47 protein-coding genes are annotated in these 52573 nt (G+C 57.0%); 19 read left to right on the plus strand and 28 right to left on the minus strand.

What is annotated here, in order from left to right:
- Window positions 1-115 precede the first annotated feature (115 nt).
- The 5 genes from KDX30_RS20775 to KDX30_RS20795 form a co-directional block, all read right to left on the minus strand.
- On the minus strand, window positions 116-1012 hold the full coding sequence (locus tag KDX30_RS20775) for an arginase family protein (RefSeq protein WP_231677386.1): 897 nt from the start codon (window positions 1010-1012) through the stop codon (window positions 116-118).
- Window positions 1013-1158: 146 nt separating this feature from the next.
- Window positions 1159-2088: a helix-turn-helix domain-containing protein gene (locus KDX30_RS20780; RefSeq protein WP_231677387.1), complete on the minus strand. Its 930-nt coding sequence runs from the start codon at window positions 2086-2088 to the stop codon at window positions 1159-1161.
- Between the two features lie 550 nt (window positions 2089-2638).
- Entirely contained in the window at window positions 2639-3559 is a 921-nt protein-coding gene (locus tag KDX30_RS20785) for a hypothetical protein (protein WP_231677388.1), read from the minus strand.
- Window positions 3560-3731: 172 nt separating this feature from the next.
- Entirely contained in the window at window positions 3732-4829 is a 1098-nt protein-coding gene (locus KDX30_RS20790) for a serine/threonine protein kinase (RefSeq protein ID WP_231677389.1), read from the minus strand.
- Complete coding sequence (locus KDX30_RS20795) at window positions 4826-5311, minus strand: DUF3010 family protein (protein ID WP_231677390.1); 486 nt, start codon at window positions 5309-5311, stop codon at window positions 4826-4828. Before KDX30_RS20795 ends, KDX30_RS20790 begins: the two co-directional genes overlap by 4 nt.
- Window positions 5312-5723: 412 nt before the next feature.
- Between KDX30_RS20795 and nfsA the strand changes: the two genes are divergently transcribed.
- Window positions 5724-6551, plus strand: a complete 828-nt coding sequence (gene nfsA / locus KDX30_RS20800; RefSeq protein WP_231677391.1) for an oxygen-insensitive NADPH nitroreductase — start codon at window positions 5724-5726, stop codon at window positions 6549-6551.
- 27 nt (window positions 6552-6578) lie between these two features.
- On the opposite strand, the gene KDX30_RS20805 is transcribed toward nfsA, so the two are convergent.
- Window positions 6579-7970 (minus strand): heavy metal sensor histidine kinase, encoded by a 1392-nt coding sequence (locus KDX30_RS20805; protein WP_231677392.1) that lies wholly within the window; start codon window positions 7968-7970, stop codon window positions 6579-6581.
- Window positions 7967-8641, minus strand: a complete 675-nt coding sequence (locus tag KDX30_RS20810) for a heavy metal response regulator transcription factor (protein WP_122706379.1) — start codon at window positions 8639-8641, stop codon at window positions 7967-7969. The genes KDX30_RS20805 and KDX30_RS20810 overlap by 4 nt, the downstream gene beginning before the upstream one ends.
- A gap of 458 nt (window positions 8642-9099) precedes the next feature.
- Between KDX30_RS20810 and KDX30_RS20815 the strand changes: the two genes are divergently transcribed.
- The 3 genes from KDX30_RS20815 to KDX30_RS20825 all read left to right on the plus strand — a co-directional run bounded on the left by KDX30_RS20815 (window position 9100) and on the right by KDX30_RS20825 (window position 14995).
- Window positions 9100-10404 carry a TolC family protein gene (locus KDX30_RS20815; RefSeq protein WP_406643960.1) on the plus strand — a complete coding sequence of 435 codons (1305 nt, stop codon included), beginning with the start codon at window positions 9100-9102 and terminating at the stop codon, window positions 10402-10404.
- Window positions 10405-10471: 67 nt separating this feature from the next.
- Window positions 10472-11827: an efflux RND transporter periplasmic adaptor subunit gene (locus tag KDX30_RS20820; RefSeq protein ID WP_231677393.1), complete on the plus strand. Its 1356-nt coding sequence runs from the start codon at window positions 10472-10474 to the stop codon at window positions 11825-11827.
- A gap of 24 nt (window positions 11828-11851) precedes the next feature.
- The gene (locus KDX30_RS20825; protein ID WP_231677394.1) at window positions 11852-14995 is read left to right on the plus strand and encodes a CusA/CzcA family heavy metal efflux RND transporter; all 3144 of its coding nucleotides are present in this window, start codon (window positions 11852-11854) and stop codon (window positions 14993-14995) included.
- Window positions 14996-15311: 316 nt separating this feature from the next.
- On the opposite strand, the gene KDX30_RS20830 is transcribed toward KDX30_RS20825, so the two are convergent.
- Window positions 15312-15521, minus strand: coding sequence for a hypothetical protein (locus KDX30_RS20830; RefSeq protein WP_027902780.1), 210 nt, complete (start codon window positions 15519-15521; stop codon window positions 15312-15314).
- Between the two features lie 253 nt (window positions 15522-15774).
- Between KDX30_RS20830 and KDX30_RS20835 the strand changes: the two genes are divergently transcribed.
- Window positions 15775-16104, plus strand: coding sequence for a DUF2790 domain-containing protein (locus KDX30_RS20835; protein ID WP_099268263.1), 330 nt, complete (start codon window positions 15775-15777; stop codon window positions 16102-16104).
- Between the two features lie 63 nt (window positions 16105-16167).
- Here the strand turns inward: KDX30_RS20835 and KDX30_RS20840 are convergent, their stop codons facing one another.
- Complete coding sequence (locus KDX30_RS20840) at window positions 16168-17109, minus strand: LysR family transcriptional regulator (protein ID WP_099268264.1); 942 nt, start codon at window positions 17107-17109, stop codon at window positions 16168-16170.
- Window positions 17110-17266: 157 nt separating this feature from the next.
- On the opposite strand from KDX30_RS20840, the gene KDX30_RS20845 reads away from it, so the two are divergent.
- Both KDX30_RS20845 and KDX30_RS20850 read left to right on the plus strand, forming a co-directional pair.
- Window positions 17267-18592 carry an MFS transporter gene (locus KDX30_RS20845; protein ID WP_231677395.1) on the plus strand — a complete coding sequence of 442 codons (1326 nt, stop codon included), beginning with the start codon at window positions 17267-17269 and terminating at the stop codon, window positions 18590-18592.
- 30 nt (window positions 18593-18622) lie between these two features.
- Complete coding sequence (locus tag KDX30_RS20850; protein ID WP_231677396.1) at window positions 18623-19660, plus strand: histone deacetylase family protein; 1038 nt, start codon at window positions 18623-18625, stop codon at window positions 19658-19660.
- 149 nt (window positions 19661-19809) lie between these two features.
- Here KDX30_RS20850 and KDX30_RS20855 read toward each other — a convergent pair whose 3' ends face one another.
- Window positions 19810-21240, minus strand: a complete 1431-nt coding sequence (locus KDX30_RS20855) for a mechanosensitive ion channel family protein (RefSeq protein ID WP_231677397.1) — start codon at window positions 21238-21240, stop codon at window positions 19810-19812.
- A 117-nt stretch (window positions 21241-21357) separates the two neighbouring features.
- Between KDX30_RS20855 and KDX30_RS20860 the strand changes: the two genes are divergently transcribed.
- Entirely contained in the window at window positions 21358-22263 is a 906-nt protein-coding gene (locus tag KDX30_RS20860) for a LysR family transcriptional regulator (RefSeq protein ID WP_231677398.1), read from the plus strand.
- 436 nt (window positions 22264-22699) lie between these two features.
- Window positions 22700-23569 (plus strand): AraC family transcriptional regulator, encoded by an 870-nt coding sequence (locus KDX30_RS20865; protein WP_122397022.1) that lies wholly within the window; start codon window positions 22700-22702, stop codon window positions 23567-23569.
- Window positions 23570-23854: 285 nt separating this feature from the next.
- Here the strand turns inward: KDX30_RS20865 and KDX30_RS20870 are convergent, their stop codons facing one another.
- Both KDX30_RS20870 and KDX30_RS20875 read right to left on the minus strand, forming a co-directional pair.
- Window positions 23855-25036: an MFS transporter gene (locus KDX30_RS20870; protein WP_231667249.1), complete on the minus strand. Its 1182-nt coding sequence runs from the start codon at window positions 25034-25036 to the stop codon at window positions 23855-23857.
- 90 nt (window positions 25037-25126) lie between these two features.
- Entirely contained in the window at window positions 25127-27250 is a 2124-nt protein-coding gene (locus KDX30_RS20875; RefSeq protein WP_231677399.1) for a TonB-dependent receptor family protein, read from the minus strand.
- 45 nt (window positions 27251-27295) lie between these two features.
- Here KDX30_RS20875 and KDX30_RS20880 point away from each other — a divergent pair, with 45 nt between their 5' ends.
- Together KDX30_RS20880 and KDX30_RS20885 are read left to right on the plus strand one after the other, a co-directional pair.
- Window positions 27296-27568, plus strand: coding sequence for a hypothetical protein (locus tag KDX30_RS20880; protein ID WP_231677400.1), 273 nt, complete (start codon window positions 27296-27298; stop codon window positions 27566-27568).
- Window positions 27569-28225: a DapH/DapD/GlmU-related protein gene (locus KDX30_RS20885; RefSeq protein WP_231677401.1), complete on the plus strand. Its 657-nt coding sequence runs from the start codon at window positions 27569-27571 to the stop codon at window positions 28223-28225.
- A gap of 54 nt (window positions 28226-28279) precedes the next feature.
- On the opposite strand, the gene KDX30_RS20890 is transcribed toward KDX30_RS20885, so the two are convergent.
- Together KDX30_RS20890 and KDX30_RS20895 are read right to left on the minus strand one after the other, a co-directional pair.
- Window positions 28280-29053, minus strand: a complete 774-nt coding sequence (locus KDX30_RS20890) for an L-iditol 2-dehydrogenase (RefSeq protein WP_122706360.1) — start codon at window positions 29051-29053, stop codon at window positions 28280-28282.
- 57 nt (window positions 29054-29110) lie between these two features.
- Complete coding sequence (locus tag KDX30_RS20895; protein WP_231677402.1) at window positions 29111-30430, minus strand: ABC transporter substrate-binding protein; 1320 nt, start codon at window positions 30428-30430, stop codon at window positions 29111-29113.
- Window positions 30431-30719: 289 nt separating this feature from the next.
- Between KDX30_RS20895 and KDX30_RS20900 the strand changes: the two genes are divergently transcribed.
- The 7 genes from KDX30_RS20900 to KDX30_RS20930 all read left to right on the plus strand — a co-directional run bounded on the left by KDX30_RS20900 (window position 30720) and on the right by KDX30_RS20930 (window position 39427).
- Window positions 30720-31664, plus strand: coding sequence for a helix-turn-helix domain-containing protein (locus tag KDX30_RS20900; RefSeq protein ID WP_099268274.1), 945 nt, complete (start codon window positions 30720-30722; stop codon window positions 31662-31664).
- A 224-nt stretch (window positions 31665-31888) separates the two neighbouring features.
- Entirely contained in the window at window positions 31889-32911 is a 1023-nt protein-coding gene (locus tag KDX30_RS20905) for an aldo/keto reductase (RefSeq protein ID WP_183141681.1), read from the plus strand.
- Window positions 32912-33310: 399 nt separating this feature from the next.
- Window positions 33311-35533, plus strand: a complete 2223-nt coding sequence (locus KDX30_RS20910) for a TonB-dependent siderophore receptor (RefSeq protein WP_231677403.1) — start codon at window positions 33311-33313, stop codon at window positions 35531-35533.
- A gap of 8 nt (window positions 35534-35541) precedes the next feature.
- Complete coding sequence (locus tag KDX30_RS20915) at window positions 35542-36378, plus strand: 5'-nucleotidase, lipoprotein e(P4) family (protein ID WP_027899346.1); 837 nt, start codon at window positions 35542-35544, stop codon at window positions 36376-36378.
- Window positions 36379-36436: 58 nt separating this feature from the next.
- A complete protein-coding gene (pnuC, locus tag KDX30_RS20920) occupies window positions 36437-37030 on the plus strand; it encodes a nicotinamide riboside transporter PnuC (RefSeq protein WP_122397013.1) in 594 nt (197 codons plus the stop codon).
- Between the two features lie 225 nt (window positions 37031-37255).
- Window positions 37256-38164 (plus strand): glutaminase B, encoded by a 909-nt coding sequence (gene glsB, locus KDX30_RS20925; protein ID WP_027899344.1) that lies wholly within the window; start codon window positions 37256-37258, stop codon window positions 38162-38164.
- A gap of 117 nt (window positions 38165-38281) precedes the next feature.
- Window positions 38282-39427 (plus strand): DUF1615 domain-containing protein, encoded by a 1146-nt coding sequence (locus KDX30_RS20930; protein WP_406643961.1) that lies wholly within the window; start codon window positions 38282-38284, stop codon window positions 39425-39427.
- Here the strand turns inward: KDX30_RS20930 and KDX30_RS20935 are convergent.
- Together KDX30_RS20935 and KDX30_RS20940 are read right to left on the minus strand one after the other, a co-directional pair.
- A complete protein-coding gene (locus tag KDX30_RS20935) occupies window positions 39424-39654 on the minus strand; it encodes a DUF6555 family protein (protein ID WP_231677404.1) in 231 nt (76 codons plus the stop codon). The genes KDX30_RS20930 and KDX30_RS20935 overlap by 4 nt on opposite strands.
- A gap of 50 nt (window positions 39655-39704) precedes the next feature.
- Window positions 39705-40139, minus strand: a complete 435-nt coding sequence (locus KDX30_RS20940) for a DUF1810 domain-containing protein (protein ID WP_231677405.1) — start codon at window positions 40137-40139, stop codon at window positions 39705-39707.
- A 229-nt stretch (window positions 40140-40368) separates the two neighbouring features.
- On the opposite strand from KDX30_RS20940, the gene KDX30_RS20945 reads away from it, so the two are divergent.
- Window positions 40369-42180, plus strand: coding sequence for an ABC transporter ATP-binding protein (locus KDX30_RS20945; RefSeq protein WP_231677406.1), 1812 nt, complete (start codon window positions 40369-40371; stop codon window positions 42178-42180).
- A 173-nt stretch (window positions 42181-42353) separates the two neighbouring features.
- Here the strand turns inward: KDX30_RS20945 and KDX30_RS20950 are convergent, their stop codons facing one another.
- From KDX30_RS20950 to nac, 12 genes are all read right to left on the minus strand, one after another.
- On the minus strand, window positions 42354-43187 hold the full coding sequence (locus tag KDX30_RS20950; protein WP_231677407.1) for an ABC transporter substrate-binding protein: 834 nt from the start codon (window positions 43185-43187) through the stop codon (window positions 42354-42356).
- A 58-nt stretch (window positions 43188-43245) separates the two neighbouring features.
- The gene (locus KDX30_RS20955; RefSeq protein WP_027898359.1) at window positions 43246-43974 is read right to left on the minus strand and encodes an amino acid ABC transporter ATP-binding protein; all 729 of its coding nucleotides are present in this window, start codon (window positions 43972-43974) and stop codon (window positions 43246-43248) included.
- Between the two features lie 22 nt (window positions 43975-43996).
- On the minus strand, window positions 43997-44740 hold the full coding sequence (locus KDX30_RS20960) for an amino acid ABC transporter permease (RefSeq protein WP_099268282.1): 744 nt from the start codon (window positions 44738-44740) through the stop codon (window positions 43997-43999).
- Window positions 44741-44746: 6 nt separating this feature from the next.
- Window positions 44747-45445 (minus strand): amino acid ABC transporter permease, encoded by a 699-nt coding sequence (locus KDX30_RS20965; protein WP_049826736.1) that lies wholly within the window; start codon window positions 45443-45445, stop codon window positions 44747-44749.
- A 105-nt stretch (window positions 45446-45550) separates the two neighbouring features.
- Window positions 45551-46303, minus strand: a complete 753-nt coding sequence (locus KDX30_RS20970; RefSeq protein WP_231677408.1) for an SDR family oxidoreductase — start codon at window positions 46301-46303, stop codon at window positions 45551-45553.
- A gap of 320 nt (window positions 46304-46623) precedes the next feature.
- Entirely contained in the window at window positions 46624-47391 is a 768-nt protein-coding gene (locus KDX30_RS20975; RefSeq protein WP_231677409.1) for a LamB/YcsF family protein, read from the minus strand.
- Window positions 47388-47810 (minus strand): acetyl-CoA carboxylase biotin carboxyl carrier protein, encoded by a 423-nt coding sequence (locus tag KDX30_RS20980; protein ID WP_231677410.1) that lies wholly within the window; start codon window positions 47808-47810, stop codon window positions 47388-47390. The genes KDX30_RS20975 and KDX30_RS20980 overlap by 4 nt, the downstream gene beginning before the upstream one ends.
- 10 nt (window positions 47811-47820) lie before the next feature.
- Window positions 47821-48792: a 5-oxoprolinase subunit C family protein gene (locus KDX30_RS20985; RefSeq protein ID WP_231677411.1), complete on the minus strand. Its 972-nt coding sequence runs from the start codon at window positions 48790-48792 to the stop codon at window positions 47821-47823.
- The gene (pxpB, locus tag KDX30_RS20990) at window positions 48789-49460 is read right to left on the minus strand and encodes a 5-oxoprolinase subunit PxpB (RefSeq protein ID WP_231677412.1); all 672 of its coding nucleotides are present in this window, start codon (window positions 49458-49460) and stop codon (window positions 48789-48791) included. Before pxpB ends, KDX30_RS20985 begins: the two co-directional genes overlap by 4 nt.
- Complete coding sequence (gene accC, locus KDX30_RS20995; protein ID WP_231677413.1) at window positions 49457-50809, minus strand: acetyl-CoA carboxylase biotin carboxylase subunit; 1353 nt, start codon at window positions 50807-50809, stop codon at window positions 49457-49459. Before accC ends, pxpB begins: the two co-directional genes overlap by 4 nt.
- Before the next feature lie 26 nt (window positions 50810-50835).
- Window positions 50836-51285, minus strand: coding sequence for an acetyl-CoA carboxylase biotin carboxyl carrier protein (locus KDX30_RS21000; protein ID WP_231677414.1), 450 nt, complete (start codon window positions 51283-51285; stop codon window positions 50836-50838).
- A gap of 105 nt (window positions 51286-51390) precedes the next feature.
- Complete coding sequence (nac, locus tag KDX30_RS21005; protein ID WP_099268290.1) at window positions 51391-52305, minus strand: nitrogen assimilation transcriptional regulator NAC; 915 nt, start codon at window positions 52303-52305, stop codon at window positions 51391-51393.
- Window positions 52306-52573: the final 268 nt, after the last annotated feature.

Raw genomic sequence — 52573 nt, forward strand, 5'->3', positions numbered from 1 at the left:
CTGACAGGCCGAATCGCGAGCAATGTGGATCGCCACCCCGGTCACTCCTACAGGGTCCGTGTTTGCTGCGCGACAGCGTGGTGTCAGGGACACCGGGGCATCTCCCACATGAAAGTCAGGTATCAGCTCGCGGGCAAACGTTGCCTAGCAATGGCAGGCTAGCCAACATGTTTTTAAGCGCCAGCGCGTCCCAGGGCAGATGCTCTGCGACACCAATCCCGACCACATCCACGACGTTTGCCACATCGCGTAGCAGGCGTACGACTTGATCCATGGTCATCTTGCCTTGGGCTATCCCTTCAAAGGTGTCATCCGGGACGTTGGGTTGGGCGAATAGCAGCGAGCGGAAGATGCTCGGGTCCAGCACATCAAGGTCGAGGTGAATGGCCAGATGTCTGACCCCTGTCTCCTTGAGCCATGTCAGCACTGGTTCGCTGGTGTTCGCCAGGTCAGTGGGACTCGCGCTGCGAAGGCCGAGGCGCTTGATGGTCGCGGTTTCGACGTCCATGGTTTCCTGCAGACCGGCATACATGACATTCGCCGGTTTCAGCGGGCGCTTTACTGCCCGGGCAAAGTCCGGATCTCCCTCGCCCAGCAGGTTGCCCAGCACCATGGCGTGTGCGTGCTCGAATTCCTTAGGGGTCAAAACGTCAGGATGGGCGTCGACCCAAAGCACTGCCAGTTCGCCGTCGTAGCGTTCATTGAGATAAGCAAATGGTGCAAGGTCGACCAGGCAATCACCGCCTAGGACAACCATACGATCAGGTTGATGTTTCTCAATCAATTGCCGCGCGTGGCTCAATTGCTCAAGCAAGCTCTGACGAGCGACGATGCCGTTTTCGTTTTGCAGCGGTTTGCCGTCGGGCTTCGCGACATGTACTTCCTCCACGGGGCCATTCGTCTCGGGAGCGAGCCATGAGAGCAGTTGGGCGCCGAAAAAGTAAGGGCCGTTGTTGCCACCTTGCCATTGCGGGAATAACAGGCGCAGGGTTTTATCTGAGGCGTTAGCCATCTGTTCACCATCGGGTTGGCTAGGTTAAATCATTGATTAGTCACCGTTGGCGCGAGTCTAAGCCGCGCACTTTTGATACTGCGCCGTAAAGCAATAAGCCGCTTTGCCGGAAGTGCCAGATGCTGTGCTCAGAATGCCAGGTGTAATCAGGCCCGATGCAGCAGTTGCTGAGGCGAGATGCCATAGGCTTTTTTGAAAGCCCGGCTGAAGTGCGAGAGGTTGCTGAAACCAAAGCTCAATGCTGCGTCGCTGACGTGATTGAACGACTTTTTCAGCAGGGCGTCATGGCAGGCCGATAGCCGCTGCTGCCAAAGCCAGCGAATCACTGTGGTTCCTTCCGTGGCAAAGAGTCTGTTCAATGTTCTGGGCGACATGTGCACGGCGGCGCAGATGCTTACCACGCTCATCCCGGTCTGGCCAAGATTTGCCTGAATGTGCTGTTTTACTCCGGCAAGCTGCTTGTGCCGGTGTGATGCCTGTTTAGGCGTCAGGGAGCTATAAGCTGTTTCGAACGCGCTGGACAACACATCCAGCAGCGCACCATTGAGTCGGTCGCCGATAGCAGCATCAGGCGTCTCGGCCTTCCACATCTCAATCAGCATTGATTTTGCGAGCCCGCCCAGCGGCGACTGGCTCTCCAGTGTTCGGCTTAAAAAACCTTCGTAATGAGGAATATGAGCCAGCAGCAGCGAGCGAGGCACGGCGAGCACTATCTGATCGTCGCCAGCGGGAAGGGTGCAGGTGAAGGGTTGAGCGCTGTCGTATAAAACGATGTCCCCGGGACGTTGATGCGAAGTTCTGCCTGACTGGCTGATGTAAGCCTCAGGGCACAAGGTGAGGGTCAGGAAGAATGTACCGTTTCCCTGATCGTCCCGAGGGCGTTGGTACTCCACCGGCAAGGATCTGATCCGGCTGAACAACACGCTGCCTTTGGTCGTGACATCCAGTGAGCCATCGAACAGCTCATTCGTTAACTGGCGGTTTTTTGTGGGCGTATAAGTCGAGCAGACGACATCTTGCCAATAATCGAAACGCTCCTTCGCATCAATGTGTGCAGTGGGAAAGACAATCGCCATGGGCGCTCCGGTAAACAAGCTGACAAAACTTCGCAAATCACCGTATCAGATATTCGGCGGAGTGGAGGCGTGCGGCGACGTGATGCAACTGGATGCGCCCGTGGCTGCTTCAGTACATTGAGACGCAGCCAATTGAGGCGTTTTCCATCGCGACTTCAGCGGGATCTAAATCGCACGGCGTCAGAGAAGTTGCTTTCGCAGCCTGCGGTCCCTGCGTCGGTGATGTTTTACCGCAAATATCTCAGCGAACGAGGCAAGGTACTGCCCGCGCTGAAAGTCGGTATCCCCAGATGTGGGCCGTGAACGAAACGAGGCTGAATCCAGCAACGACGCATGTTTGGGGGGCTTGAGCATTTGCTCGTTCTGGGGCCGGTGCGTAATTGTATGCACTTGACCAGTCGTTTGCATTGGTTCTGACCAGCACGCTATGTGTCCTTTAGCGGCAGAAATCGGCCAGAAGTGGACGTTTTCGCGAGTTGATAAATATGGGGCGATTCAGCAGACTGTCGCCGAAGCGCCGCATTGAATTTACAATTGCCCAGAATCGATGTCACAAGTCTGGTTTTAGGATATATATGATTTCTGTGTCTGTTGATTTATTGCTATCCTTAAGATCAGATAGTTTACCAGTCCGCCCGTAATCAGACCAAATATCGTAATAATATTTCTGCGCTAGTGAATTGACTTCACTCCAGTCACTAAATGTAGCTAAACCAGCATAGCCATCAACAAATACAGCAAGTGCTCGACACTGATCTCCATAATCTCGTGCAGCGAACGCGCCAGAGAAATCCAGCTTGCTTTTAGCGGAAAGATTGAAGCAAACGTTAATAGCCCCATCCAACTTAACGGAGGGATAGCACCATCCATCAAATCCCCCCAAGTGAACTTCTTTTGCAATTATATTGCTAATTGTATAAATTTCATCTTCGCAAAAACTATTATTTATAAAATCAAGAATTTCTTTTGCTTTATCGGCGTGCGTGCCAAAATAATCGGGAATGCTCTCGCTCGGCCAGCCGATTTCCACTAGCTCCACATCATCGGTAGACTTATAGAATATTAGAAGATAGGGATCACCGTCTTTTACGTCAACTTCAAGCTTTGGCGCGTCGGTCTGCCCCTCAGTGACATACAAAAACTGCTCGCCCGAAGCATTGAATCGCCCAGCCTTTATAGCTTTTGGAGGTGCTTCCCACATATCAGAGATAAAGAATGCCTTTTCTGTAGGCTCGTCCTTTAAGTTTCGAGCCCTGATGAAGTTTGTATCTTTTGGGTAGCTCCTTCGTGATATAGGAATTCGCGGCGTTCTTGCATTTTCCGCCTGCCCTATCGCTAGATCCAGTATCCATGCATGAGTCTCACGTTCTCCCCAAGATCCAGAAGATGCTTGAAACACTGCAATACGTCTACGTATTTCGTCAAGCGTAATACCGTTAAAAACCTCATCATACATTCTAGTATAATCCATAATTCCCTCTTGAATCTTTTATTCGGATTTTCTACTTTGAACAAAAAAGGGAAATGATTTATTTTCCATAAATAAATCAGCCTTCTTTTTGCTGTAGGAAATAAAGGCCTACTCGCATCGTCTGCTCGTTGGAATTGACCCAAAGGGGAAGACCAATGGGTCTAGCGTATCGCTAGATTTTCGCCTCAATTTCACAAACAATGTCAGTAAGGCTAGTGCCAACAATCGAATTGTCCCGCCTCCAATCACCGCCATTTTTTGATTTTTGCACATAAAGAATATTATCTTTTTCGAGAATTCTATAAGAAATGGTAGGAGAGACCAACACAGGGCGTCCTTCGATTACTGACCAATCTGGAATGCTGTTCTTAATATTGTTAAGGTGAGTATGAAAAGCAGAAGCAGACGCAAACCGTTTCTTTGAGTTTATATGGGTCGCTTTTCTTATTGTTCTCTTAAGGATATCTGGAACCCAAGGGGGAAGCGTTGAGAGATCAAGAATCTTTCCACGCTGAATCCGCTCTTTTATGCACCTATCAACAAACAGCGCTTGATCAGCTCTCGACGAAAGTAAATCATGCTCACGCCTTTGCCTTTGACTTAACCAAGCCATTTCTTCATAAGGCAGATAGCCGCCCAAAAGTTGATAGAGCATCACTCCGCACTGATACAGATCACCAGCGAACCCGTAAGATCCTGCCTCAAGAGATTCCGGTGGTCTGTATAGAACAGCATGGCTTGAAGCAGGTATTGAATCCAGATCTTCAGGGATGTATTTAATTGATCCAAAGTCACCGATGATCGACCTACCATCATCACCCACGTAAATGTTAGATGGTTTCAAATCTCTGTGTAGGTAGCGACGCTGGTGTAAGTGAACAACACCACACAAAACTTGCGTGATACGCTCAACAGCTCGCAGATTACTGTGCTCAGTCTTTTCTAACACATCGTCAAGATCGCCATCCAAGCGAGGTGTTACAAAATATGCCCATTCCCCGTCAAGAAGGCCTGCACTCTTTACTGGCAAAATATTTGGGGCTTCAATCAACGCCAAAGTACTGGGTTCAGCATGATACTTGACGTTTCCTCCCCAGTAGTAAAACTTTACAGCTACTTCGTTATTCAGAATTCGATTCTGGCCAAAAAACAAATAACCATTCGCCCCTTTATTCCCCTCCCTTGTAAATATTATATCTTTACTCAAAATTCTGAGCTGGTCCTTTATTTGCCGAGGGGCACCGACGGTGTCAATTAGTATCCCGGTCATAGCCCCTGCTTCCGAATGTAAAAAGCAGCCGCTTTGAAGGCGTCTTCCTGATATTTTCTAAGACCGGCAGGCAGGTTAAAAGAAACCTTTTTTTCAGATGCAGCCATCCCTTGACCGGTTACAAATGTGACCTCCGCAACTCCATTAAGCTGGATAAGTGATTCCATTTTGAAGGATACCGCACCAGCAGCCATCTTTCCTTTTTGAGGACGCTTTTTTATAACTACCAGCTCAACGTCGTGTTGCCTTGCAAAATTCTGAAATGTCTCAAAGAATGACTTTATGTCGTCACTAGATTCGTCATCACCAAGCTTAACCTTCTGTGACTCATTACTAAGAAATACATAGCCCTCATTAACTTTTTCAAGCAGCACAATTACTGCTTCAGAGCCTGATAATTCTACCCCGCATAACTTGTCCATAACGTCCCTTTGAATCTTCATGAAACTTTTAATAGTGGTAAAAATTAACAAAGCTAGCATGTGGCCATCTGTTCGTCCATGTTTGCCTACCTAGTAGCTATCTCGCGTTTCCCGGCGCCTCTCTGCCGGCTAACAGGAGAGGCAATGGCAAGCAGATGAAGCGCCCCTGCCGAGCATGGCTGCTTTTGGCCGAAAGCTGCCGATCGTATATGGCAGCTTTGGCCGACTGCTCCCGGTCAGTGAGACGCAGTCTGCTGCTCGAGTCCAATGCAAACGCTTGCCAAGGTCGAATGCAAATGGATGATCAAGTGGACTGCAATCCCCCAACCAGTCTGACGCTGTAGCAATCACTCGCCATCGCCACCCCCTGACATCGTCTAACCGCGCTTTCCGCTGCGTGCTAATTTACCTCCAGATTAAAAACCCCCGCTCATCAAAGGCTCTGCCCGTTTAAGGCCTATTGGATATTTTCATGACACAAGCAACCCAACACGGCCTGGCCCTGCGCTACGGCGAAGCAGATACAAACACAAAAATCCCCGAAAACTGGAACCCGATTCTCGATCAACTGGTAAACCATCGCAGCGTCCGCGCGTTCAACGACAAGCCGCTGCCAGAAGGAACGCTTGAAGCGTTGATCGCAGCAGCACAGTCAGCCGCGACTTCATCAAATCTACAGGTATGGAGCGTGATCGCCGTTCAGGACCCATCTCGCAAAGCGCGCCTCGCGGAGCTTGCCGGTAATCAGGCCTACATCCGCCAAGCCCCGCTGTTTCTGGTCTGGCTCGCTGATCTCTCCAGAGTGTCCCGAGTGGCAGAGCGCGCCGGTGTCGAACTTGAGGCGTTACCCTATATCGAAAGTCTGTTACTGGGTACTATCGACGCGTCGCTGGCCGCCCAGAACGCGGTGGTGGCGCTGGAGTCGATGGGGCTGGGTGGTGTCTACATCGGCGCTATACGCAATGACATCAAAAGTGTCGCGAAAGAGTTAGAGCTGCCACCTCGGGTATACCCGGTGTTTGGCATGTGTGTGGGTTACCCGGATGCGCAACGTCCGGCACAGGTAAAACCGCGCTTGCCCCAGGCGGCGGTCTTGCACCACGAGCGCTACAGCGCGGAGTCTGAACAGTCCTCGGTAGAGCAATATGATCAGCGCCTCGGTGCTTTTTATCAGCAGGAGGGGATGGAGGCTGCGGGCTGGTCTGAGCAAGTTGTTAATCGCTTGCGCAGTATTTCCAGCCTGCATGGGCGTGAAGAGTTGGTCAGGGCGTTACAGCAAATGGGCTTCGGCCTGCGTTAGCAGGCTGGGCTCAGTTCGGTTAATCAGTTACTTCGCTCGCGGAAAACCCAGTCTGAACGTCGTGACCCGTTCCAGCTCACTCTCCACCGTCACGCGCCCTTGATGAACAGTCATGATGGAGCGGACAATCGCCAGCCCCAGACCGGTGCCGCCCTGTTGTCGTGAGCGGCTGGCATGGACCCGGTAAAAACGGTCAAACAGGCGCGGCAGGTGCTCGGCCTCGATGCCTTCACCCTGATTGCTGACGGCCAGAGACACTTCGTTGGCGTGGCTGTCGAGGGTGATGGTCACTGTGCTACCGGGATTGCCGTGCCGGATGGCGTTGGAGAGCAGATTGGAGATCGCTCGCTGGATCATCAGTCGTTCTCCCAAGGTCTTGGCACTGCCCTGAACCACAAGCGTCATGTTTTTTTCTTCCGCTGACTGATCAAAAAGCTCGGCGACCTTGTTGGCTTCTACTTCAAGATCCACAGCGGTGAACGTCAATAGCGCCGAAGGCTGGGTCACGCTGGCCAGGAAGAGCATCTGGGAGACCATTAATGACAGGCGTTCAAGCTCCTCGGTGCACGACTCAAGTGCCTGTTTGTATTCCTCGGGTGGCCGCTCTCTGGACAAGGTGACTTGCGCCTTGCCCATGAGGTTGTTCATGGGCGAGCGCAGCTCATGGGCCAGGTCATCCGAAAATTGCGCCAGTTGCTGAATATCCTCGGCCAGTCGGTTGAGCATCACGTTGACCGCGTGGGCCAGGTCACGGAGTTCGTCAGGGAGTCCGGCCGCCTGCATCCGATGGGACAAATCCCGGGCCGATACCTTGTGCGCGACTTTGCGAAATGCGCGCAGAGGTCTTAACCCGCGATGCACGATCCACCACGCGCAACCGCCAACCAGCAGCAGGATAAGCGGCAAGGCAATGAGCGTGGATTTCACATAGGCGCCGAGTAACAGGGCATCGCTCTCTCTGTCGAGAGCGAGCAGCACCAGCACCTTCTGGCCACCTTTGAGACGCACCTGTTTGCTGGCAATCAATATCTCGTGACCGGCCGAGGATTCCACCCGCTGGAAATGGTCCCGACTGTCCCCGGCCAGAGGTATTGGAGGCACCATCTGTTCGTCCTGACCCAGACTCAGCAAGCGTTTTCTCGGGACGCTCGAATCGAGGATGGTCAGGGTCAAGTCATCGTGCCCGACAATCTGGTCTCGCAAGTGGTGAGGCGCCAGCACCACGTCAGCTACCGAGCTGAAGCCCTCTGACAGGCTGTGTTCGATTTGCTCCAGTTTTTCCTGCAAGCCGTTTCTCGCCCGGAAATCCAGCTGATGTGAAATGGACGCGTAGGCGAACGCTGCCATTACCAGTACCAGCACGGCACTCATTGCGGTAACGGCAAGGCCCAGCCGGGTTGAAAGGCGCGTGGGTTTCATTCACGTATTTCCAGAACGTAGCCGACGCCGCGCAGGGTGTGGATCAGTTTCTGTTCGAAAGGCTCATCGATTTTTGCCCGCAGACGGCGGATCGACACTTCGACAACGTTGGTGTCGCAGTCAAAGTTCATGTCCCACACCAGCGAGATGATCTGCGTGCGAGACATGACTTCACCGCTGTGACGCATCAACAGGTGGAGCAGGGCGAATTCCTTGGTCGTCAGGTCGATGCGCTGGGTGCCGCGAAAGGCTCGGTGTCGTCCCTGGTCCAGTTCAAGGTCGCCGACCCGCAGCACCTCGGGCAAACCGGCCTGTTCACTGCGACGCATCAGCGTGCGAACTCTTGCCAGCAACTCCGGAAACTCGAACGGCTTGACCAGATAATCGTCTGCGCCCATTTCCAGGCCCCGGACCTTCTCTTCAAGGCGACCACGGGCAGTGACCATCATGACCCGGGTGTTGCTGTTTTTCCTCAACCGGGTCAATACCTCCCAACCATCCATCTCGGGCAGATTCACATCCAGGATCACCAGATCGTAAGTTTGATGTTGAGCCAGATAAAGCCCATCAAGCCCCGTGACGGCCAGGTCCACAACGTAGCCACTCTCGGTTAAACCCTGATGCATGTACTCGGCAGTTTTCGGCTCGTCCTCTACAACAAGGATTCGCATATCAGTGTCCTGTATTAATAGGGTAGGTAAGTGTCGCTGTTATTTTATTGGCGGCTTTAAAGTTGCGCGTCCCGCCTCTGCCAAGGTAACCGGCAGAGTTCCACGATCAATGGATTCGCGGCGATTCTGGAGTCTGTAGCCACTTCAGGGTCAACCCCGCAGGTGGCTGAGTCTCAGGATTTTTTACCTGTCCTCAAGGGAGGGCAGCTTCAAGGTTTTAAATTTTCCAGTGTTTTAAAAAGCAAGTTTTAAGTTATTGCTATTTATGTCTGCGATCTCAATTAACTTGATGGCGTCGCGCAGTGTAATAGCAGTGCGACTGCAACTTTTCTTAAATGACAGGATTGTAATTTTTCAGCAATCCTTCTGCTAACTCCCTTTGCATAAAGTCCCCCGCATCCAACTCCGCTGAACGCAGCCGGAGTCTGTTCTGGTTATTTGATGGGGTGGTCAGTCATATGCAAAGGCGCGACGGGAGCAGTGCAAACCCGCTGAGGCACAGAGTTTTTTCCTTGTTAACCGACGTGAAGCCCACCGTAAAAACCGGTTTGCTTTACGCCTTGTTGCTGTCATTTGCCGCGCCCGGTATTGCGACTGCTCAAAGTCTGAGTCTGCCCCTGGCAATCGAGGCCGCATTTGCGGAAAACCCGGACCTCGCCGCCGCACGATGGGAAATTGGCATCGCCGAGGGCGACAGGCAGCAGGCCGGTCTGATGCCTAACCCGGAGTTGTCCTGGGAGGTGGAAGACACTCGGCGCAATACCAGCACCACCACGGTCATGCTCAGCCAGGCACTGGAACTGGGCGGCAAGCGCGGTGCCCGCGTTGAAGCAGCCAGCCGGTCTCAGGATGCCGCGCAGATCGAACTGGAACGACGGGGCAACGAGTTACGTGCCGAAGTCGTGCAGGCCTTCTTTACCGCAATGCGTGCGCAAACCGGTCTGGAACTGGCGCGACAATCCCATGCCCTTGCCCAGCGCGGCCTGGAAGTGGCCGACGGGCGGGTACGTGCGGGCAAGTCTTCTCCCGTCGAGGTGACCCGTGCGCAGGTACAACTGGCTGAAACCGACCTGCTGGTGCGCCGCGCCGAAACCCTGAAAACCAATAGCTATCGTGATCTGGCGCGCACCACCGGCTCGTCGGCTTCTTCGTTTGATCGCCTGGAGTACGCCGACCTGTCGCCGGGCAAATCCCCGTCGGAGGCGAGGATGCTCACGGCAATCAATCAAGCTGCCGAGCTGCGCCTGGCCCATGCCCAGATCGAGCAGCGTGATGCGGCGCTAGGCTCGGAGCGGGCGCAGCGCATCCCCGACCTCACTGTCAGCATTGGCAGCCAGTACAGTCGCGAAGACCGTGAGCGGGTGAATGTCATCGGCTTATCGGCACCGCTTCCTCTGTTCAATCGCAATCAAGGCAACGTCTTGGCTGCGTCGCGTCGGGCAGATCAGGCCCGTGATTTACGCAACGCCGTAGAGCTTCGGTTACGTACGCAGACCCAGGCCGCACTCGATCAATGGTCGACGGCGAGCAGAGAAGTCGAGTCCTTCAATCAGGTGATTTTGCCCTCGGCGAAAAGCGCGGTGGATGCGGCGACCCGTGGTTTCGAGATGGGCAAGTTCGGCTTTCTCGAAGTTCTCGACGCACAGCGCACCCTGATTGCTGCCCGCAGCCAATACCTCGAATCGCTGGCCATCGCTACGGACGCCAGAGTGACGGTCGAGCGTATCTACGGCGACATCAGCCCATTCACTGCCAATCCTTAACCCCTCATTTTTCGCACTTATCGGGCGCATCGCTGTGTACATCCGTACGTGATCGCCGGGAGCATCCATGGATAACAAACGAAGTATGACCATTGCTCTGGCGGTGGTTGCAATCATTGGGCTTGGCAGCTTGACGCTGGGTAATCAGGGGCTTCCTGTTGCAGCGGAAGCGGCCAAGGACGCGAAGCACGAACACACGGAAGAAGAAGGGCATGCGGACGAGAAGGGGCACGCCGAAAATGACAGCCACAGCGACGGCAAGGTCGATGAGAAAGGCCACGCTGACGAAGCGCACGGTGAGGAAAGCCATGGTGATGAAGAGCATGGCGAAAAAGGTCACGGTGCCGAAGCGTCTGGCGGCGGCCATGAAGAATCTGGCGACTCGCACGCGGAAGAAGGCAAGCTCGAACTCAATGCCGAACAGATCAAGTCTGCGGGCATAGAGCTGACCGTCGCGGCACCTCGGTCGATGAGTACTTCTGTGACATTCCCCGGCGAAATTCGCTTTGACGAAGACCGCACCACCCACGTCGTGCCCAGGGTCGGCGGGATCGTTGAGGAGGTCAAGGTTGACCTCGGCCAGTCGGTGAAAAAAGGCCAGGTCCTGGCCGTGATCGCCAGTCAGCAAATCTCCGATCAGCGCAGCGAACTTAACGCAGCGCAGCGCCGCCTTGAACTCGCACGGTTGACCATGCAGCGCGAGAAAAAGCTTTGGGAAGACAAGATTTCCGCCGAGCAGGATTATCTGTTGGCGCGTCAGGCGTATCAGGAAGCAGACATCAGCTACGCCAACGGTCGGCAGAAGCTGAGTGCTATCGGCGCCAGTCTGAAATCCTCCGCAGGCAATCGATACGAACTGATCGCTCCCTTTGATTCGGTAGTCGTCGAAAAGCACCTGGCCATAGGCGAGGTGGTTAACGACACCACTTCAGCTTTCACACTCTCCGATTTGTCGCGGGTCTGGGCGACCTTTGGCGTTGCGCCCAAGGATTTGAACAAAGTCGTGGTAGGCAGGGCAGTCACGGTCAGTGCGCCCGATCTCAATGCTCAGGTTGAAGGCCGCATCAGCTACGTAGGCAATCTGCTGGGCGAGCAAACCCGCGCGGCGGCGGTGCGCGTGGTGCTGGCCAACCCCGAGGGCGCGTGGCGACCGGGGCTGTTTGTCTCGGTTGATGTGACAGCAGACAAAGCCAATGCGGCGGTCAGCCTGCCTGAGTCTGCCATTCAGTCCGTTGAAGACCAGACGTCGGTGTTCGTGCGCAACGCCGACGGCTTTGAAGTGCGTCCGGTGAAAGTCGGCAGACGCGACGGCGGTTATGTGGAAATCGTTCAAGGCCTGACGGCGGGCACTCAAGTGGCCGCCGCTGGCAGTTTCATTCTCAAGTCCGAGCTGGGTAAAGGCTCCGCTGAGCACTCCCATTGATCTGCCTCGCAAGAGTACAACGTCATGTTTGAACGGTTGATCCAATTCGCAATCGAGCAGCGCATCGTCGTGATGCTTGCCGTGTTGCTCATGGCAGGGCTCGGCATTGCCAGCTACCAGAAACTGCCCATTGATGCTGTGCCTGACATCACTAATGTGCAGGTACAGATCAATACTTCGGCGCCCGGTTTTTCGCCCCTGGAGACAGAACAGCGGGTGACCTTCTCGATTGAAACGAGCATGGCAGGCCTGCCGGGTCTGCAGCAGACGCGTTCTCTGTCGCGCTCGGGCCTCTCACAGGTCACGGTGATTTTCGAAGATGGCACTGACCTGTTCTTCGCCCGCCAATTGGTCGGCGAGCGCCTGCAAATCGCCAAGGATCAGTTGCCCGAAGGTGTCGATGCGGTCATGGGGCCGATTTCTACCGGGCTTGGCGAGATTTTCCTCTGGACCGTAGAGGCGAAGGAGGGCGCGCTGAAGGAAGACGGCACGCCTTACACCCCTACCGATCTGCGTGTGATTCAGGACTGGATCATCAAGCCGCAGCTGCGCAACGTGCCGGGCGTGGCCGAAATCAACACCATTGGTGGTTTCGCCAAACAGTATCAGATCGCGCCCGACCCGAAGAAACTCGCCGCGTACAAACTCACCTTGAATGACCTGGTGGCCGCCCTTGAGCGCAACAACGCCAACATTGGTGCCGGTTACATTGAGCGCGGCGGCGAGCAGTTATTGATTCGCGCACCGGGTCAGTTAGGCACGGTGCAGGACATTGCCAACATCGTCATCGCTAACGTCCAGGGAACGCCGATCCGGGTCAGCAGCGTGGCCGATGTGGGTATCGGTCAGGAGTTACGCTCCGGTGCTGCCACCGAAAATGGCCGGGAAGTGGTACTCGGTACCGTGTTTATGCTGATCGGTGAAAACAGCCGTACGGTTTCCCAGGCCGTGGCCGCCAAGCTGGCTGATATCAACCGTTCATTGCCGGAAGGTGTTGAGGCGATCACGGTTTATGACCGCACGACGCTGGTTGAAAAAGCCATCGCCACGGTCAAGAAGAACCTGATCGAAGGGGCCATTCTGGTCATCGCGATTCTGTTTTTGTTCCTCGGTAATATCCGTGCCGCGTTGATCACCGCCATGGTGATTCCCTTGGCCATGCTGTTTACCTTCACCGGTATGTTCACCAACAAAGTCAGTGCCAACCTGATGAGTCTCGGCGCGCTGGACTTCGGCATCATCGTCGACGGCGCAGTCGTAATTGTCGAAAACGCGATCCGCAGACTGGCGTACGCACAGCAGAAGTACGGACGGATGTTGACCCGTTCGGAGCGCTTTCATGAGGTGTTTGCAGCCGCCAAAGAAGCACGTCGACCGCTGATTTTTGGTCAGTTGATCATCATGGTCGTTTACCTGCCGATCTTCGCCCTGACGGGTGTCGAGGGTAAAATGTTCCACCCCATGGCCTTTACCGTAGTGATCGCGCTGCTGGGCGCCATGATCCTGTCGGTGACATTCGTACCGGCGGCCATTGCCATGTTTGTCACCGGCAAGGTCAAGGAAGAAGAGGGCGTGGTGATGCGTACCGCGCGTCTGCGCTACGCACCTGTTTTGAAGTGGGTATTGAGCCATCGGTCGATAGCGTTCTCCGTCGCTGTGGTACTGATTGTCTTGTCCGGGTTCACCGCCAGCCGCATGGGCAGTGAGTTCATCCCGAGCTTGAGTGAGGGCGACTTTGCGTTGCAGGCACTTCGGGTTCCAGGCACCAGCCTGACTCAATCAGTGGACATGCAACAGCGTCTTGAAAAAGCCATCGTCGAGAAAATGCCGGAAGTGGAGCGTGTGTTCGCCCGAACAGGCACGGCAGAGATCGCTGCGGACCCGATGCCGCCGAACATCTCTGACAGTTACGTCATGCTCAAGCCGCAAAGTGAATGGCCAGATCCTGGCAAGTCTCGCGAAACGCTGATTGCCGAATTGCAGCAAGCCGCTGCGACAGTGCCGGGCAGTAACTATGAACTGTCACAGCCGATCCAGCTGCGCTTCAACGAGCTGGTTTCAGGTGTGCGCAGCGACGTCGCGGTGAAGGTTTTCGGCGATGACATGGCGGTACTGAACCAGACTGCCGCGAAAATCGCTGCGACCTTGCAGAAGGTGCCGGGATCTTCTGAGGTCAAAGTTGAACAAACCACCGGCTTGCCCGTGCTGACCATCAACATCGATCGTGACAAGGCCGCGCGTTATGGCCTCAATGTAGGCGATGTTCAGGACGCCATTGCCATCGCGGTAGGCGGGCGACAGGCGGGTACTCTCTATGAAGGTGATCGTCGCTTTGACATGGTAGTGCGACTGTCGGAAACCTTGCGTACAGACGTGGCCGGGCTCTCGAGTCTGCTGATCCCCGTGCCTGCGACGGCGAGCAGCGTCAATCAGCAGATCAGCTTCATTTCGCTGTCCCAGGTGGCGAGCCTGGACCTAGTACTGGGGCCGAACCAGATCAGCCGGGAAAACGGCAAACGTCTGGTCATCGTCAGCGCTAACGTACGCGGTCGCGACCTCGGCTCGTTTGTGCAAGAGGCGGGCGAAACCATCGAACGCGACGTGCAGATCCCGGCGGGATACTGGACCAATTGGGGCGGCCAGTTTGAACAGTTGCAGTCCGCTGCCAAGCGCCTGCAGATCGTGGTTCCAGTGGCGCTGCTGATGGTGCTGGCGCTGCTGTTCATGATGTTCAATAACCTGAAGGACGGCTTACTGGTTTTCACTGGTATTCCCTTTGCCTTGACCGGCGGCGTCATGGCGCTGTGGTTGAGGGACATTCCGCTGTCCATCTCGGCGGGGGTAGGGTTTATCGCCTTGTCGGGTGTGGCGGTGCTGAACGGCCTGGTGATGATCTCGTTCATTCGTAACCTGCGCGAGGAAGGGCGTTCGCTGGGCGATGCGATCAACGAAGGTGCGCTGACCCGCTTGCGCCCGGTGTTGATGACTGCGTTGGTCGCGTCGTTAGGCTTTATTCCGATGGCGCTGGCGACCGGTACGGGGGCAGAAGTTCAGCGTCCGCTGGCCACCGTGGTGATTGGCGGGATATTGTCGTCCACCGCGCTGACCTTGTTGGTTCTGCCTGCGCTCTATCAATGGGCGCACCGTCGGGAAGAAGAGCAGACATAACGTCATTGTTGTAAATAAATAGCCCGCGACAGGTAACTGTTGCGGGTTTTTTTATGTGTCAAGTGTAGCACGCGGTTCCTGTAGGAGTGAGCTTGCTCGCGATGCATTTCTTCTGGCGATACTTTCTTTACGGATAGATTGCTATCGCGAGCAAGCTCACTCCTACAACTACCGTATTAGTTGTGTTGAGAGAGGGAGTCACGGTTATGTGTTTATCAGAAATAAAAAAAGCGCCCCGAAGGGCGCTAAAGATTCACCTTGACCAAAGGAGCTTGTCAGCTGCTAAAGGTGAATAGAGTGGAACCGAAGTTAATCCTTAACCTTTTTCAGGTTCATTAACCGAGGTCTTTTTCTCGGTATTCACAAGACGCGATGATTCGCCATTGATTTGATCGTTGAAGCGCTGCTCCTGAGCGACCTTGATTTTTTCAGCGGCCGGGCTGGCGCGTTCACTTCCATCGTGGGCCATTGCCGCGGTGGATGAGAGGGCGACGAGTGTGAAGGCGATTGCTTTGATTGTAGTCATCGTAGTTACCATTCTGTTTAAGGGCAGTGACTGCGGAGTCTTGAAGCAAGCTGCGTCGTGCTCCTCAGTGTTAGCGATGAGTATAAATAGCCAAGCTAACAGGACGGTGAGTGAATAATGACAATGTTGTTATTAAGTGCACGGGGAAGATCTCAAGACTTTTTCCAGATTTCCAAATCGTCATGTTTGCGCCACCTCGTTGTTAGCGATGGACTGGTATCTTTCAATCACCCACTAAACGGAGACAGAGAAAATGAAAATCGCTAAATCGTTGATGCTTGCGCTGGCCGTACTTGTTCCTGTTACTTCTTTTGCTTCCAGCGATCATGAACCGGTCGCCAGCAAGATTATCAAAGAGCACCAGGCGTTTGTTGCGGATTATGCCGCCGATAAAAATCAGGCTCTTCCCGGCATCGTGAAGTATGAGTACGGTATGAAACTTGACGTTGAGAAAGTTGTGCGTATGTCTTCGGCTTCCAAAGTGTGCGGCGTCAACCCGCAGCTAATGACCTACGAAGATTCCAACGGTGCGTTGAAGACTGTTAAGTATCAAGCATTGAATGATTGCCGAAATAAAAACTGATTGGGAATTACCTGTTTCAGTTCTGTATTAAAGCGCGGCGGGTTAATCATGAAGATAAAAACTTCATGTATTTTCCAGCCGCGCTGCCAATCCTTCGATAAACACCGTTTCAGCACGGCTCATGCGCTGTTCACGGTTCCACAGCAAATGAATATCGACGTCCGCAACGCCCTCCAACGGCGGCACCCGCCACAGTAACCCCTGTTCAACGTCGTCAACCACGACATGCTCGGGCAGGCATCCCAGACCAATTCCCGCAATGACCAGGCGCCTGATTTCTTCGAGGCTTGAAGATGACGCCACAATCCTTCCGCCAAAACCTTGCTGATCACGAAAGATGGTCAATGGCGAAAGCATCCCGCCAATTTGGTCACTGGTGAAACTGACAAAGTTTTCTGACTGCAGATCGCTCTGACTGAGGTCGGTGCGACCATACAACGGATGATTCCGGCCGCAGAAAAATACATAACGCTGGCGCTGAAACAGGCGTTGTTCCAGTCGAGGTTGTGGGCGGCGATTGAGGCTCAAGCCCAGGGTGGCGGTTTTCTCCAGTAGAGCGCTGACGATGTCGGAGCTGCGCATCACGTCAACTTCCAGGTCAACCCGTGGATGCTGACGATGGAACTCCGTCAGGAAATTATCAAAGTTGCTCGACACGATCCGGCTGATCATCAGCAGGCGAACCTTACCGATCACTTCATCCCCCGGCATCTGCAAGGTGTTGCTCACTTGGGAGACCTGGCCGTAAATCTCACCCGCCAGGGCGAAGATTTTCACTCCGGCTTCGGTCAGGTCGAACCGTGGCCCGCGACGGGCAATAAGCTGACAACCCAGTTGTTCTTCCAGACGCTTGAGGGCCTGACTGACCGCGGGTTGGGTCAGGTGCATTCTGGCTGCGGCCCGGCTGATGCTCAGTTCCTGGCCAATGACCCGGAAGGTACGCAGCAGATTCCAGTCAAGACGGTCATTGAGCAAAGGAGAGATATCGCGGGAAGAGTCGGTCACGGCGGCCTCACTATAATTGCGGCTTATAGTTCGAATAATAAATAGAAATTTGACTGATTATGCCTGCCGAGCAAAAAATCCGTCCATAGTCGCCAACAGAGCGGCCTCAGCAAGATCATTTTCTCCTGCCAAAAATACTAACCAATGGAGTTGATTCATGAAGCCCACTGCTTCTGCGCAGCCACGCCGGGCTGCCGCCGCCGCGTTCATCGGTACGATGATCGAGTGGTACGACTTTTATATCTATGCCACCGCCGCTGCGCTGGTATTCGGTCAGCTCTTTTTCCCTTCCGAAGATAAATTGTTCAGCACCATGGCGGCCTTCGGCACCTTTGCCGTGGGCTTCTTTGCCCGACCGTTGGGCGGCATCGTGTTTGGTCACATCGGCGACCGTATCGGCCGCAAGAAATCGCTGGTCATCACCCTGGTGATGATGGGCGTGGTCACAGTCTGTATTGGTTTGCTGCCGACCTATGCGCAAATTGGCGCAGCGGCGCCGGTGTTGCTGATCCTCCTGCGTGTGGTCCAGGGCATTGCCGTCGGAGGCGAGTGGGGCGGTGCAGTATTGATGGCGGGTGAACATGCGCCCAAAGGCCGACGTAATTTCTTCGCCTCATTTGCGCAGCTGGGCAGCCCGGCGGGGTTGATTCTTTCGCTGCTGGCGTTCAGCGCAGTAACCCGTCTGCCCGAAGAAGACCTGATGAGCTGGGGCTGGCGTCTGCCGTTTCTGGCCAGCGCCGCGTTGCTGGTGGTCGGTCTGGCGATTCGTCTGGGCGTCAACGAGTCACCTGAATTCCTCAATGACAAAGAGCAGGCACGGCTGGATGTCGCCAAGTCTGGCCACAAGGCACAGGCCCCGGTATTCGAGGTGCTCAAGACTTCATGGCGGCCCTTGCTGCTGTGCATCGGCGCAAACACGCTGGGCATCGCGGGGGTGTATTTCACCAACACCTTCATGATTGCTTACACCACTCAGCAATTGAATTTGCCAAGGTCGCTGATTCTGGAATGTCTGTTCGTGGTGGCGATCATTCAGTTCTGCATCCAGCCGATTGCGGCATGGGTGGCGGAGAAGGTCGGCGCCACGCGCTTCCTGTGTGGCGTGACGATTTTGGCTATGGCCTCGCCTTATCCGATGTTCATCCTGGTCAGTAGCGGTCAGGCGCCATTGATCATTCTCGGCATCGCCCTGGCGGTGGTCTGCATGGCGTCGTTCTACGCGGTGATCGCCGGTTACGTCAGCGGCATGTTTGAAACCCGGGTTCGCTACACGGCGATTTCCCTGGCCTATCAGGTGTGCGGTGCGCTGGCAGGTGGTCTGACGCCGTTGATCGGCACCTGGCTGGCGCATTCCTACCCCGGCCAATGGTGGCCGATGGCGTTGTTCTACAGCCTGATCGCAGGCACCTCACTGATCTGCGTGCTGGCACTCGCCAAGCGACATGCCACGGCATTCGAACTGGAAACCGCTCGCGAAGCCTGATTGGCGCGACCTACTGAATGAGGAATACCCATGCTCAGTTTTTTTCATCCGGAACAGCTTCTGCACTTTCCCAAAAGCTATTACTCCCGTGGACAGATGCGCACGCCACAGGAGGTCCCGCAGCGGGCACAGAATCTGCTGCAAGCGGTTCAGGGCCTGGCGTTCGATATTCAGCAACCGGCTGATTTCGGTCTCGATCCTTTGCTGGCAGTCCACAGCGATGCATATCTGACGTTCTTGAAAAGCGCGCATACAGAGTGGAAGAAGATGCCCGAAGACTGGGGCGATGAAGTGATGTCGAACATCTTCGTCCGTGAGCCCAATGCCTTGCGCGGGATTCTGGCCCAGGCCGCGCGCTATCTGGCCGATGGCAGTTGCCCGGTGGGTGAGAACACCTGGCGCTCTGCGTACTGGTCTGCTCAAAGCGCGGTGGCGGCTGCCAAGGCTGTGCTTGATGGCGAGCCTTCCGCATATGCGCTATGCCGTCCGCCCGGACATCACGCTCGCAAAGAGGCCGCAGGCGGGTTCTGCTACGTCAACAGCGCAGCAGTGGCTGCTCAGGTTTTGCGCGACGGCTTTGAGCGGGTCGCAGTGCTGGATACCGACATGCACCACGGTCAGGGGATTCAGGAAATCTTTTATGATCGCGATGATGTGCTGTACGTCTCCATTCATGGCGATCCGGAGAATTTCTATCCGGGCGTCGCCGGGTTCGAAGATGAGCAGGGTGAAGGTGCCGGGGCTGGCTGCAACGTGAACTTCCCGATGCCTCACGGTTCGCCTGAATCGGTGTTCATGGACAAGCTTGAACAGGCTCTGGATGCCGTCAAATCTTTTGACGCGCAGGTGCTGGTGTTGTCCTTGGGCTTCGATATCTACGAGCATGACCCGCAGAGCCAGGTCGCGGTCACCCGGGAAGGATTCGCGAAACTGGGCGAGCGGATTCGCAGTCTGGGGCTGCCGTGCGTCATCGTGCAGGAGGGCGGTTACCACCTGGAGACACTGGTCAGCAATGCCCATGCGTTTTTTGATGGCGCGCAGGTCTGGAAGGATGCTGTCAGGGGCTGACACCTCCAACCCCGTGGGAGCAGAGCTTGCTCGCGATAAGGCTGAACGTGATCTAGAGCAAATCGCATCCAGCCTTATCGCGAGCAAGCTCTGCTCCCACAAAGATTACATTTCGGTAAATGTGCGTTGCTTGACAGTGTTGTCATATATCAACGCTTCTGCAACCACCCCAGAAAACTGCCTTTCTTGATGGCTGCCGGTTTCTCGGTCAGCAACGACTGGCTGCTGTGCTGGCGCACGGCCTGGAGTTTCGTCAGGGCGTTTTTGATCTGGCCTTCATGCTCCATGGTTTCCCGGGCCACGCTTTTGTCGATGCTGTACACCACACACGAGGTAAGGGCGGTGAAACGGGCTTCGGACGGTGTGTCGTCGAGGATGCTCTGTTCGCCCATTACTTCGCTCGGCCCCATGCGCCCGGCTTCGATGAAGACCTTGCCGTCGGATACTTCGGCCGACACCACGCCGGTTGCAATCACCAGCAGGCTGTCGGTGACTTCATTGGCTTCGATGATCACTTGGCCTGCACTGTATTCCCTGGCTGACATGCTCTGCGCCAGATGGTTTTTCTCTTCGATGTTCAGCGCGCGGAATACCTTCACTTCGTCCAGCAAGGTCCGGGCGCGGGACACCGGTTCTGCCGTAACGTCGGACTGCCACGCAATGCCCGCGGCTTCGAGGTGACGGTAGGCGAGGTCGAACAGCAGGTTGCGGACTTCGCTTTTCTTGTCCAGATCCCTGATAAACCCAGTGACGGTGTATTCGATGGTGGTCGGGCTGGCTTCCTTGACCACCGCTCGGGCCTTGGGGAATGGCAGCAAGGCGCTGCTGCCTTGCAGGGCTCGGTCCAGTGCATCCAGTACGCGGCGCGGGCGGATGTGCGGTGAGACCATGATGTTGATCGACACGCCGAACATGTCTCTGGGCCGGCTGAGGTTGACGATTTTGGCCTTGGCCGCTACCGAGTTGGGGATGACCGCCGTGCTGCCCGTGCCGGTCAGCAAGTGAGTGGCGCGCCAGTCGATGTCGACGACCTTGCCTTCAACCCCGTCGATGCTGATCGAGTCGTCAACCTGATAAGGCTTGGTGGTGTTGAGGATGATCCCTGAGAACACGTCGGCCAACGTGCTCTGCAACGCCAGACCGACCACGATGGCCATTGCCCCGGACGTCGCCAGCAAGCCTTTGACGGGAAGCTGCATGACATAACCGGCGGCTGCCACGATAGCGATCAGAAAGATCACGGCGCCGATCACTTCCTGCAACAAGCGACCGCTGTGACCGATGCGCCGCATCAATAACGTGCCGATGATTTCAGTCAGGGTTCTGGCCGCCAGAATCCACCAGATGATTTCCAGTGCGGTGGCCGCCAGATGACGTGCGCTGTCTTCTTCCCAAGGGGCACTGTCCAGTGGGCTAAGGCCCGCGCTGATAATCACCACGCTGTAAACCAGAAACAAAGCCAGCCGAACCGCAACTTTCTGCAATCGGTAGGGGTACGGCACCAGGTTCCAGCTGGTCAGATCCAGCAGAACCAGCAACAGGCTGCAGATCAGCGGGTAGCTTTGAATGAATGCGGGCATGATCTGATCCTGTAGGAGGTCGTTGCAGCAATGGGAATACAGTCAACGCAGGTTAAGCCCATGCATTGGGCCGATAAAGCTGGTAGAAAGCGTTGGACTGTCAACCGGTGAGCGACAATGAACCCTTTCGAAGATATGCGCATATTTACCCAGGTGATGGAATCCGGGAGTTTCACTGCTGCCGCCGAGCAGTTGGGGCTTTCCAAGCAATTCATCAGTCGCCGTCTGATTCAACTCGAAGAGCGTCTCGGCGTACGTCTGCTCAACCGTTCAACCCGTCGACTGGACGTTACACCGCTGGGCCAGGCCTATTACGAATCGGCGTTGCGGCTGGTAGCGGATCTCGAACAGGCCGAACAGAGCATAGCCGGGCAGAACACTCAGCCGCGGGGCACCATTCGCATCACTGCACCGTTGTCGTTTGCCATTGAGCATTTGGGGCCCTTGTTGCCGGTTTTCCTGCAGCGCTATCCCGAGGTGTCGGTAGAAGTGGACCTGAGTGACCGCGCCGTGGACTTGCTGGGCGAAGGTTACGACCTGGCGCTGCGTATCGGGGTGCTGGAAGACTCGACGCTGATCGCCCGTCACATTGCCAATATCGAGCGGGTGTTCTGTTGCAGTCCCGAATACCTTGAGCGACGCGGCGCACCTGCCGAACCGGAAGCGCTCAAGCATCATGATTGCTTGCCTTATGGTCACAGTCGTCAGGTGCAGTGGCGCTTCGAGCGAAATGGCAAGCCGTTGGCGGTCAGCCTGTGCGGACGGATGCGCGCCAACAATGGCGAACTGTTGCGCGATGCTGCCATTGGCGGGTTGGGGATCACCTATTTGCCGCTATTCATTGTCGGCGCGGCTTTGGAAGACGGGCGTCTGGTCCGTGTTCTCAATGAGTTCCGCACGCCATCACTGGCGTTATCGGCGGTCTACCCGCAACACCGTCAGGGCTCGCGTCCGGTGCAGGCGCTGATCGGGTTTCTCAAGGAGCATCTGGTTCAATGCCCATCATTGGTATCGCCCGACTGAACGAGCCCGGTATTATTTGGCGCTGTCGCGATCAGCTCACGACCTGCAACCAGTTGATATTGATCTGTAGGAGTGGCCCCGGTGTGCGTGACACCCCGCCGTCTCGCGGCAAACACTGGATCCTGTAGGAGTGAGCTTGCTCGCGATGGCGGTCGAGATGTTGAGAAATTATCGCCTGACCAAACGCTATCGCGAGCAAGCTCACTCCTACAAAAACGAAGGTGAATTCAAATAGTTATTTTGTGTTTGATGAACGCGCACGAGCACCGCGAGGCCGCGATAGCGGCGTATCAGGCAGGCCGCCATCGCTGCCTCGCGGTGCTCGTGAGCTCCTGCAGAGAAAAACATTTGTCCGATAAGAGCCCGGTCGCGGATGTCTGGTTTTGCCGATAGAGTAGGGTGAACGTGTTTCCCGCCCCGAGCCGAAGGAATCAACTTGAGCGCCCCTGCCATCGCCCATTTGCATACTGAAAAGTTCTCCGCCACTCGGGTGGCGGATGCGCGTCCGGATCCTGAGAAGATCATTGATATTCCCTGCCTCGATGCCTTTTCGATCATCGTCCAGCTCGAAGATTTTGCCGAGCATCGGTTATGGCGGGGGCGACGTCTGAGTTATGCCGGTGGCTATCGTCAGGGCAGTGTTTCCTTGCCATTCATGGGGGATGAGCTGCGCTGTCAGCATCGCGCGTCTTATGACAACCTTCGCTTCAACATTCCGCGGCAAACCTTCGACGACTACCAGCGTGAGAATGGCGGGCGGATCATCAGTGGTTTTCGCTACGAACAGGGCGCTCAGGACCCGGTGCTGTATCACCTGGCGCAGGCGATGCTGCCCGCGTTACGCAACCCGGCAGCGGCCAATCAGTTGTTCATTGATCACATTTTGTTAGCGATGTGCGCGCACTCGGTCACTCAATACGGCCGTATCGCTTCTACTTCCGGAAAGTTCACGACCACGCTGACGCCGCTTCAGGAACGTCTGGCCAAGGAGATGATTGCCAGCAATCTGGGCAGCGATCTTTCCGTGGAACGGATTGCCCAGGAGTGTTCGCTGAGTCGCAGTCATTTCTCCCGCGCGTTCAAACAGGCCACGGGTGTTGCGCCGCACACCTGGTTGCTGCAGATGCGTGTCGAGAAGGCTAAAGAGTTGTTGATGGCCCAGCCTGGGCTTTCGTTAGTCAACATTGCTCAGACATGCGGTTTTTCTGATCAACCGCACCTGACCCGGGTGTTCACGCGGCTGGTGGGAGTGACGCCCAGTGCATGGCGAGGAGCTCAGCGTGGTGCAGTGATTGTTTTGGGTTGAAGAACTTGCCTGAGCTGCTCACTCGATGGCCATGATAAAGAGGAGGCTGTCGTCCAGCAGCCCACAGCTATCAGGTTCAAAATCCCACAGGTTGGTAGCATTTCAAGCTTATGCAAAACCTGTGGGACCGAATTCATTCGGGAAAGGGGCCGGCAGATTCAATACTTCTGTCGTCTGACAAGACGCATTCGCGAATGAATTCGCTCCCACCGGGAACAACCCTTGCAGGCCAGGATAAAATCTCCCACAGAGGGGATAGCCTTCCCACCCGTACTCAGGCGTCTTTCAGGCAGTCCGCCGCGTCACCAATCGGGCAAGCCACAGGCATAACCCGAAGGCAATCAATGCCATGGCTGTCAGCACATGGATCATCGCTTCGCTGCCCAGTTGCGAGATCACATAACCGCAGGCGATGGGCGCTACGGCCTGGGCCAGTAATGCCGGGCGTGCCATTTTGCCGGACACCACCGCGTAATCGCTTTGATGCACCACCACCAAAGGCAAGGTGCTTTTGACGATGGCGCGCAGGCCGTTACCTGCGCCGTAACACACCAGTCCCCAGGCCACCAGGCTCGGTGCGAAGTCCACCAGCAGCAATCCCAAAGCCGTAAAGCCGCTGGACAATAACGCCGTGAACATCGGCGCTTTGCGTTTGAACATCAGGTCGATGACCCGACACAGCACCTGAGCCGGGCCGATCATCGCTGCCAGTGCAATGGCGGATGCCAGGCTGTGCCCGCGGGCTTGCAGGATGGTCAGGATCACAATGGAGAGACAGGTCATCAACGCTGCGGCAATGGCGAACAGCGCTGTCATAGACCAATAGATGGAGGAGGCGAGCGGCGTGCCGCTGCCTTGGCTGGCATGTCCGGATGCTGCAACCGGCACATGGGCGTCCAGCGCATAACGGTATAGCGGATAGAGCACAAACAAAACAACGGTGCCGAACACCCCACAGGTCATTCGCCAGCCCATGAGGTGATCCATCACCGCCAGCAGCGGCCAGATCACGGTGGTGCAGAACCCTGAAATCAGGGTGATGCCGACAATGATCGGTCGTGCTTCCAGCCCATAGGTGGAACCCAGTGACGTGAACAGCGCATCGTAAAGTCCGCTGGCCATGGCGATGCCGATGATGACCCAGGCCAGCAGAAAGACCGGTAACGAGGGTGCCAGCGCCATCATCCACAGGCCCGCGGCGAGAATCAGACCATGGGCGGCCAACACTCTGCGTCCGCCGATGCGGGCAATCAGTCGTCCGCACAATGGCGACAACAGGCTGGCCACCAGCAAACCGATGGATGCTCCGCCCAGGACCCACTGATGCGGCCAGCCTGTGTCGGCAGCGATAGGATCGGCCAATACGCCGAGCAGGTAGAACGATCCGCCCCAGGACAGTATTTGCAGCAGCCCGAGCAGGGCTATTTTTCCGTTGCCGGGGCGGCGGGGCAGTGCAGCGGTATTCAATCAAAGTCCTTAGCGTCAAGCGGTGAGTACGCCAACAGCAGGGCCGAATCCTAGCAGCTTCAAACCGCTCAATGACAGCCGTTCAGGCCTTCAGCGCAAACTCCACGACACCCCGACATAAACCCCCAGACCTTCGCCGGGGGTTGAGCGCGCCGCGTCCAGCCCTCGGTCGTCGTAGCCCGGCGTGACAGTGGCGGCGTAATGTTTGTTGGTCAGGTTGCGCATATCGACCCAGGTCTGCCAGTCGTTCTTCGGGGCGTTGTAACCCACCGTCGCGCCGAACAGTGCGTAAGGGTCGGCGTAGTAGCTGTTGGCATAATCCACGGCGGCTTTGGACACCAGCTGGGTGTTGAAAGCGGCGAAGAAACCTTGCGGCCAGTCGTAGCGCAGCTCGCCCTGGTAGTAATGCATTGGCAGACCGGGCAGCCGGTTATCGCCGAAGCGATCATCGTCGCGGTAGTGGAAATCACTGAAGGTATAAGCCTGACGCAGGCTCAGTTCGCCTCCTTCATGGGACCACAGTTTGCTCTGCAGGCTGGCTTCCACACCCTGATGAACCGTAGGGCTGGCGTTAAGCTCGTAAGGTGTAGTTGCGTTGGCGTCCGGCAGCACAGAAAGTAGTTCGTGACGGACTTGCGAGTAGTACCACGCCAGGCTCCATTCGCCGAGTGTGCTGTCGCCCCGTCCGCCCAACTCCAGGGTGGTAGCGGTCTGGTTGCGTAGTTTGACCGGGTTGCGCTGGGCACCGGTGGCGACGCCGCTGCCCGCCGGGAATCGCTGGTCAGCGCTGTAGATCAGTGACCACGGATGCGGGCCTTCCACCGAGCGGCTGAGATTGGCGAACACCTGCATGTCAGGCGTCAACTGATAGCGCATGCCCAGTCGTGGCGCGTAGTCCCAGTCGCCCATGCTGGTTTTGCCACCGCCATCAGGATAGGTCACGGCGCTTTCGCGACGTGTGTAAATGGCGGCGAGGCCCGTGGTCAGCCACAGGTCGTCGGCGATCTCCAGATCATTGCCGACGTGCAGAACAGTGTCCGAGCCTTGATAGGTGAAGTTACGAATGCGGGTGCCCGGCGCATACCCGGCGGTGTTGCCGGTCGGGATACGCACGAATTCGCTGGCGCCGGAGTTGGGCAAGTGCTTGGTCACGCGCAAACCCAGCGTGCTGTTGCTTTCCAGACCCCACAGGGTGTCACGGCGCTTGTAGTCGAAGGTGGCGCTGACATCCGTGTAGGCGACCCGCAGGCGGTTAGGCCCCTCGCGCAGGTCCATGGGGTAATCGTGGTAGACGAGGCCGGTCTCGATGCTTGAATCGTCGTCGATGTACCAGGTGGTTTTGTTGCCGATAAACGTGCTGCCCGGCTGGTCGCGATTATAGTCCCGCGATTCATAAGTGGGATTTGCGGCACGTGGGTCGTGTTCGATAGAGTTCTTGGTGACCCGCCCGGCAAGCTCGTTATCGGTCTCGCGATGGCGAAAATAGAACCGGGTTTCCAGATTCGGGTTGAAGCGATAGCCGAAGTTGGCGATGACACCCTGGCTTTCGCTGGAGGTGTGGTCCTGATAGCCATCGGAGCGCGCATCGGTCATCGCCACGTAGTAGTCGAAGTCGCCCAGCACTTGCCCGGAGCTGATCTGCCGCTGTTGGTATCCGTGGCTACCGGTTACGTAGCGCACCTGCAACAGCGGCGCATCGTAGCCAGTGTGGCTGACGTAGTTGATGGCACCGCCCAATGCCAGAGCACCCCGGTCAAAACCATTGGCGCCGCGCAGCACCTCTACATGGTCGAGCCACAGCGGCTCAAGTAGCTCATAGGGCGTGCCGCCAGGGCCAGTGAGTGGAAGGCCGTCGAGCATTGCGTACAGGCCGGAGGCGTGGGCACCCGGCGCGCGGTTGATGCCCGAGCCGCGTATGGAGATTTTTACCCCTTCGTTGCCCGCAGACTGGGCATAGACCCCGGGCTGATACGCCAGTACATCTTGATTGCTCGCTACGCGGCCCTGTAACGGCTGACGCAGGTCGATCACGTTGGTTCCGCCGGGCACCTTTGCCAGTTGTTCCTTCGCGTCTTCGACTGACTGGTCCTCGCTGCCTCGCTCCTGGTCACGGATCAGCACCTGGCCCAGCTCCACTTCCTGCGCCTCGGCCAGCGCCGGACAGACAAGGGCCAGGCCCAACAGCGCAGTGGGCAGGGATTTCGGCGAAAGCATTGGGGGGCTCCAGACATAGAAAACAGGCAATGAAGCTTGCGACGTATGAAAGAACGAAAGAAGCACACGGCAATTTTGTTTTTTTGCCCGGTAATGCTTTTCCCGGGTGCAGACGCAAAGCACTCTGTTGAAGCCAGGCTTGCCGGCGAAGTACTACAACTCGTTGCATTTGATTCACCGAGTAGGGCGATTCGCGGGCAAGCCTCGCTCCAGCATGGCAAAAATGCTGTCTTACCGATGATCAAACATGTGCAACCATTCAGTGAACCTGCTGCCCGCAGTCGGCAACGTTCTACTCACTTTTCAAAGGAAGTCTGAATGCACGGGATATCGATTTCAGAATTTATCTCGCACTGGGAGGCGCTAGGTCTTGATGCGCAAGCCCGCTCACCCTGGCAGATCACGCAGCAGTGCGAAAATTTTGTACGCACCATCCTGGCTAAGCTTGGGCCCGATTATCAGCGCCAGGGCGATATCGCTATCCATAAAACGGCGCAGGTCGAAGACGGCGCCGTACTCAAAGGGGCGATCGTGATCGGGCCTGACTGTTTTATCGCCGCAGGTGCCTATTTACGTGGCGGCGTGTTCCTTGGCAGCGATTGTATTGTCGGTCCCAGCTGCGAATTGAAGAGCAGCTTCATGCTCGACCGCAGCAAACTGGCCCACTTCAATTTCGTGGGCGACTCATTATTGGGCCAGGATGTGAACATCGAGGCCGGCGCGGTTATCGCGAACTATCGCAACGAATTTGCCGGGGCCGATATCCGGATTCTCCACGGCGATACGATCATTGAAACCGGCGTCGCAAAATTTGGCGCGCTGGTGGGCGACGGTACGAGGATCGGTGCCAATGCTGTGGTGGCGCCGGGGGCCTTGCTAGAGCGGGGTAGTGTCGTACCCAGGTTGGGGCTGGTTGACCAACACCCAGGTTCACCTGAGTCCGTCGATCGCGATCAGGTGGTTTACGCACGTTGATATCTTCCTCCGTGCGTCGCTCATCCGTGGCGCCGTCACACGGGCAGGTGCCAGTCAACTCATCCAGTTACCCCCATCGACGTTATAGGTCTGGGCCACGATGTAGTCGCTTTCCTGCGAGGCAAGGAATATCGCCATGCCGGTCAGGTCATCGGCGGTGCCCATGCGGCCATAAGGAACCTCCTGGCCAACGAGTTTTTTCTTTTCTCCCAGCGGGCGATTCTCATGTTTGGCGAACAGCGCGTCGACACCGTCCCAATGCTCACCGTCGACGACGCCGGGGGCAATGGCGTTGACGTTGATTCGGTGTTTGATGAGGTTTAGCCCCGCCGATTGTGTGAGGCTTATTACCGCCGCCTTGGTGGCGCAATAGACACCGACCAGCGCTTCACCGCGTCGTCCTGCCTGGCTCGCCATGTTGATGATCTTGCCGCCGGTTCCCTGACTGATCATTTGTCGGGCTGCTGCCTGCAAGGTGAACAGCGTGCCTGCCACGTTGATGGCGAACAGGCGGTCGTAGCTTTCACGGGTTATGTCAGTGATCGGAGCCAGGTCGAACAGTGCCGCATTGTTGATCAGGATATCCAGCTTTCCGGTTTTTCCGACCACTTCGGCAATGGCGTTATCAATGGAAGCTTGCGCAGTGACGTCGATCTTTACTGCGTAGGCCTGCTTGCCCAATTCTTCAGCAGTCGCGCGTGCCCGTTCAAGGTCGATGTCGGCGATGGCGACCGTTGCTCCTTCGCGAATATAGGCCTCGGCGAATGCCCGGCCGATGCCTCTTGCAGACCCCGTGATCAGGGCGCTTTTACCTTCAAGTCGTTTCATGTCAATCCATCCTTCAAAAGTACAAAGCTCAGGTCATTTCGAGAGCTATAGCGTGAGTTATTTTTTCGGATAGCCCGCGCGTTTCATTTCCCTGATGGTGACTTTTTGTGCGGCATCCAGCGCTTGTGCAACGGAGGTCTGCCCGGTGAGTGCAGCGGCGAAAAGCTTGCCCACTGATGTGCCAATGGCCTGGAACTCTGGAATGGTCACGTATTGAATGCCCACGTAAGGCACTGGCTTTGCCGACGGGTGGGCGGGGTCAGCGTTCTGCATCATTTGCAGCGTGACTTTGGCGAACGGTGCGGCTTGCAGATAAGCCTCACTGTAGGTGGAGGTGCGAGTACCTGGCGGTACGTTGGTGATGCCATCCTTCTGCGCGACCAGTTGAATGTATTCTTTGGAGGTCGCCCAGGTAATAAAGGCTTTGGCCGCGTCTTTATGTCTGGAGGTAGCGGGGATCGCCAGCGACCACGCATACAGCCACGAAGAACCCTTGTCAGTGACTTCAACCGGAGCCGGGGCAAAGCCCACGCTGTCAACCACCCGACTTTGTTCTTTATCGGTTGTGAAGGACCCCGCGACGCTCGCATCTACCCAGATCGCGCATTTGCCGCTGTTAAACAAGGCCAGCGTTTCATTGAAACCGTTGCTTGAAACACCGGGCGGTCCGTAGTTCTTGAGCGTATTGACGTAATAGTTGGCGGCCGCTGTCCACTCGGGCCCTGTCAGTTCGGGTTGCCATTGCTCATCGAACCAGCGCGCGCCGAAGCTATTGGCCATGGTAGTCAGCAGTGCCATGTTTTCGCCCCATCCGGATTTACCCCGCAGGCACATGCCGTACTGTTCTTTATCAGGGTGATGGAGTTTTGCTGCAAATTCGCCGAGCTGGGTCCAGGTCGGATGTTCCGGCATGCTCAAGCCGGCCTGCTTGAACAGATCAGTGCGGTAATAAGTCACTGTGCTTTCGCCATAAAAGGGCAGGGCGTAAAGCGTGTTATCAACTGATAGGCCTTGGCGCACCGAGGGAAAGATATCTTCCAGATCGTAGTCAGATGGTAAGTCCTTCATGGGTTCGAGCCAGTTTTTGGCGCCCCAAAGCGGCGTTTCATAAGTGCCGATGGTCAATACATCAAACTGGCCACCCTGAGTGGCAATGTCCGTGGTCAGCCGTTGGCGCAGGACGTTTTCTTCCAGCACCACCCAATTGAGTTTGAGGTCGGGGTGCTGCTCCTCAAAGACTTTCGACAGCCGCTGCATGCGGATCATGTCGCTGTTATTGACGGTGGCGATGGTGATGGTGATGGTTTCGGCGGCCTGACTGGACGCGATAAACGCCAGACCAGCGGACAGAAGGAGCGCTTTCGGGATCATTTGCATGATGCTCTCCACTCCACGCCTGTGGCGCGGAATTCTTATTGTTGTTTTATGCCCTCACTGATCACATCCGGATCAGCAGGAGGCTACGGGCCGATTACAGCAGTTGCCAGAATTCCCGGCAAACGCAATGGGGACGGCGTGTTGATACTTTTTTAACCGCGACAGTCGAATCATCTCAGGGTTAAAAAAGTATCAGTCGCCGGTCAGTTTGAGGTGGAGCAGGGGATCGTGACGGGCGTATGGTGCGTGTTATCACCAAGCTCACAATGACAATAAAAAGGAGCGGATCATGGCTGAAAGTCTCACGAGTCTTTTTGAGCACTCACCGGCTGAACTGGAGATTATTCTGCCGCAGCCTGAGCAGAGCTTTCGCTGGTATGAACACGATTATCCTTACTCACTCGCACGCTGGAATCACCATCCTGAGTTTGAAATCCATCTCATCCGTCGTGGCAGCGGCAAACTGGTGGCGGGTGACTATATCGGCGCATTCAGTGCCGGGCACGTTGCTCTGATCGGTCCGGATTTGCCTCATGACTGGATGGGGGACCTGGCACCGCACGAATATTTGCAAGGGCGGGATGTGGTCCTGCAATTCGACGGTGGATCATTGTTGAAACTGCGCCAGTTGTTGCCCGAACTTGGCCATTTACAGTCCCTGTTCGAGCGGGCCAGACGGGGCATTGAGTTCACTGGCGGGACGGCCATCGAAGCCGCCCGGTTACTCGAAGCCATTGGACCTGCGCAGGGATTACAGCGCCTGGTGTTGTTTCTGCAGTTGCTGGGCGTGCTGCTCAATGCGCCGCCGACTCACACGAAGCTTCTGGCCAGCGCGTGTTATGCGCCTACCCTGGATGCAAAAAGTGCCGAGCGTATTCACAAAGCCTTTGAATACTTGCAGGCCGAGCTGACGGGCGATATCCGGGTTTCAGTCATTGCTGATCGCTTGCACATGAGCGAGCCGGGTTTTTCACGCTTTTTCAAACGCGTTACGGGCCATGGCTTCATCGACCTGATGCGCAAACTGAGAATTCAACGGGCCTGCCGATTGCTGGTGCAGACGCCAATGTCAGTGGCCGATGTCTGCTTCGAAGTGGGTTACAGCAACCTGTCCAACTTCAACCGGCATTTCCGTCATGAGATGCAGCTCACGCCAAGTGAATACCGCCGCGATCCTGCTGTGACGCTGTTCAATCTGCACAAGGCTCAGCCGTCAGTGGCTGCAAGAGCTTGATGTTGACTGAAGTTCTCCTCGCAAAATCTAACCCTTTGAACTGGAAATACATTTTCTGTATGAGCTCGCTGTGCGCCCCCGACACCGCGCTGTCTCGCGGCGAACATTGAATCTGTAGGAGTTGCCGAAGGCTGCGATTGGCATCCCCATGCATTTGTTTCAGGAGTATCTTGCAGGGCGAGCCAACTCAACGCCGAAGTCATCAACCCATTTCTGGAGCACCCATGAGCGCTATCGAATACCGCAACCTTGGCCGTAATGGTGTCAGGGTCTCGCCACTTACCCTGGGCACCATGATGTTTGGTGAGCAGACCGATGATGCGGTCGCAAAGCGGATTGTCGACAAGGCCTTTGAACAGGGCATCAATTTCATCGACACCGCCAATAACTACAACGGCGGAGTATCCGAGGAAGTGGTCGGCCGATTGATCGCGGAGCGTCGTTCGCACTGGGTTCTGGCTACCAAGTTTGGTAACCCTAATCCCGGTGGCCGGGCACCCAATGATCGTGGCGCATCGCGGCCCAGCATCATTCAGTCTGTGGAATCCAGCCTCAAGCGTTTGAACACCGATTACATCGACTTGCTTTATCTGCATCGCGAGGACGACAGCGTGCCGGTGGAAGAAACCCTGCGTGCGCTGTCGGATCTGATCCGGGCGGGCAAGATCCGATCTTATGGCTTGTCGAACCACCGTGGCTGGAAGCTCGCAGAGTTCAGCCGTACTGCTGATCTTTTGGGCATCGAGCGTCCTGCTGCCACTCAGCCGTTGTACAACCTGGCTAACCGTCAGATTGAAGTTGAACACTTGCCTGCTGCCGAGTACTACGGAATTGGCGTGGTGTCTTACAGCCCGCTGGCCCGTGGGGTATTGACCGCCAAGTACGATCCGGGCCAGCCACCGGCCGAAGGTACCCGGGCTGGACGCAACGACCCGCGTCTGCAACAGACCGAATGGCGTGCCGAATCGCTGGATCTGGCTCAGCGAGTCAAGGACCACGCCGCAGCACGGGGTATTACGTCCGGTCAATTCGCGTTGGCCTGGGTGCTCAACAACAAGCTGGTGACGTCGGCCATTGCAGGCCCGCGTACCGAAGAACAGTGGAATGACTACGTGCCCGCGCTGAACTACGGGTTCACGGCCGAAGACGAGGCTTTCGTGAATGAACTGGTGGTTACCGGGCATTCTTCGACCCCGGGCTATAACGATCCAAGTCATCCGTTTCTTGGGCGTCAATCGCGGGTTTGACGATAGCTTTCCAGCGCCTGTATTGCGGGCAAGCACCGCATACAGGTTGGTCATGATTTCAGGCTCGTATAGGACCGGTGGGACCGAATTCATTCGGGAAGGCAGTTTTCAATACGTTACACAGGCTGCGGATGGACCGGCCTCTTCGCGAATGAATTCGCTCCCACAGAATCTATGCAAATCCGTAGGACTGACCGGATCACGCTTGCGGGCAAACATAAGATCTCCCACGGGAACTGTGTTTACATGTCACCTGCATGAACCCACGCTCCTACAGATCGCATATCCCTGTCTGACGTCTTCTCTCCTTGAAAAATCCAGTTGTAACGCACTGTTTGCAGGCCTCGCGCTTGCGTCCGGCATAAAGCGTCGGTATACAGCGCCCACAAAGGAGCTTTCATGGTTATGTCTTATCGAATGTCTGAGTCACCCGCGCCGAGGTTTTCGCCAAATCTGTTGAGAATTGGTGTGTTGATGGCCTGTGGCGTGGGCAATGGTTGGCTGGCGGGGGCGGCGTGGGCAGAAGAGGGTACAGCCGCAAATAGCGGCGTGCTGCTGGACGCGATCACGGTCAACGGCGAGCAAGACGCTGGCTATCAGGCCATTGAGGCCACGGTGGGCGGTTTTGGCCCAGCGCCTTTGCTGGACACACCGGCGTCGATTGCCGTAATCACCGAGCAACGACTCAAGAATCAGCAGGCCAGGCTGCTCAGTGAAGTGCTGCGTAACGACGCTTCGGTAGGCGAGAGTTATGCGCCAGTCGGTTACTACGAAAATTTCGTGGTCCGCGGTTTTGCCCTTAATTCTGCCAGCAGCTACAAAATAAACGGCCGGACGATCACCGGCGAGCAGAACGTCGCGCTGGAAAACAAGCAGCAGGTTGAATTGCTCAAGGGCCTTGCGGGTTTGCAAAGTGGTGTGTCAGAGCCCGGTGGTGTGGTCAATTACGTGAGCAAGCGTCCGGAAGATGTACGTTCCGTCACTGTCTCGACCAATGAGCAGGGTGAGCGTTACCTGGCTACGGATCTGGGTGGCTGGTTCGGCAGCGAGCGGCAGTTCGGTATTCGTACCAACCTGGCACATGAGGACATTCGTTCTTACGTGGATCACGCCGACGGCAAACGTGATTTCGCCTCGCTGGCGGTGGACTGGAACATCAGCCCAGACAGTCTTTTGCAACTGAATGCCGAGTACCAAAACCGCGAACAGCGTTCCGTGCCGGGTTACCAGTTGCTGGGCGGCACCAGAGTTCCGCATAACCCTGACCCCCGTGATCTGCTGGGCTACCAGAGTTGGTCCAACCCGGTGGGTATCCAGTCGCTGAACCTTGACGGGCTTTATGAGTACCGCTTCAACGATTCATGGAAAGCCAGTTTCAGCGCTTCCCGCAGTCGTGTAGTGATTGATGACTACAGCACCTTCGCCTGGGGCTGTTATGGCTCGGCCAGTTGCGCAGGCGTGAACGTCGCGAACTATTTCAGCCCGGAAGGTGAATACGATATCTCGGACTACCGCAGCCCTGATGACACCCGTCGCAATGACGAAGCCCAGGCCGCAATCAGCGGGCAGTTCGACAGCGGATTTCTCAAGCATGAACTCACGTTCGGAACTACAGCATTCCGCCGTGTGGTGGACCGTCGTGATGCACTCAACGAGTTCATTGGCAGCGGGGTAATCGGCACCACTCCGGATACTTTCGAGTCATTTTCGGGGGAGGCGGGCCACACTTACCGTCACCTCGACAGCCGTCAGTACGGCCTGTTCGCCACCGACCGGATCAGTTTTAACGAGCAGTGGCAAACCGTGCTGGGCGGGCGGCAAGTTCGCCTTGACGAAAAAACCTATGACGAAGAAGGCGCCACCACCCGCCATACCCAACGGGCGGAGTTTCTGCCTCAGGCGGCACTGATTTACAAACCGCGTCCGGACACTGCGCTGTACATCAGCTACAGCAAAGGCTTGTCGTTGGGCGGCGAGGCGTCCTGGTTCAGCACCAACGCCGATGAGATTCTGCCACCGACGACATCCCGGCAGATCGAGTTGGGGGTCAAGCACGACTGGCAGCGTTTGAGCCTGACCGCCGCGCTGTTCCAGATCTCTCAGGACTACCAGTACAACCGTCCCAACGACGACGGGACCTTGACCTACGTGCAGCAAGGCAAGCAAAAAAATACCGGGCTTGAACTGTCTGCCAATGGTCGAGTGACTTCGAATCTGCAAGTATCGGCCAGCGTCGCCGCGATTCGGGCGCGTGTCACTGGCAGCGGCACCGACGCCTACGACGATCATCAGGCGATCAACATACCCAAACTGCGTGCCGCCCTGCACGGTGATTACAGTATTCCCGGTTTTAACGGGCTGGCCTTGTTAGGTGGTGTGCAGTACAGCGGTAGCAAGTACGCCAACAGGCAAGGCAGCGTAAAGGTCGACGACTATGCGGTGTTTGATATGGGCGGCCGTTACAGCACCAAGGTCGAGGGCTATGACACGGTGCTGCGCCTGACTGTCGACAACCTGTTCGATAAGCGTTACTGGCGTGATGTGGGCGAGTCTGCGGGCGACGGCTATCTGTTCCCCGGCGCACCGCGTACTGCGCGAGTGTCGGCCACTGTGAATTTCTGAGGTCAAGCATGGGCAAGTTCTTTATCAGTGGCGCGTTGGTACTGTGCGCTGCACTCGCCGGGTGCCAGCAACGGCCACCCGCCAATGATCAACTGGATGCCGTGCTGTGGACGCAGACGTCCATCGAGCACGAGTTGATTTACCGGCAGGTGTTCGACAGCGCCACGCGGCAACTCGATGTCGCACTGGCCGATCCGACCTGGGATGCCTTGCCGCAAGCACCGCGTAACCTGACCGGGTTGCCGCCAGCGGTGATCGTTGATATCGACGAAACCCTGCTGGATAACATTCCGCTTAACGCGCGGGATATTCGCAACGATCAGGTTTATTCCTATGATCGCTGGAATGTCTGGGTGGACGAGGCCAAAGCTCAGGATTTGCCGGGGGCGGTGGGTTTCCTGCAGGCCGCCGCTCAGCGTGGCGTCAAGGTGTATTACCTGACCAATCGGGAGCATTCACAAGTGGCGGCCACAGTGAAGAACCTGCGCCTGCGTGGTTTTCCGGTGGACGATGCGCAGCAGGTTCTGGCGGCGGCGACGCCCACTGGTGGATGTGAGAAGGACGGCTATGGCAAGACCTGCCGCCGCCAATGGGTCGCCAGCCATGCACGGGTATTGATGCTGGTAGGGGATTCATTTGGTGATTTCATCCAGGCCGACAGCAATAACCTGGCTGCACAACGCAAGGCTGCCGCGCCTTATCTGGCCTGGTTGGGACAGCGCTGGTTCCTGCTGCCTAATCCGACTTATGGCAAATGGTACAGCGCACCTTACGGTGATCAGGAAGATCTGCCGATGACGCGCAAACGCGAGCTAAAACAACAGGCGCTGGATCTCCAGCAATAACAACAACGCTAATGCTTTCCAGGCTGGTGCTTTTTGCCAGCAAGCCGAGGGGCAAACCATGTCAACACTGGAAATAATCGCGGTGCTCATCAACATCATCGGTGTGTGGCTCACCGCCCGGCGCATTCGTTGGTGCTGGCCGGTGAGTGTGGTGGCGGTGTTGTTGTATGCGTGGATTTTTTACGACGCAAAGCTTTATTCGGACATGTTGCTGCAGGTGATTTTTGCCTTCCTTCAAGGCTACGGCTGGTGGTGCTGGAGTCAGGGCGGGCTGGACAATGGCAAGGTACATGTGGCTCGCCTGCCGCTGCAAACGGCGGTGTTGAACCTGATCGTCGGTGCGTTGGCCGCCGTGCTTCTCGGCAGTCTGATGGCCCACTTTACCGACGCCGTCGTGCCGTGGCTGGACGCATCGCTGACAGCTTTCAGCCTGGTCGCCAGCGTTTGGGCAGCACGCAAATACGTCGCGAGCTGGTGGCTATGGATCGTTCTCGACTGCGTCTATGTCGGCATGTACCTGCACCGCGATCTGGATCTGACTGCCGGATTGTATGCGGGGTTTGTGGTACTTGCGTTCTACGGCTACCGCGCCTGGCGGCGTGATTTGTTGAGTCAGGAATCCCGGCGTGGGGAATTGAGTGCTGGGGCTTGAGTCAGGAAATCACTGGATTGAACTGCATCCTGCAGTCCCCCAGCCATCTGCAATTTTGAGCTGACCCAAACTGTAGGAGCGCACGAGCACCGCGAGGCCGCGAAGCGGTTTATCAGACAGATCGCCATCGCTGGCCTCGTAACCTGCAAGTCAACAGGTGACCTGTGTGATGCGCTTCGCCGATTGATCGTCTAGCATGCGGTCCCAAAAACAATGAGCGCATCCATGCAGAAGTTGCTGAACGAGATACTCGATGAAGTACGTCCCTTGATCGGAACGGGCAAGGTCGCCGACTACATTCCGGCGCTGGGCGACGTGCCTGCGAATCAATTGGGCATTGCCGTATATGGCAACGACGGTGAGCTGTATTGCGCGGGCGATGCCGAGACGCGCTTTTCTATCCAGAGTATTTCCAAGGTCTTCAGCCTGGTTCAGGCCATCGGCCACTCCGGCGAGGAAATCTGGCAGCGGTTGGGCCATGAGCCCTCCGGTCAGCCGTTCAATTCGCTGGTGCAGCTGGAGTTCGAGCGCGGTCGGCCACGCAATCCCTTCATCAACGCCGGAGCGTTGGTGATCTGTGATATCAACCAGTCACGCTTCGCGGCACCCGCGTTGTCGATGCGTGACTTCGTGCGTCGTCTGTGCGGTAACCCTGAGATCATTTCCGACTCCAAAGTCGCCGAGTCCGAATATCAGCACCGTTCACGAAACGCAGCTGCGGCCTACCTGATGAAGTCCTTCGATAACTTCCACGGCGAAGTTGAAGCGGTCCTGCGCAGCTACTTCCATCACTGCGCCTTGAGCATGAGCTGTGTCGATCTGGCCCGCGCCTTTGGCTTCCTCGCCAATCAAGGCTATTGCGTGCACAGCGGTGAGCAAATTCTCAGTGCTCGACAGACCAAGCAACTCAACTCAATCATGGCCACCAGCGGGCTTTATGACGAGGCAGGCAACTTTGCCTACCGGGTGGGTTTGCCGGGCAAGAGCGGGGTAGGTGGAGGCATCGTGGCCGTAGTGCCTGGACGTTTCACGGTGTGCGTCTGGTCCCCCGAGCTCAATGCGGCAGGCAACTCTCTCGCGGGCATGGCCGCGTTGGAAAAGCTCAGTTCGCGCATCGAATGGTCGGTGTTCTGACCGCGGATTTATCGCTGTTCAGGAAATCTCCGAGCATTCATGCTGTTACGCAGGTCTATTGAATTCGAATCAGCGGCCATGGGGCTGATTCCAATTTTCTGCAGTGCCAGGGGATGCATGCTTTTGAATCGATCATCGCTGCCGGTTTTCGGGTATTCGCTCGACTTTTCTACTGTGCTCAAACCCTTGCTGATCGCGTTCGGCGGGTTGTTACTGGCTGCTTGCGGTACTCAACGCACTCAGCAGGCTCCGGAACTGACGCCGGGGCAAATCCGTGCGCAGATTGTGCGTCTGATGCCCGCTAAAACGCCGGACCGGGAAGGCTGGGCTGCGGATATTCAGACGGCCTTTGCCGCGCAGGAACTGGAACCCAGCACGGAAAACCTGTGTTCTGTATTGGCAGTTACAGAACAGGAATCCACGTATCAGGTCGATCCGGCCGTACCGGGGATGGCGAGAATCGCTCGGGGCGAAATAGATCGCCGCGCCGCCCGATTGCACATTCCGCAGATGCTGATTAACCGTGCGTTGAAAATCCGCTCGCCTGACGGCAAAACCTATGCCGCGCGACTGGAGGCTGCACGCACCGAGAAGGACCTCAGCGCGATCTTTGATGATTTCATTGGCATGGTGCCTTTGGGGCAGACGCTGTTTGGCAGCCTGAACCCGGTACATACGGGCGGGCCTATGCAGGTAAGCATCGCCTTCGCCGAGAAACAGGCCAAGGGTTATCCATACCCGGTTGACGGCACGATCCGCCGCGAAGTATTCAGCCGACGTGGCGGCATGTATTTCGGGATCGCCCATTTGCTCGGCTACCCGGCTGATTATCCGCAGTCGCTTTATCGCTTCGCCGATTTCAATGCAGGTTGGTACGCCAGTCGCAATGCGGCGTTCCAGAGTGCCGTCAGCCGCGCAACGGGCATCAAGCTGGCGCTGGACGGTGACTTGATTCGATACGACTCCACGTCACCCGGCGCCACCGAGTTGGCGATTCGCTCGCTGGGCAAGCGTCTGGATATGAGCAATTCGGCGATTTTCAGCCAGCTCAAGCAGGGCGATACGCTGGATTTCCAGAAGACTGAAGTGTACGAGCGGGTCTTCGAACTCGCCGAGCAGGCCGCAGGCAAACCGTTGCCGAGGGCAATCCTGCCGGGTATTACGCTGCAAAGTCCGAAGATCACCCGCGACCTGACCACCGCGTGGTTCGCCGAACGGGTTGATGATCGGCGCGAGCGATGCGTGCAGCGGGCAGGACGTTAGGTTTGTTCCTGCCAACTGACGTCGGTCAATCCCGAGCGTTCCGCGTGATGCCTGAGCAGGATAATCTCTTCGGGGGGCGGAGACTGATTGTGCAATACGCCGATACCTGCGTGCAGGCAGGCGTAATACCAGGCATCGGAGTCAGTCATTTGCGAATCAATTTGTACGAACAGTTTTACTTGCCCGTGGATCCTGTAGCGGATCTCGAAGTGTCGGCTAACTGCCATAAAGCGCTCCATGGGTGATAGCGCTATGACACTAGTGGCGTTCTGATAGTTCAATCACTGCGATTGCTGATTTTTCCCTGGGTGTTGGCATCGTGCGTGCCATCAAAGAAGGTGTCGAGTACGCCTTGAAACACTTTGCTTTGAGGTCCAGCGATAGCGAAAAGAGTCATGCTTGAGTGGAGCTTCAGATCATCGGGGGAGCCGAATATCTGCCGTGCCGTCCGTTGCAACTGTGGCTCGATGATTTTCGCGCATTGCTCCAGACGTGCTCCCAGGAGTGGATGCGCGAGATAGGCCTGGGCTTCATCCAGGCAGGTAATGGCATACCGACGGGCCATTTCGCTATGACCCAGTCCGGCAATTTGCGGGAAAACGAACCACATCCAGTGGCTTTGTTTGCGGCCGGCGCTGAGCTCTTTGAGCACCTGCTCGAATACCGGGTCTTGCGCATCGACGAAACGCTGCAGGTTGTAGGTGTCTTCCATGGTGCACGTCCTCGGGGCTTATGATGTGAGCTTAGCCTTGGAGCGTAGGTGTCGTGCTGCGTTCGCATATTTCACGGTATATCGCATATCCGTGGGAGCGAATTCATTCGCGAAGGGGTCGTAAAACCAATGAAAATTTGTGGTTGAAATACCGCCTTCGCGAATGAATTCGCTCCCACAGGATTTCCACAAACGTTTATCAACCCAGCCATTCAGAGTCCCCCCAAGCATGCCCGTTGTCAGTCGTTTCACCGCTTTTCTCGATCAGGCGCGCCGTGCCATGGGACTGGTCTGGACCACGTCCCGAGGTTTGTCGCTAGGCTTGATCGTCGCCACCTTGATGGCGGGTGTACTGCCTGCTCTGGCTGCCTGGCTTGGCCAGCGCATAGTCGATGCCGTAGTGGCTGCGATGCAATTGAATGCGGCGGCGGGCGATGCTCCGTTGTGGCCGGTGCTGCGTTATGTGTTGATGGAGGCAGGGGTGCTGGCGTTGCTGGCTGGGACGCAGCGCGCGTTGTCCGTGCAGCAATCGCTGTTGCGGGTGCAACTGGGGCAGAAGGTCAACACGCTGATTCTTGAGAAAGCCCAGACCCTGTCGCTGATCCAGTTCGAAGATTCCGAGTTTTACGACAAGCTGGTGCGGGTCCGTCGCGAGGCCTCGACCCGGCCTTTGGCGCTGGTGACCAAATCCCTGGGCCTGATCCAGAACCTGATTTCGCTGGTCAGCTTCGGCATTTTGCTGGTGCACTTTTCGCCGTGGGCCCTGCTGATTCTGGTGATCGGTGCCTTGCCGGTGTTCTTTGCCGAGGCGCATTTTTCGGGCGATGCATTCCGGCTGTTCACTCGTCGCGCTCCTGAAAGCCGTCAGCAGAATTACATCGAGACCCTGCTATCCCACGAAACCTATATCAAGGAGGTCAAGCTGTTTGGCTTCGGTCCCTTGCTGATGCAGCGTTATCGCGACACCTTCCAGCGGTTGTATGCCGAAGACCGCAAGCTCACCCTGCGCCGCGATGGCTGGGGCTTTCTGCTGGGACTGTTGGGCACCAGCGCGTTTTATCTGGCCTATGCGTGGATCGTGATCGACGCGGTGCACGGGAAGATCACCCTGGGGCAGATGACCATGTACCTGGTGCTGTTCAAGCAGGGACAAAGCGCCGTCAGCAGCAGCCTTAGCGCAATCAGCGGACTGTACGAAGACGGTTTGTACCTCGCTGACCTCTACGAATACCTCGGGCAGCCGGTACCGGTGGAAACCGGCCATATCACCGAGGGTGTGCTGCCAGGCGATGGTCTGCGTTTTGAAAGCGTGAGCTTCAGTTATCCCGGCTCCAGCCACGTGACGCTGGAGAACATCGACCTGCATTTGGCGCCGGGTCGCAGTGTGGCGCTGGTTGGCGAAAACGGCTCTGGCAAGACGACGTTGATCAAATTGCTGACCCGCCTTTATCGGCCCAATCAGGGGCGCATACTGCTCGACGGCAGCGACCTTAATGACTGGAACGAAGATGCGTTGCGACGGCGCATCGGGGTTATTTTTCAGGATTACATTCGCTACCAGTTCGTGGTTGGCGAAAATCTGGGTGTGGGTGACATTGATGCGTTTGGCGAAGAGAATCGTTGGCGCGAGGCGGCCAGCCAAGGCATGGCAGCGGAGTTCATCGAGCGTCTGGACAAAGGCTATGCCACGCAACTGGGCCGGTGGTTTGCAGGTGGGCAGGAGCTGTCAGGGGGGCAGTGGCAGAAGATCGCCTTGTCCCGGGCATATATGCGCCGCAACGCCGACATTCTGATTCTGGACGAACCGACCGCTGCACTGGATGCCGGGGCGGAAGCGGCGGTATTTGATCACTTCCGCGAGTACGCCAAAGGGCGCATGACGCTGCTGATTTCCCATCGCTTTTCAAGCGTGCGCAACGCCGATCATATCGTGGTGCTGGATCAGGGCAGGGTACTGGAGCGGGGCGATCACGCCAGCCTGGTGGCGGCGGGCGGCCGCTATGCCGAGCTGTTTGATTTACAGGCGCGGGGGTATCGGTAAGAGACTGACAACCCTCTATCGCAGTGGGAGCAGAGCTTGCTCGCGATAAGGCTGGATGCGATCTAAAGTGGACCGCGTCCTGCCTTATCGCGAGCAAGCTCTGCTCCCACAAAGGTCTCAGCTAGCAGGTAGAAAAAGAATCTGCCACACACTCAGCCTAGGGAATCCAACCATTACGGCAACGGATCAAACTTCAGTGCGCTCAGGCTCTGCACTTTGTCTTCGCGGACCATTTTGTATTCGGTGTTCGGGCCGATCCAGCGTTCCCAGATAGCGTCGATTTCACCGGCGTCGTCCATGGCTTTCAGTGATTCATTGACCTTGGCGAGGAAGGCGGGCTCATCCTTGCGCATACCGGCACCGATCGGCTCAAGGGCCATGGGCTCTTTGGCGATGGCCAGTTCGATGCCGGACGCCTTGGCCTGATTGACCAGTTTGATGGCAGTCATGGTGTTGGTGACAAGGCCCAAGACCTTGTTCTGCTGCAACGCCATGTAAGCCGAGCCGGTGTCCTGGAAGGTCACTGGAATGGCTTCAGCAATCCGGATCGACTGCTCGGAGGTCGAGCCCTTGGTCGAGCTGATGCGCTTGCCCTTGAAGAACGCCTTGTCCTTGTCGGCGTTGACCGCGTGAACCACCAGAGTTTCCTTGGCGATGTAGTACGGGTCGCTGAACTGGATCTGGTCAGCGCGGGTTTTGGTGTACGCCAGGTTGGCGAACAGGACGTCAACGCGGCCCATTTTCACTTCTGGAATTCGTGCTTCAACCGACATCGGCTTGAGCTCGAGCTTGACGCCGAGCTTCTTCGCCAGTGCAGTACAAAGGTCCACGTCCATGCCTACCAGTTCACGGGTTTTCGGGTCTGGCGCGGAGAACGGCGGGACATCGGCATATACGCCGCAGCTCAATGACTGCCTGGCCATGATGTCGCTCAGTTGGTCGGCGTGGGCGACAGTGACTGCCAAAGGACTCAAGGCTACAGCGGCGAACAAATGCTTGATACGCATGGGGAACTCCAGAAATTCAGGATGAGTTAAGAGCGGGTCCAGCGGCAGTTTTTAAATATCAGTGCGCCCGCAGGTCAGCGATGAAACGCTGGGCGCGAGGATGTTGGGGTTGGCTGAAAAAGCTCTCAGGGTCGCTTTTTTCAAGGATCTGCCCGGCGTCCATGAACCAGATGGTGTCAGCCACTTCACGGGCGAAATTCATCTCGTGGGTCACGCACATCATGGTCATGCCGTCTTTGGCCAGGCCTTTCATGACGCTCAGCACTTCGCCGACCATTTCCGGGTCCAGGGCGCTGGTGGGCTCGTCGAACAGCATCACCGGGGGTTCCATGGCAAGGGCGCGAGCAATCGCCACGCGCTGTTGCTGACCACCGGACAGTTGCGCCGGATAAGCGCCAGCCTTATGCGCCAGGCCCACACGGTCCAGCAACTGCATGGCGCGTTCCCTGGCAGCCGAACCCTTGAGCCCGAGGGTCTTGGTCGGTGACAGGATGATGTTGTCCAGCACCGACAGATGCGGGAACAGGTTAAAGCTCTGAAACACGAATCCCACCCGGCTGCGCAAGCGATTGACGTTGGCATCGGTGCCGTTCACGTCCTGGCCGTCGAACAGGATCTGGCCTTTCTGGATGTCTTCCAGGCGGTTGACTGTACGGATCAGGGTTGATTTGCCCGAGCCCGAAGGCCCGCACAGCACCACCACTTCACCGGTGTTCACTTGTGCGGTGAGGTTGGTCAGCGCCTGGTACTCGCCGTACCACTTGTTGACGTTGGAAAACATGATCATTGGACGCATGAGTCAGCCCTCTTCAATTAATGGGGGTCAGCAAAGGGCTGTCGACGGCGGCAGCGGTGACGGTGCCCAGACGCTTGCGGGCAATGCGCCGCTCCAGCCAGTCGGCCAGATGGGTCAGGGCGAAACACAGCAGGTAGTAGATGACAGCAAGGATGAAAAACACCTGGAATGGCTTGGTCAGCAACTGGTTGTTTACCTGATTGGCGGCAAAGGTGATTTCCTGCACGTTGATCACGTAGCCCAGCGAGGTTTCCTTGATAATCGAAATGAACTGGCTGAGCAGGCTGGGCAGGGCGTTGTAAAGTGCCTGAGGCAAGATCACCCAAAGGGTAGTGCGCATATAGCCCATGCCCAGTGCCCGGGACGCTTCGTATTGGCCGGCTGGTAACGCCTGAATGCTGCCGCGAATGATTTCGCTCAGATAGGCGCTCTGGTAGATCACCAATGTGCACAGCATGGTGGTGAAACCGGTGATGTTGTGGCCGATCAGCAGCGGCACCAGGAAGTAGGTCCAGAAAATCACCATCAGCAGAGGGATGCCGCGCAGTACATAGACCCAGACGGTCGAAAACCAGCGCAGCGGGGCCCATGGGGAAATCCGCGCCATGGCCAGCAACAGGCCTAGCGGGAAGGCGAAAACTAGCGCCAGAATCGCCAGAATCAATGTCGCCGCCAGACCGCCCAGTGGCCCGTGCGGGTATTGACCAATAAGGAACAGCGTCCAGTTCTGTTGAAGGATCGTGAAGATATCGAACATGCTCGCTTACCTCGCCAGGGCTTTGTTGAATCGCTTGGCCAGCAGGGCACCCAAGCCCATCAGCAGCAGCGAAAAGGCCAGGTACACCACCGAGGCGACCAGAAAGGATTCAAAGGTGCGGAACGTGTAGTTCTCGACTTCGCGAGTGGCGTAGGTCAACTCCATCACGCCAATGGCCATGGCCAGGCTGGTGTTCTTGAACAGCAGCACGGTGTGGTTGATCAATGACGGCAGGCAGTTGCGGACCCCCTGCGGCAGGATCACGTAACGCATCGAACGCACGTAGCCCATGCCCAGCGCCCGTGACGCTTCGGTTTGTCCGGATGGGATGGCGCGCAGGCCGCTGCGAATGTCTTCGCTGAAGTAGGCGGCCTGGCAGAGGCCCAGCGCGATGACCGAAAACAGATATTCAGTGTTGTAACCCGCGAGCCAGATCTGAGTGGAGGTCGACAGCAAGGTTGGAATACCGAAATACCAGAGCATCAATTGCACCAGCGTCGGCACGTTGCGGTGGTAGGAGACGTAGGCCGCCACCAGACCATTGGCGTATTTGTTGCCGGTAAGACGCACTGTCACCAGAACCAGCGCGAGCAGCATGGCCAGGCACCAGGCGAACAGCGCCAGTTGCAACGTCATTTCGATGCCCTTGACGATCAACTCGGCGTATTCGCCGGTGAGGATCGGGGCTAGATCGAAGTCATTCATGGTCAATCCCTATCGGCATTGGTAGGGGCAGAAAAAATGCCAGGCACTGGCCTGGCCAAAAGAGCGCATTGACGGATCAGTCCGTTCTGGTCGCCTGGGCTGAACTCAACCCTGATAGTCCTGCGGACGAGCGGTGGAAAGGCCGCCGGGTACTTGCAGCGTCGGGGTGATTTCCATATGGCCAATGTTCACCGCAACCGGGGCCGCGATCGCGAAGGCGATGGCATTGGCGATGTCCGCGGCCACCGGCAATTCGAAACCTTCGACGAAGCGTTTGTAGGTTTCTTCTGAGTCGCCATGCACGTGGGCAAAGATGTCAGTGGCAACCCGGCCCGGACAGACTTCGGTGACCCGGACACGCTTGCCGAATGCGTCAATACGCAGCTGGCGCGAGAGCATGCTCACGGCTGCTTTAGTCGCGTGATATGTGGAGTTGCCGCCGAAGTTGTACGCCGCAGCGATGGAGCTGATGTTGATGATATGGCCGCTGTCGCGCTCGACCATGCCGGGCAGCGCCAGACGGGCCAGATGCAGCACTGCGCGCAGGTTGACGTCGATCAGGAAGTCGATGCCTTCAGCGTCCGCAGCAAGGATTGAGCCCGGACGATCCACACCTGCGTTGTTGACCAGGATGTCGAAGCTGTGTTGTTCGAACAGCGCGGTCAGGGCCGGCAGATCGGTCACGTCGATCGCGTGGGCGATGCAACCGGTGCGTGCCGCCAGTTCAGCGAGCTTGTCGGCGCTGCGGGCAATGGCGTGGACTTCAATGCCTTCCTGACACAGGCGCTCGACCACGGCGGCACCGATCCCGGAAGAAGCGCCGGTGACCAGCGCGGTTTTGTAATCGGAAAATGGCATTGCGTGTACCTCTGAATCCATTGGTTCACCGGTCTGTCCGGTGAACGTTAAATACGGTCTGGTGTTGCTGATGTATCGACTCTATCCAGCACCAACCCTGACGACCAAGACGGAATGGCTGTGTGGCTATAAGCGTCTCTTATGACGTCTGGTGCGCCTGGAACGGCTTGAGTTGCAATGCAATCCTTGTGTTTGGAATGCAGCCTTTGTGGGAGCTGGGCTTGCCCGCGATAAGGCTGGACGCGATTGACCTGATATCTGCGGCGCACTTATCGCGGGCAAGCCCAGCTCCCACAGGAGGAGCACTGTTTACCTCGCACCTACGCCATCAACCGGCTGATCGGCACGATCTGCCCACCCGCGGATTCGATTTCAGTACGCACGGTTCTCGCCAGTTCGACTGCGCCAGGGGTGTCGCCATGCAGCAATATTGAACAGGCGCTGACCTTGATCACCTTGCCGCTGATGCTCGTCACGGTGCCGTATTCGAGTAATTGGCGAACCCGTTGCAACACGGCGGCAGGGTCCTTGATCACCGAATTGACAATTTTGCGCGGCACCAGGAGGCAGTCGTCGTCATAGGCGCGATCCGCCAGAAAGGTCGTCGCAACTCGCAGGTTGGTCTGGCTTGCAGCCGTTTCAATGGCGCGGCTGCTGGACGAGCTGACGATGATCTCGGGATCAAACGCCGCCACGGTGCGAATCAACTGCGCCGCCAGGTCGGCGTCGGCAGCGACCATGTTGCCCAGCGCGCCATGAAAGCTCATGTGAGTCATGTGATGCCCGGCGACTCTGGCAATGGCGGCCAGCGAGCCGAGTTGATACGTCACATAGGTGCACAGCTCTTTGATCTCGATATTCATCTGCCGACGGCCAAAACCTGCCAGGTCCGGGAAGCCGACGTGGGCCCCCAGATCGATGCCTCTGGCTTTGGCCAGCAGCGCCGTGTTGTTCATGATCAGCGGGTCGCCAGCATGGAAGCCACAGGCAACGTTGGCCGAGGAAATGATCTCCATCAGCGCTTCGTCTTCACCCATGCGCCAGGCACCGAAGCCTTCGCCCATATCGGCATTCAAATCAATCTTCATGGTTGCACCGCGTCGGCGTCGAAAGGTAAGAGGCTGATTAACGGCTGGCCGTAACTGACGGTCGTGTCATTGGCGACAAGTACGCTGCAAACCTGCCCGGCATGCTGACTGCGCACGGGCAGCAGCAAAGTACCAACGGCCAGAATTGCAATCAGTTGACCGGGCTGAATGTCACTGCCGACAGGCGCGAGCACGATGCTGTCGTCCGGGTGGGCCAGCAGTAACCTGCCTACGCCGCTGGCCTTGACCTGCAGCGCGTCCGGCTCAGGCTGGTTTTCCGAGGCCTCGGTCGAACTGGAGTACTCAGCTGAAACACCACGCTTCAAACTCAACTTGAAACCTGGTTTATCGATTTCTGCACCGGACAAACCGGCTGCGGTCAGGTCAGCGACCAACTGGCGAATCTGTTCAATGTTCATGCATCGCTCCTCAGCGCCGGGCCAGATTCTGCAGGGCCACAAGACGTCGCACATCAGCCAGATAAGCCTGATTTTCCTCAAGAGCATCCAGCGCCTGGTCGTAGCTGCATTCGATGAAGCGAATCCGGCTGCCAATCGCTGCCTGACCCAGGCGCCACAGATCCGCCTCAATCACGGTGCCAAACTTCGGATAACCGCCGCTGGGCTGGGCATCACGCATCTGAATGATCGGCTGGCCGCCGTGAGGCACTTGAATCACGCCAGGCACGATGCCGTGGGAGCGGACTTCCATGGCCTGCTCGGGCAGGATCGGCGTGCCTTCCAGGCGGAAACCGTAACGGTTACTCTGTGAGGTGATCTTCCAGTCATCGCTCCAGAACGATGCGCGGGAATCAGCCTTGAATGCCTGATATTCCGCAGCGGGCAGAACGCGCATGGCGACAACTCCGTCAACGCTGAGCGGCAGCGCATGAGTCGGGCTCAGTACACCAAAATCTACTGCGCGGGCGAGAAGTCCCGGCGCAGCGGCAGCCAGTCGATCACCTTGCTGCAAGGCCCGGCCTTGAAAACCACCGAATTCGCCACGCAACTGAGTGCTGCGCGAACCCAGCACCACCGGTACGTCAACGCCACCGGCCAGACAGAGGTAAGCGCGGCAGCCAGCAACCGGCTGATTGATCGTCAGCTTCTGACCCTTCAAGCCCTGCATTACCCAGTTTGGCGGGAATCCGACACCGTCCAGATCGGCCGCGCTGGCAGCACCTGTGATGGCAAAGGCGCAGTCTTCAAGCAGGCGTACTTCGAAAGGGAACACCGGTATCTCGATGGCGGCTGCGTCTTCGGCGTTGCCCAGCAGAATATTGCCGGTCGCGACCGCCAGTGTGTCCATGGCGCCGGAAGTACCCACGCCATAGCCCAGACTGCCAATGCGGCCCAGGTCCTGAACCGTGGCCAGGGCCGTGGCGGATAAAATCTCGATCATCGAATGATCCTCTCGATGCGAAAACGCAACAGATCCCCCGGCTGTAACAGCGCCGGAGGGGATTGAGCGGGGTCGAAAAACACCATTTCGGTGCGGCCTATAGTGTTCCAGCCGCTCGGTCCTGCGGAGGCAGAAACACCGGTCTGCACGCCACCGATGGACACCGCGCCTGCGCCAATACTCAGCACCGGCACTTTGCGCCGTGGCGTGGCAATGCGCGGATCCATGCCGCCCAGATAGCAGTAGCCTGGATGGCTGCCCAGGGCATATACGGGGTACAGCGGTTCGCTGTGCAGGTGCGCAATAGCTTCGATATCCAGCCCGGTGTGGGCGATCACGTCGTCCATGTGCGGACCGAACTCGCCGCCATACACCACCGGCAATTCAATGATCCGGCCCTCAAGTGGCAGCGGCTCGCTGGCTTCCCAAGCCTGCAGAAGACGCTCGGTCAAGGCGCTCAGGTGGCGAGGCGGAACGTTGAAAGTCAGCATCAGGTTATTCATGCCCGGCACCGACTCACGGATTTCCGGCCATTGTTCAGTCATCTGCGCCATGGCCCAGATCCGTTGTTGCGTGGCCAGATCAAGACTGCCGGGCGCTTCGAAGAGCAGGGCGGTGGTGCCCAGCAAGCTGATGGTCGGACGCGTGTCCGGGAGAGCGATGCTCATTGCGGGCTCCGTTGCTTTAACCAGTGCTCAAGATGATGAATGTCGACGCCACCGGCACAGAACGCGGGGTCGTCGAGGATTTCCCGGTGCAAAGGAATGTTGGTAGAGATGCCTTCGACGTACAGCTCGCTGAGCGCCAGACGCATGCGTGCCAGGGCTTCTTCACGGGTCGCGCCGTGGCTGATGACCTTGGCGACCATCGAGTCGTAGTAGGGCGGTACGCGATAGCCCGTGGTGACGTGGGAGTCGACGCGCACACCAAAGCCGCCGGGCACTTCCCAGCGGGTGATCTGCCCCGGCGTTGGCATGAAACTCAGTGGGTCCTCGGCGTTGATCCGGCACTCCAGCGAGTGCCCGCTGGTGACGATATCCGCCTGACTTAATTCCAGACGTTCACCACGGGCCATGCGTATCTGCTGCTGAACGATGTCGATGCCAGTGGTCATCTCGGTCACCGGATGCTCGACCTGTAGACGTGTATTCATTTCAATGAAGAAGAACTGGCCGTCTTCGTAGAGAAACTCAAAGGTGCCCACGCCGCGATAACCGATCTGCTGACAGGCCTTCACACAGCGTTCGCCCACATGTGCGATCAGTTGTGGATCGATGCCCGGAGCGGGGGCTTCTTCGAGGACCTTCTGGTGGCGACGTTGCAACGAACAGTCGCGACTGCCCAGCCACACGGCATTGCCGTAGGCATCGCACAGCACCTGGATTTCCACGTGCCGCGGATGGCCGAGAAACTTTTCGATGTACAGTTCAGGGTTGCCGAAGGCCAGACGGGCTTCTTCCCGGGTCAAAGCAATAGCGTCGAGTAATTCCGCTTCTTGCTGGACCACGCGCATGCCACGGCCACCGCCGCCGCCAGCGGCTTTGACGATCACCGGATAACCGATTTCACGGGCCACGGCGAGGATTGCCTGCGGGTCGCTGGACATGCTCGAATCAGGCCCTGGCACGCACGGCACACCGGCTTCGCGCATGGCCCGCTTGGCGGCGACCTTGTCACCCATGGTGCGGATGCATTCAGCGCTGGGGCCGATAAACGTCAGACCTGCAGATTCAATGCGTTCTGCAAAGTCGGCGTTCTCGGACAAAAAACCGTAGCCAGGGTGTATCGCCTGAGCGCCGCTGACCTGCGCGGCAAACAGCAGGGCTGACTGGTTCAGGTAACTATGGGTCGGTGCAGCGGGACCAATACACAAGGCTTCGTCCGCTTGGGTGACGTATTGCGCGTGGCGGTCAGCCTCGGAGTACACGACTACGGTTTTCAGACCCAAGCCCCGACAGGCGCGCTGGATGCGCAGGGCAATTTCGCCACGGTTGGCGATCAGCACTTTATTGAACATTTTGAGCACCTAAAAAATACGGGGGATCAAACCAGGCGAAACAACGGCTGGCCGGATTCAACCTCGGTGCCGCCGCTGGCCAGGATCGCGTCGACAATGCCGGCGTGAGGCGCTTTGAGCGGGTGGAACATCTTCATCGCTTCAAGAATCGCCAGGGTTTGCCCTGCTTCGACGGTGTCGCCGACTTTCACGAAAGGCGCTTCACCGGCTGCCGGGGTCAGGTGCAGTACGCCGTACAGGCTGGCCTTTACCTCACCACCGGTTTTGTTTTTCTCCGAAGCAGGGCGGGTGACCTGGACGGCGGCTTTTGGCGCTGCCTTGGTGGGCGCTGTGTTTGCAGGTGTGCCCTGCACGGTGTTGCAACCTGTGGCATCTTTGAACAGGCGCAACGTGCTATCGCCTTCCGTGAGGCTCAGTTCGATCAGGTCGGACTCGGCCAGCAACTCGATCAGTGCCTTGATGCGTTCTTGATCCATACCCTTGCCTTTACCTTTGCAGCTTGCCGTATTGAATGAAGTTCAATCTAACGAGGGCTGCGAAGGACCGCCAAGACGGTTTGGCTGTGGGGTGATAAGGCACGCTTATGACGCTGAGACGGTTTGAGCACGCATCTCTGCGACCAGCTCCAGCAGGATCGCCTTGACCGCCTGAGCCGGTACCGACAAGGGCAAATGACCTGACAGACACAAGGCTAGCGGCGCCTGAATATCTGGCTCGACGATGCGCAACATGCGTGCCCCGGTGGCGGCGACCAGCACCTTGGCGGCTGATTCGGGAAGGATGGTCGAACCAAAGCGTTCAGCCACCGCCGAGGTCAGGGTCGCCGACGATTCCACTTCGGCGACCACGTTTGCGCTCTGGCCAATGCTGACAAATGCCTCGTCTACCAGCTTGCGCATGATGTTGTAGGGCCGGGGCAGGAGCATTTCCATGGGGGCCAGCTCGGCCAGGCCAATTTCATCACGTCCGTCCAGGTGCTCTTCAGCACTGACCAGATACAGGTTCTCCCGTAACAGTGGCACGAAGCTCAGGCCATGCACTTCGCGCCCGCCATACAGCACGGCCATGTCCATGCGGCCATTCATGATCAGTTCGCTGAGGGTGGTGCCGAAGTTTTCATTGAGGTACAGGAGAATGCCCGGATAGCGCTCGCGAACCCGTCGTAGCAGAGGTAGCGATAAAGTAGACGCAGCGGTGCCTGGCGCAAGGCCCACTGACACTTGGCCGGACAGTGCGTGACCGGTGTCGTTGACGTCGCTGATCGCCTGTTCGCACTGGCGCAGGATGTGTTGTGCATGGCCGTACAAGACCTTGCCAGCCTCGGTCGGCGTCACACCGCGTTTGGTGCGGATTAATAGTTGTTGATGCAGTTCGGCTTCGAGGGTTGCCAGCTGTTGGCTAAGGGCGGGCTGGGCGATATGCAGGACGTCGGCGGCTTGGGTCAGGCTGCCAATATCAACGATCTTTACGAAGTACTTCAGGCGACGGAGGTTCAAGAGGAGGGCTCATGGTGGGCTGACATCTGTTGGGTGTTAGCAAAAGCCAGGCCACCGGTGGAGAAGGCACAGGTATCTACATAACTTCTGTATTTGTGTACATATCCGTTATTGGGGTAGCGGCTGGTATTGGTTGCGCTTTTACAGCGCCTCACTTTTGAAAGGAGCCCAAAAGTAAGCAAAACGCTCTTGCCCCACCACTCGGCACCTCGCTGGTGCTCGGTGTACCCGCCCGCAGATCCTGAACCGTGGGCCGCCGCAACGGGCC

The organism is Pseudomonas quasicaspiana, assembly GCF_021147825.1.
Classification (GTDB): domain Bacteria; phylum Pseudomonadota; class Gammaproteobacteria; order Pseudomonadales; family Pseudomonadaceae; genus Aquipseudomonas; species Aquipseudomonas quasicaspiana.

Coding starts and splice junctions, on each gene's coding strand:
- KDX30_RS20775 (WP_231677386.1), bottom strand. CDS start 1,012: ATGGCTAACGCCTCAGATAAAACCCTGCGCCTGTTATTCCCGCAATGG.
- KDX30_RS20780 (WP_231677387.1), bottom strand. CDS start 2,088: ATGGCGATTGTCTTTCCCACTGCACACATTGATGCGAAGGAGCGTTTC.
- KDX30_RS20785 (WP_231677388.1), bottom strand. CDS start 3,559: ATGGATTATACTAGAATGTATGATGAGGTTTTTAACGGTATTACGCTT.
- KDX30_RS20790 (WP_231677389.1), bottom strand. CDS start 4,829: ATGACCGGGATACTAATTGACACCGTCGGTGCCCCTCGGCAAATAAAG.
- KDX30_RS20795 (WP_231677390.1), bottom strand. CDS start 5,311: ATGCTAGCTTTGTTAATTTTTACCACTATTAAAAGTTTCATGAAGATT.
- nfsA (WP_231677391.1), top strand. CDS start 5,724: ATGACACAAGCAACCCAACACGGCCTGGCCCTGCGCTACGGCGAAGCA.
- KDX30_RS20805 (WP_231677392.1), bottom strand. CDS start 7,970: ATGAAACCCACGCGCCTTTCAACCCGGCTGGGCCTTGCCGTTACCGCA.
- KDX30_RS20810 (WP_122706379.1), bottom strand. CDS start 8,641: ATGCGAATCCTTGTTGTAGAGGACGAGCCGAAAACTGCCGAGTACATG.
- KDX30_RS20815 (WP_406643960.1), top strand. CDS start 9,100: ATGCAAAGGCGCGACGGGAGCAGTGCAAACCCGCTGAGGCACAGAGTT.
- KDX30_RS20820 (WP_231677393.1), top strand. CDS start 10,472: ATGGATAACAAACGAAGTATGACCATTGCTCTGGCGGTGGTTGCAATC.
- KDX30_RS20825 (WP_231677394.1), top strand. CDS start 11,852: ATGTTTGAACGGTTGATCCAATTCGCAATCGAGCAGCGCATCGTCGTG.
- KDX30_RS20830 (WP_027902780.1), bottom strand. CDS start 15,521: ATGACTACAATCAAAGCAATCGCCTTCACACTCGTCGCCCTCTCATCC.
- KDX30_RS20835 (WP_099268263.1), top strand. CDS start 15,775: ATGAAAATCGCTAAATCGTTGATGCTTGCGCTGGCCGTACTTGTTCCT.
- KDX30_RS20845 (WP_231677395.1), top strand. CDS start 17,267: ATGAAGCCCACTGCTTCTGCGCAGCCACGCCGGGCTGCCGCCGCCGCG.
- KDX30_RS20850 (WP_231677396.1), top strand. CDS start 18,623: ATGCTCAGTTTTTTTCATCCGGAACAGCTTCTGCACTTTCCCAAAAGC.
- KDX30_RS20855 (WP_231677397.1), bottom strand. CDS start 21,240: ATGCCCGCATTCATTCAAAGCTACCCGCTGATCTGCAGCCTGTTGCTG.
- KDX30_RS20860 (WP_231677398.1), top strand. CDS start 21,358: ATGAACCCTTTCGAAGATATGCGCATATTTACCCAGGTGATGGAATCC.
- KDX30_RS20875 (WP_231677399.1), bottom strand. CDS start 27,250: ATGCTTTCGCCGAAATCCCTGCCCACTGCGCTGTTGGGCCTGGCCCTT.
- KDX30_RS20880 (WP_231677400.1), top strand. CDS start 27,296: ATGAAAGAACGAAAGAAGCACACGGCAATTTTGTTTTTTTGCCCGGTA.
- KDX30_RS20885 (WP_231677401.1), top strand. CDS start 27,569: ATGCACGGGATATCGATTTCAGAATTTATCTCGCACTGGGAGGCGCTA.
- KDX30_RS20890 (WP_122706360.1), bottom strand. CDS start 29,053: ATGAAACGACTTGAAGGTAAAAGCGCCCTGATCACGGGGTCTGCAAGA.
- KDX30_RS20895 (WP_231677402.1), bottom strand. CDS start 30,430: ATGCAAATGATCCCGAAAGCGCTCCTTCTGTCCGCTGGTCTGGCGTTT.
- KDX30_RS20900 (WP_099268274.1), top strand. CDS start 30,720: ATGGCTGAAAGTCTCACGAGTCTTTTTGAGCACTCACCGGCTGAACTG.
- KDX30_RS20905 (WP_183141681.1), top strand. CDS start 31,889: ATGAGCGCTATCGAATACCGCAACCTTGGCCGTAATGGTGTCAGGGTC.
- KDX30_RS20910 (WP_231677403.1), top strand. CDS start 33,311: ATGGTTATGTCTTATCGAATGTCTGAGTCACCCGCGCCGAGGTTTTCG.
- KDX30_RS20915 (WP_027899346.1), top strand. CDS start 35,542: ATGGGCAAGTTCTTTATCAGTGGCGCGTTGGTACTGTGCGCTGCACTC.
- pnuC (WP_122397013.1), top strand. CDS start 36,437: ATGTCAACACTGGAAATAATCGCGGTGCTCATCAACATCATCGGTGTG.
- glsB (WP_027899344.1), top strand. CDS start 37,256: ATGCAGAAGTTGCTGAACGAGATACTCGATGAAGTACGTCCCTTGATC.
- KDX30_RS20930 (WP_406643961.1), top strand. CDS start 38,282: ATGCTTTTGAATCGATCATCGCTGCCGGTTTTCGGGTATTCGCTCGAC.
- KDX30_RS20935 (WP_231677404.1), bottom strand. CDS start 39,654: ATGGCAGTTAGCCGACACTTCGAGATCCGCTACAGGATCCACGGGCAA.
- KDX30_RS20940 (WP_231677405.1), bottom strand. CDS start 40,139: ATGGAAGACACCTACAACCTGCAGCGTTTCGTCGATGCGCAAGACCCG.
- KDX30_RS20945 (WP_231677406.1), top strand. CDS start 40,369: ATGCCCGTTGTCAGTCGTTTCACCGCTTTTCTCGATCAGGCGCGCCGT.
- KDX30_RS20950 (WP_231677407.1), bottom strand. CDS start 43,187: ATGCGTATCAAGCATTTGTTCGCCGCTGTAGCCTTGAGTCCTTTGGCA.
- KDX30_RS20955 (WP_027898359.1), bottom strand. CDS start 43,974: ATGATCATGTTTTCCAACGTCAACAAGTGGTACGGCGAGTACCAGGCG.
- KDX30_RS20960 (WP_099268282.1), bottom strand. CDS start 44,740: ATGTTCGATATCTTCACGATCCTTCAACAGAACTGGACGCTGTTCCTT.
- KDX30_RS20965 (WP_049826736.1), bottom strand. CDS start 45,445: ATGAATGACTTCGATCTAGCCCCGATCCTCACCGGCGAATACGCCGAG.
- KDX30_RS20970 (WP_231677408.1), bottom strand. CDS start 46,303: ATGCCATTTTCCGATTACAAAACCGCGCTGGTCACCGGCGCTTCTTCC.
- KDX30_RS20975 (WP_231677409.1), bottom strand. CDS start 47,391: ATGAAGATTGATTTGAATGCCGATATGGGCGAAGGCTTCGGTGCCTGG.
- KDX30_RS20980 (WP_231677410.1), bottom strand. CDS start 47,810: ATGAACATTGAACAGATTCGCCAGTTGGTCGCTGACCTGACCGCAGCC.
- KDX30_RS20985 (WP_231677411.1), bottom strand. CDS start 48,792: ATGATCGAGATTTTATCCGCCACGGCCCTGGCCACGGTTCAGGACCTG.
- pxpB (WP_231677412.1), bottom strand. CDS start 49,460: ATGAGCATCGCTCTCCCGGACACGCGTCCGACCATCAGCTTGCTGGGC.
- accC (WP_231677413.1), bottom strand. CDS start 50,809: ATGTTCAATAAAGTGCTGATCGCCAACCGTGGCGAAATTGCCCTGCGC.
- KDX30_RS21000 (WP_231677414.1), bottom strand. CDS start 51,285: ATGGATCAAGAACGCATCAAGGCACTGATCGAGTTGCTGGCCGAGTCC.